General features: G+C 70.8%; 51 protein-coding genes and 1 pseudogene (2 of these 52 running past the window's edge). 31 read left to right on the top strand and 21 right to left on the bottom strand.

Features of this window, described 5'->3' with window-relative positions; translation table 11 throughout:
- Nucleotides 1-1,134, bottom strand: partial view of a substrate-binding domain-containing protein gene (locus tag OG963_RS22120; RefSeq protein WP_371800316.1) — the 5' portion only. Its footprint begins 396 nt before the window's first position; only the first 1,134 of its 1,530 coding nucleotides appear in the window; the start codon lies at nt 1,132-1,134; the stop codon falls past the left edge of the window.
- Nucleotides 1,135-1,578: 444 nt separating this feature from the next.
- Between OG963_RS22120 and OG963_RS22115 the strand changes: the two genes are divergently transcribed.
- A complete protein-coding gene (locus tag OG963_RS22115; RefSeq protein WP_030929368.1) occupies nt 1,579-2,460 on the top strand; it encodes a glycoside hydrolase family 19 protein in 882 nt (293 codons plus the stop codon).
- Nucleotides 2,461-2,616: 156 nt separating this feature from the next.
- Here OG963_RS22115 and dnaN read toward each other — a convergent pair whose 3' ends face one another.
- Nucleotides 2,617-3,753: a DNA polymerase III subunit beta gene (gene dnaN, locus OG963_RS22110; protein WP_371799370.1), complete on the bottom strand. Its 1,137-nt coding sequence runs from the start codon at nt 3,751-3,753 to the stop codon at nt 2,617-2,619.
- A 367-nt stretch (nt 3,754-4,120) separates the two neighbouring features.
- On the opposite strand from dnaN, the gene OG963_RS22105 reads away from it, so the two are divergent.
- Nucleotides 4,121-5,572: a helix-turn-helix domain-containing protein gene (locus OG963_RS22105; protein ID WP_319328172.1), complete on the top strand. Its 1,452-nt coding sequence runs from the start codon at nt 4,121-4,123 to the stop codon at nt 5,570-5,572.
- Between the two features lie 157 nt (nt 5,573-5,729).
- On the opposite strand, the gene OG963_RS22100 is transcribed toward OG963_RS22105, so the two are convergent.
- Entirely contained in the window at nt 5,730-7,583 is a 1,854-nt protein-coding gene (locus tag OG963_RS22100; RefSeq protein WP_093773523.1) for a serine/threonine-protein kinase, read from the bottom strand.
- A gap of 178 nt (nt 7,584-7,761) precedes the next feature.
- Here OG963_RS22100 and OG963_RS22095 point away from each other — a divergent pair, with 178 nt between their 5' ends.
- The 3 genes from OG963_RS22095 (at nt 7,762) to OG963_RS22085 (ending at nt 10,772) form a co-directional block, all read left to right on the top strand.
- Nucleotides 7,762-9,144: an aspartate aminotransferase family protein gene (locus tag OG963_RS22095; protein WP_093773521.1), complete on the top strand. Its 1,383-nt coding sequence runs from the start codon at nt 7,762-7,764 to the stop codon at nt 9,142-9,144.
- A 112-nt stretch (nt 9,145-9,256) separates the two neighbouring features.
- Nucleotides 9,257-9,988 (top strand): GntR family transcriptional regulator, encoded by a 732-nt coding sequence (locus OG963_RS22090; RefSeq protein WP_030929384.1) that lies wholly within the window; start codon nt 9,257-9,259, stop codon nt 9,986-9,988.
- 133 nt (nt 9,989-10,121) lie between these two features.
- On the top strand, nt 10,122-10,772 hold the full coding sequence (locus OG963_RS22085) for a hypothetical protein (protein WP_093773519.1): 651 nt from the start codon (nt 10,122-10,124) through the stop codon (nt 10,770-10,772).
- A gap of 67 nt (nt 10,773-10,839) precedes the next feature.
- On the opposite strand, the gene OG963_RS22080 is transcribed toward OG963_RS22085, so the two are convergent.
- Entirely contained in the window at nt 10,840-11,655 is an 816-nt protein-coding gene (locus tag OG963_RS22080; RefSeq protein WP_093773517.1) for an SLATT domain-containing protein, read from the bottom strand.
- Nucleotides 11,656-12,014: 359 nt separating this feature from the next.
- Between OG963_RS22080 and OG963_RS22075 the strand changes: the two genes are divergently transcribed.
- The 7 genes from OG963_RS22075 to OG963_RS22045 all read left to right on the top strand — a co-directional run bounded on the left by OG963_RS22075 (nt 12,015) and on the right by OG963_RS22045 (nt 18,625).
- The gene (locus tag OG963_RS22075; RefSeq protein ID WP_078852974.1) at nt 12,015-12,350 is read left to right on the top strand and encodes a YbaB/EbfC family nucleoid-associated protein; all 336 of its coding nucleotides are present in this window, start codon (nt 12,015-12,017) and stop codon (nt 12,348-12,350) included.
- A gap of 73 nt (nt 12,351-12,423) precedes the next feature.
- Nucleotides 12,424-13,023, top strand: a complete 600-nt coding sequence (gene recR, locus OG963_RS22070) for a recombination mediator RecR (RefSeq protein ID WP_030929396.1) — start codon at nt 12,424-12,426, stop codon at nt 13,021-13,023.
- Between the two features lie 92 nt (nt 13,024-13,115).
- Nucleotides 13,116-13,775 (top strand): DUF5063 domain-containing protein, encoded by a 660-nt coding sequence (locus OG963_RS22065; RefSeq protein WP_093773515.1) that lies wholly within the window; start codon nt 13,116-13,118, stop codon nt 13,773-13,775.
- Between the two features lie 219 nt (nt 13,776-13,994).
- Entirely contained in the window at nt 13,995-15,266 is a 1,272-nt protein-coding gene (locus OG963_RS22060) for an aspartate kinase (RefSeq protein ID WP_030929402.1), read from the top strand.
- Nucleotides 15,263-16,327, top strand: a complete 1,065-nt coding sequence (locus OG963_RS22055; protein WP_093773513.1) for an aspartate-semialdehyde dehydrogenase — start codon at nt 15,263-15,265, stop codon at nt 16,325-16,327. The genes OG963_RS22060 and OG963_RS22055 overlap by 4 nt, the downstream gene beginning before the upstream one ends.
- 379 nt (nt 16,328-16,706) lie before the next feature.
- Nucleotides 16,707-17,282: a SigE family RNA polymerase sigma factor gene (locus OG963_RS22050; RefSeq protein WP_030929408.1), complete on the top strand. Its 576-nt coding sequence runs from the start codon at nt 16,707-16,709 to the stop codon at nt 17,280-17,282.
- Nucleotides 17,279-18,625: a hypothetical protein gene (locus tag OG963_RS22045; RefSeq protein WP_093773511.1), complete on the top strand. Its 1,347-nt coding sequence runs from the start codon at nt 17,279-17,281 to the stop codon at nt 18,623-18,625. Before OG963_RS22050 ends, OG963_RS22045 begins: the two co-directional genes overlap by 4 nt.
- Nucleotides 18,626-18,699: 74 nt before the next feature.
- On the opposite strand, the gene OG963_RS22040 is transcribed toward OG963_RS22045, so the two are convergent.
- The 3 genes from OG963_RS22040 to OG963_RS22030 form a co-directional block, all read right to left on the bottom strand.
- On the bottom strand, nt 18,700-19,533 hold the full coding sequence (locus OG963_RS22040; RefSeq protein ID WP_319740377.1) for an SURF1 family protein: 834 nt from the start codon (nt 19,531-19,533) through the stop codon (nt 18,700-18,702).
- A gap of 79 nt (nt 19,534-19,612) precedes the next feature.
- Nucleotides 19,613-21,457: a prolyl oligopeptidase family serine peptidase gene (locus OG963_RS22035; protein WP_256328083.1), complete on the bottom strand. Its 1,845-nt coding sequence runs from the start codon at nt 21,455-21,457 to the stop codon at nt 19,613-19,615.
- A gap of 113 nt (nt 21,458-21,570) precedes the next feature.
- Nucleotides 21,571-22,119, bottom strand: coding sequence for a helix-turn-helix domain-containing protein (locus OG963_RS22030; RefSeq protein WP_093773505.1), 549 nt, complete (start codon nt 22,117-22,119; stop codon nt 21,571-21,573).
- 217 nt (nt 22,120-22,336) lie between these two features.
- Between OG963_RS22030 and OG963_RS22025 the strand changes: the two genes are divergently transcribed.
- Nucleotides 22,337-23,677 carry a DHA2 family efflux MFS transporter permease subunit gene (locus OG963_RS22025; RefSeq protein WP_256224022.1) on the top strand — a complete coding sequence of 447 codons (1,341 nt, stop codon included), beginning with the start codon at nt 22,337-22,339 and terminating at the stop codon, nt 23,675-23,677.
- A gap of 96 nt (nt 23,678-23,773) precedes the next feature.
- Here the strand turns inward: OG963_RS22025 and OG963_RS22020 are convergent, their stop codons facing one another.
- The gene (locus OG963_RS22020; RefSeq protein WP_093773501.1) at nt 23,774-24,580 is read right to left on the bottom strand and encodes an SGNH/GDSL hydrolase family protein; all 807 of its coding nucleotides are present in this window, start codon (nt 24,578-24,580) and stop codon (nt 23,774-23,776) included.
- A gap of 342 nt (nt 24,581-24,922) precedes the next feature.
- Here OG963_RS22020 and OG963_RS22015 point away from each other — a divergent pair.
- A pseudogene (locus tag OG963_RS22015) lies at nt 24,923-25,021 on the top strand (RimJ/RimL family protein N-acetyltransferase); the annotation flags it as partial.
- A gap of 310 nt (nt 25,022-25,331) precedes the next feature.
- Here OG963_RS22015 and OG963_RS22010 read toward each other — a convergent pair.
- A complete protein-coding gene (locus tag OG963_RS22010) occupies nt 25,332-27,722 on the bottom strand; it encodes an excinuclease ABC subunit UvrA (RefSeq protein ID WP_093773499.1) in 2,391 nt (796 codons plus the stop codon).
- Nucleotides 27,723-28,084: 362 nt separating this feature from the next.
- Nucleotides 28,085-28,441: a VOC family protein gene (locus OG963_RS22005; protein WP_030929432.1), complete on the bottom strand. Its 357-nt coding sequence runs from the start codon at nt 28,439-28,441 to the stop codon at nt 28,085-28,087.
- A gap of 427 nt (nt 28,442-28,868) precedes the next feature.
- Between OG963_RS22005 and OG963_RS22000 the strand changes: the two genes are divergently transcribed.
- From OG963_RS22000 to OG963_RS21985, 4 genes are all read left to right on the top strand, one after another.
- On the top strand, nt 28,869-30,776 hold the full coding sequence (locus tag OG963_RS22000) for a hypothetical protein (protein ID WP_371799369.1): 1,908 nt from the start codon (nt 28,869-28,871) through the stop codon (nt 30,774-30,776).
- A 213-nt stretch (nt 30,777-30,989) separates the two neighbouring features.
- Entirely contained in the window at nt 30,990-31,430 is a 441-nt protein-coding gene (locus OG963_RS21995) for a helix-turn-helix domain-containing protein (RefSeq protein ID WP_030929438.1), read from the top strand.
- 27 nt (nt 31,431-31,457) lie between these two features.
- A complete protein-coding gene (locus OG963_RS21990) occupies nt 31,458-32,072 on the top strand; it encodes a hypothetical protein (protein ID WP_030929441.1) in 615 nt (204 codons plus the stop codon).
- A 113-nt stretch (nt 32,073-32,185) separates the two neighbouring features.
- Entirely contained in the window at nt 32,186-32,521 is a 336-nt protein-coding gene (locus tag OG963_RS21985; RefSeq protein ID WP_030929444.1) for a DUF2516 family protein, read from the top strand.
- On the opposite strand, the gene OG963_RS21980 is transcribed toward OG963_RS21985, so the two are convergent.
- From OG963_RS21980 to OG963_RS21970, 3 genes are all read right to left on the bottom strand, one after another.
- Entirely contained in the window at nt 32,503-33,852 is a 1,350-nt protein-coding gene (locus OG963_RS21980) for a PP2C family protein-serine/threonine phosphatase (RefSeq protein WP_093773493.1), read from the bottom strand. The two genes, OG963_RS21985 and OG963_RS21980, sit on opposite strands and share 19 nt — an antisense overlap.
- A gap of 314 nt (nt 33,853-34,166) precedes the next feature.
- The gene (locus OG963_RS21975; protein ID WP_371799368.1) at nt 34,167-35,237 is read right to left on the bottom strand and encodes a C40 family peptidase; all 1,071 of its coding nucleotides are present in this window, start codon (nt 35,235-35,237) and stop codon (nt 34,167-34,169) included.
- Nucleotides 35,238-35,453: 216 nt separating this feature from the next.
- Nucleotides 35,454-36,230 carry a class I SAM-dependent methyltransferase gene (locus tag OG963_RS21970; RefSeq protein ID WP_030929453.1) on the bottom strand — a complete coding sequence of 259 codons (777 nt, stop codon included), beginning with the start codon at nt 36,228-36,230 and terminating at the stop codon, nt 35,454-35,456.
- Nucleotides 36,231-36,412: 182 nt separating this feature from the next.
- Between OG963_RS21970 and mshA the strand changes: the two genes are divergently transcribed.
- The 3 genes from mshA (at nt 36,413) to OG963_RS21955 (ending at nt 40,204) form a co-directional block, all read left to right on the top strand.
- Nucleotides 36,413-37,765, top strand: coding sequence for a D-inositol-3-phosphate glycosyltransferase (mshA, locus tag OG963_RS21965; protein ID WP_362272801.1), 1,353 nt, complete (start codon nt 36,413-36,415; stop codon nt 37,763-37,765).
- Between the two features lie 107 nt (nt 37,766-37,872).
- Nucleotides 37,873-38,382 (top strand): YbjN domain-containing protein, encoded by a 510-nt coding sequence (locus OG963_RS21960; protein ID WP_030929458.1) that lies wholly within the window; start codon nt 37,873-37,875, stop codon nt 38,380-38,382.
- 121 nt (nt 38,383-38,503) lie between these two features.
- On the top strand, nt 38,504-40,204 hold the full coding sequence (locus OG963_RS21955; RefSeq protein WP_256328082.1) for a glycoside hydrolase family 55 protein: 1,701 nt from the start codon (nt 38,504-38,506) through the stop codon (nt 40,202-40,204).
- 18 nt (nt 40,205-40,222) lie between these two features.
- Here the strand turns inward: OG963_RS21955 and OG963_RS21950 are convergent, their stop codons facing one another.
- Nucleotides 40,223-41,236, bottom strand: coding sequence for a phosphotransferase family protein (locus tag OG963_RS21950; protein WP_093773485.1), 1,014 nt, complete (start codon nt 41,234-41,236; stop codon nt 40,223-40,225).
- A gap of 157 nt (nt 41,237-41,393) precedes the next feature.
- On the opposite strand from OG963_RS21950, the gene OG963_RS21945 reads away from it, so the two are divergent.
- A complete protein-coding gene (locus tag OG963_RS21945; RefSeq protein WP_327422572.1) occupies nt 41,394-42,179 on the top strand; it encodes a hypothetical protein in 786 nt (261 codons plus the stop codon).
- A 43-nt stretch (nt 42,180-42,222) separates the two neighbouring features.
- Here the strand turns inward: OG963_RS21945 and OG963_RS21940 are convergent, their stop codons facing one another.
- The 4 genes from OG963_RS21940 to OG963_RS21925 all read right to left on the bottom strand — a co-directional run bounded on the left by OG963_RS21940 (nt 42,223) and on the right by OG963_RS21925 (nt 45,609).
- On the bottom strand, nt 42,223-42,465 hold the full coding sequence (locus OG963_RS21940; protein ID WP_030929470.1) for a hypothetical protein: 243 nt from the start codon (nt 42,463-42,465) through the stop codon (nt 42,223-42,225).
- Nucleotides 42,462-42,710, bottom strand: coding sequence for a hypothetical protein (locus OG963_RS21935; RefSeq protein ID WP_030929472.1), 249 nt, complete (start codon nt 42,708-42,710; stop codon nt 42,462-42,464). The genes OG963_RS21940 and OG963_RS21935 overlap by 4 nt, the downstream gene beginning before the upstream one ends.
- Nucleotides 42,711-42,881: 171 nt before the next feature.
- Nucleotides 42,882-44,573, bottom strand: coding sequence for a serine/threonine-protein kinase (locus OG963_RS21930; RefSeq protein WP_371799367.1), 1,692 nt, complete (start codon nt 44,571-44,573; stop codon nt 42,882-42,884).
- Nucleotides 44,574-44,850: 277 nt separating this feature from the next.
- Complete coding sequence (locus OG963_RS21925) at nt 44,851-45,609, bottom strand: phosphoglyceromutase (protein WP_030929478.1); 759 nt, start codon at nt 45,607-45,609, stop codon at nt 44,851-44,853.
- Nucleotides 45,610-45,805: 196 nt separating this feature from the next.
- Here OG963_RS21925 and OG963_RS21920 point away from each other — a divergent pair, with 196 nt between their 5' ends.
- Nucleotides 45,806-47,116, top strand: a complete 1,311-nt coding sequence (locus OG963_RS21920) for an MFS transporter (protein ID WP_319328137.1) — start codon at nt 45,806-45,808, stop codon at nt 47,114-47,116.
- Between the two features lie 278 nt (nt 47,117-47,394).
- Here the strand turns inward: OG963_RS21920 and OG963_RS21915 are convergent, their stop codons facing one another.
- Together OG963_RS21915 and phoU are read right to left on the bottom strand one after the other, a co-directional pair.
- A complete protein-coding gene (locus tag OG963_RS21915; RefSeq protein ID WP_266983138.1) occupies nt 47,395-47,535 on the bottom strand; it encodes a hypothetical protein in 141 nt (46 codons plus the stop codon).
- 170 nt (nt 47,536-47,705) lie between these two features.
- Complete coding sequence (gene phoU, locus OG963_RS21910) at nt 47,706-48,383, bottom strand: phosphate signaling complex protein PhoU (protein WP_030929481.1); 678 nt, start codon at nt 48,381-48,383, stop codon at nt 47,706-47,708.
- Between the two features lie 195 nt (nt 48,384-48,578).
- On the opposite strand from phoU, the gene OG963_RS21905 reads away from it, so the two are divergent.
- On the top strand, nt 48,579-49,853 hold the full coding sequence (locus OG963_RS21905) for a cell wall metabolism sensor histidine kinase WalK (protein WP_093773479.1): 1,275 nt from the start codon (nt 48,579-48,581) through the stop codon (nt 49,851-49,853).
- Nucleotides 49,850-50,530 carry a response regulator transcription factor gene (locus tag OG963_RS21900; RefSeq protein WP_030929487.1) on the top strand — a complete coding sequence of 227 codons (681 nt, stop codon included), beginning with the start codon at nt 49,850-49,852 and terminating at the stop codon, nt 50,528-50,530. The genes OG963_RS21905 and OG963_RS21900 overlap by 4 nt, the downstream gene beginning before the upstream one ends.
- A gap of 71 nt (nt 50,531-50,601) precedes the next feature.
- Here the strand turns inward: OG963_RS21900 and OG963_RS21895 are convergent, their stop codons facing one another.
- Entirely contained in the window at nt 50,602-51,312 is a 711-nt protein-coding gene (locus OG963_RS21895) for a DUF461 domain-containing protein (protein ID WP_093773477.1), read from the bottom strand.
- Nucleotides 51,313-51,909: 597 nt separating this feature from the next.
- On the opposite strand from OG963_RS21895, the gene OG963_RS21890 reads away from it, so the two are divergent.
- The 6 genes from OG963_RS21890 to rlmB form a co-directional block, all read left to right on the top strand.
- Nucleotides 51,910-52,392 (top strand): CarD family transcriptional regulator, encoded by a 483-nt coding sequence (locus OG963_RS21890; RefSeq protein ID WP_006380568.1) that lies wholly within the window; start codon nt 51,910-51,912, stop codon nt 52,390-52,392.
- A 297-nt stretch (nt 52,393-52,689) separates the two neighbouring features.
- Nucleotides 52,690-53,436: a 2-C-methyl-D-erythritol 4-phosphate cytidylyltransferase gene (gene ispD, locus OG963_RS21885; protein WP_030929492.1), complete on the top strand. Its 747-nt coding sequence runs from the start codon at nt 52,690-52,692 to the stop codon at nt 53,434-53,436.
- Complete coding sequence (gene ispF / locus OG963_RS21880) at nt 53,426-53,923, top strand: 2-C-methyl-D-erythritol 2,4-cyclodiphosphate synthase (protein WP_030929495.1); 498 nt, start codon at nt 53,426-53,428, stop codon at nt 53,921-53,923. The genes ispD and ispF overlap by 11 nt, the downstream gene beginning before the upstream one ends.
- Nucleotides 53,924-54,170: 247 nt before the next feature.
- Nucleotides 54,171-54,575, top strand: coding sequence for a PPOX class F420-dependent oxidoreductase (locus tag OG963_RS21875; RefSeq protein WP_030929498.1), 405 nt, complete (start codon nt 54,171-54,173; stop codon nt 54,573-54,575).
- A gap of 91 nt (nt 54,576-54,666) precedes the next feature.
- The gene (cysS, locus tag OG963_RS21870; RefSeq protein ID WP_093773473.1) at nt 54,667-56,070 is read left to right on the top strand and encodes a cysteine--tRNA ligase; all 1,404 of its coding nucleotides are present in this window, start codon (nt 54,667-54,669) and stop codon (nt 56,068-56,070) included.
- Nucleotides 56,071-56,151: 81 nt separating this feature from the next.
- Nucleotides 56,152-57,047, top strand: partial view of a 23S rRNA (guanosine(2251)-2'-O)-methyltransferase RlmB gene (gene rlmB / locus OG963_RS21865; RefSeq protein ID WP_030929505.1) — the 5' portion only. 61 nt of this gene lie beyond the right edge of the window; the window shows 896 of its 957 coding nt (coding positions 1-896); the start codon lies at nt 56,152-56,154; its stop codon lies off the right edge, out of view.

Genomic DNA, 57,047 nt, shown 5'->3' with positions numbered 1-57,047 from the left:
GTTGTGGCCGAGGACGCGACGCTGGAAGACCTCGCGGGTGCCGGAGTTGGCGTCCCTGCTGACCAGGAGTACGGGCAGGTCGGGTCCGCCGAGCACCTTCCAGTTGCGGATGTCGCCCCGGTAGATCTTCCGGACGGTGGCCAGGGAGAGGTTCTTGACGGGCACCCGGTCGTTGACGACCAGGCGGAAGAGCGAGACCGCGACCCTGTTCTCGCGCAGCTGCGGATAGCCGTCCGGTTTCGGGCCGTCGGAGAGGGCGATCAGTGCGGGGGAGCCGGACCTCCCGGCATCGGCGCCCCGGTCGGCGAGCTCCCGTATCCCCGCGTTGCTGCCGTGCGCGTCGACGGTGACGGTGGACCCCTCGCACTCCTTCTCGTACTTCCGCGCCAGTTCCCGCACGACCGGTTCGAAGGCGGTGGAGCCGGTCACCGTCAGGGTGCCCCGGGCGCAGCCGATCGGGGGCGGGGTGTCGTCGCGGACCAGGATGATCGAGGCAAGGGTGATGACGCAGACGGTCAGTGCCACGGTGATGAGCCGGGCGGCCCGGCCGAACATCGGGGGCTTGTCGTCGGGGCGGGCGGCGGTGTTCGGTGTCACCTCGCCGTCCCGGATGCCGCCGGTGATCCTGATGGGGCTTCCCACGTGCGAGCCGGTGAGCAGCACCAGCAGCTTGAAGTGCTCGCCCCGGTTGAGGGGGACGCGCGGCAGCCGGATGAGCCGGCCGCTGTTGCGCATCCCGCCCGCCGGGGTGAAGTGCTCCATCAGATGGTCGGCGCCGGGTGCCTGGGTGACTGCGATGCCGCGTACGGTGCGGCCGGTGAACTCCACGGTCAGTCCGTGCAGTTCACGACCCGTGTAGTCGTTGTCGGCGATGGACTGTGAGCCGTCGTTCTCGACGCGCAGCAGGACGAGCGTGGCATCGGCCATGTCGGGGGTCTCGCTGAAGAGCCCGAGCCGGACATTGGCCCGGCCCTCGCTGACGTCGCTGCCGATCGGGGTGTCCATCTGGACCCGGTAGCCGATGCGCTTGCGGCGGGGGACGCGGCGCTCGTACCAGAGCACTCCGACGGAGGCCAGGACACCCAGCACGGCGGTGCACACGGCCACGATGTTCTCGGCGCTGAACCACTCCACGGGCTTCCTCGCGCTCCCCTCGTCGAACGCGTGCATGCGGGCACCACCGGTCCCCGGTCCGGTCACCGTATGTGCGCGGTACGGGAGTCGGGGCGGTCGGCCGGATCCTTTCGGCTGACGTTCGCCTGCCGTTCGCGCAGCGGCCGGGTCCGGCGGGCCGGCCGGTCCGTCGTTCCGCATGCTGGACGGAACCGGAGGTTTTTCGTTCGGGTCCGACCGCCTGTCCGCCCCTTGATCCGGATGAACTCCTTCCGGAATTACTCCTGTTGAGGGCCGTCCCGGCGCGGCGCATTCGCTGCGGACGCGCTCTGTGGCGCGTCTTAGGAAAGATTTCACGCGCTGGTCTAGACCTTGACAGGTACAGACCAGCGACGCTTGAGTGACGGTCACCCCCCATGGCGGTGCACCGACGAGTTCGGTGCACCGCGCCGAAGGAGTGATCACATGATGCGACGTGTCATGGGCATGCTGGCCACGCTGGGCGCGGTCGTCGCGATGCTCGTCGTCCTCCCCGCCTCCACCGCGTCGGCGGCCGCGTGCGCGGCGCCCTGGAACGCCTCGTCCGTCTACACGGGCGGCGGAGCGGCCTCGTACAACGGGCACAACTGGACCGCGAAGTGGTGGACCCAGAACGAGCGGCCGGGCAGTTCCGACGTCTGGGCGGACCAGGGCAGCTGCGGTGGCGGAACGGATCCGGGCACCCCGTCGGGATTCGTCGTCAGCGAGGCGCAGTTCAACCAGATGTTCCCGAGCCGGAACCCGTTCTACACGTACAGCGGACTGACCGCGGCCCTGAGCGCCTACCCGGGCTTCGCCAACACCGGAAGCGACACGGTCAAGCGTCAGGAGGCGGCGGCGTTCCTCGCCAACGTGAGCCATGAGACGGGCGGACTGGTGTACGTGGTCGAGCAGAACACGGCCAACTACCCGCACTACTGCGACACCGGCCAGCCGTACGGCTGCCCGGCCGGACAGTCCGCGTACTACGGCCGCGGCCCGATCCAGCTCAGCTGGAACTTCAACTACAAGGCAGCGGGCGACGCGCTCGGCATCGACCTGCTCGGCAACCCTTACCTGGTCGAGCAGAACGCGTCCGTGGCCTGGAAGACGGGTCTTTGGTACTGGAACACCCAGAACGGTCCGGGCACCATGACCGCCCACAACGCGATGGTCAACGGCGCCGGCTTCGGCGAGACGATCCGCTCCATCAACGGCTCGCTGGAGTGCAACGGCGGCAATCCCGCCCAGGTCCAGAGCCGCATCGACCGGTACCAGGCCTTCGTACAGATCCTCGGCACCACCCCCGGCTCGAACCTGAGCTGCTGATCCGCCGCTGAATCGACCTGTCGATCCACAGCCTGTGGATCCCTCCGCCCGACGGGGGCGTGTCCGGCCACGGCCCGGACACGCCCCCGCTCCGGTTTTCGGGGAGGGTTCGCCGGAGGTTCCGGTTCCACGAGTCCGGGCGCTGCCTCGCCGGCCTCAGACCAGCGGCTTCACCGACATCAACAGGTGTCGGTGCGTCGGACGAGGTGCGGCGCCCTGGTCGGACGCCGTGCTCTCCTCGTCCGTCCGGCCGGTGATCATGGCGCGTTGGCCGGGGCCCATCAGGGCGAACTGGACGACCGGTGCGTCGAACGAGGCCAGGGCGTCCATGAGGTACGAGGGGTTGAACGCGACCGTCAGCTCGTCGGCACCCTCCAGGACGGCAGGCAGCCGCTGGGACGCGACATCGTCCTCGTACCCGGCCTGAAGCAGCACCGAGTCGCCGGAGAAGGCCAGTTGGAGCGGGCTGTCGCCGTCCGCCACCACCGCGACGCGCTTGACCGCCTCGACCAGGGGCGCCCGGTCCGTCACCGCGGTCGTCGGGTCCGCCATCGCGAACAGCTTGTCGTGCCGGGGGAGCCGGCCGTCCAGGAGCCGGACCGTGGTGCGCATTCCGGCGAGTTCGAAGCCGGCCGATCCGGCGTCCAGGGCGACGTCGATCATGCCGGAGCGGCCGAATGAGCGGGCGATCTCCGTCAGGCGCCGGGCCGACACCACCACATCGGCCGAGACATCCGCCGTCGCCGGCTTCCATGCGAGCGTGCGCACCGCGAAGCGGTACCGATCGGTGGCGGCCAGCGTCATCGTGTCGCCGTCGAGTCCGACCCTGATCCCGGTGAGGGTCGGCAGTGTGTCGTCGCGACCCGCGGCCACCGCCACATGGGCGACGGCCGCGGCGAACTCCTCCGAGTCCACCGCCCCGAGCACCCCGGGCAGCGGCGGCAGCGCCGGATAGTCGTCCAGCGGCAGCACCGACAGCCCGAACCGGGCGCCGCCGCCGGTCACCGAGAACCGTGAACCCTCCACCGCGCACACCACCGGACTTTCCGGCAGCACGCGGCACACGTCGAGCAGCCGTCTCCCCATGACCAGCACCCGCCCGGCCCGCACGGTCTCCGCCTCGACCTCGATGCAGGCGGACGCCTCGTAGTCGAGGCCGGAGATCCGCAGCCGGCCGCTGTCCGCCTCCAGCAGCAGCCCGCCGAGCACCGGCACGGGCGAGCGAGTGGGCAGCACGCGGGCCGCCCAGGCCACGGCATCGGTCAGTGCACTGCGATCGATACGGAATTCCATGGCGGGGCGCCCTTCTCCGTCGGTCCAGGTGTCGACCCGACGTTAGGCGGTGCCACTGACAATCGGCCCAGGACCGGTGCGGCCGACGACAGCGACCACCCCCGTGGGTCGCTGCCGCCGCGCCTCCCCGTCGTCCCCCGGGTCCGAGGCGGCCGCGTGTTCCCCCGACGGCCCCCGGAACACGTTCGGACTCTAGGACTGCGGGTAGACGGGCAGGGAGATTCAATTCGCACTGTGTGGGCGTTACAGGGGTATCAGTTCGCACAGTCAAACCGGTACGCTGCACTCCGCTTTTCGGCGGGGTGCGGGACGAGGAAGGAGCGAGGGACCGGTGCGAGCAGGGGAACGTGCCGACGACGTGCTGCGGATGCACCGCCTGGCCCGCGCCGGCGGCTCACCGGAGCTGCTGCGCTGGGTGTCGGGGCGGGCCGGCGGCTGGGCCGGTCTGCTCGACAGTGACGGCACCGTACTGCGCGGTGTGGCCCGCACCCCGGACTTCTCGAGCGCCTCGGCCCTCGCGCTGGCCACCGAGGGGGTGAAGGAGCTGACAGCCCTCCGCGGCCGCTCCTTCGCTCTCGACAAGGGCCCGGACACGGCCCTGCTGCTTCCTCTCGACGGCACTCCCGACGCCCCCGCACCGATCCTCGCCGTCGTCGCCCGCCGGCCGCTGCCGGACGGACTGGCCACGCTTCTCGCCGACGTGGCGATGCCCCTGACCGTGTGCTGGGCAGCAGAGACGGTCGAACGCAAGCGCCGCCGCGTCGACCTCGCCGAGTCCCGCGGCCGGGAAGCGGTGCTGCATCTGCTGATGACCGGCCAGCTCTCCATCGCCCATCAGGTGGCGGGCGCGCTGAAACCCACGCTGCCGGACCCCGTCCAGGTCTGCGTGGTGCAGTGCTCGGGCGGCCGACGGGACGAGGTGGCGCGGGTGTGCGCGGACATCTCCGGCGGACGGTCCTGGATCGTGCGGTGCCCGGTGTACGCACGCCACCTGATCCTCATCGTGCCCGCCGGGCCGGACGGCGCCGATCCGCGACTCGGCCTCGACGTCGCCGCCGTGGTGGACGACTGTGTCGTGGGCGCGAGCGAGGACGTGCCGCTGAGCGACACGGCGACCGGATACCGGCAGGCGTTCCACGCCCTGGCCGTGGCGCGCGGAATGCCCGCGCGGCACGCCCGGTTCGGCTCGGCACCGGAACCGGCCCTGGTCGTCGGCGAGGCGGGCGCGCAATGGGCGGACACCCTGCTGGCCCCGCTGCTCACCCATCTGCCACGACGCAGCCAGGACCCGGGCAGCCAGGAGCTCGCGGCAACCCTTTCCTCCTGGCTGGCGTTCTCGTCGCACGCGACGCAGCACCTGAAGATCCACCGCAACACCCTGGCCGCACGGCTGCGGTTGATCGGCGAGCTGCTCGGCCTGGACCTCCACCGGGTCGCCGATCAGGCGGCGCTCGACCTGGCCCTGCGCATCCGGGCCGTACCCGCGCGCGCCGCCCGGCCCACGGAGCCGGCGCCGGCCGGCGCGCTGGACGAGATCCTGCGGTGTCCCGCCGTCGGGCAGTGGGCGGCCGAGCAGCTGCGCCCACTCGCCGGGACCGGTGCGGCGGCCGAGACCACTCTGCGCACCTGGCTGAAGTGCGAGACCCAACTCGGGCCGACCGCAGCCGCTTTGGGTATCTCCGTGCCGGGCATCCGCAAACGCCTCACACGGCTCGAAGCCGTGCTCCAACGCTCGCTGCTCCAAACCCCCAGCGCACGCTACGACTTGTGGCTGGCGTTCCACGCGCTGGACGTCGCGGACGGCACCGAGACCGGGTGAGGACCGCCGCGCAGTCGGCCCCGGTGCGCCACGCCTACGGACAGCACCGCGGGGCCGGGCACCCGCCCCGCAGCCGGCCCTGTCGCCCGGGCACTTCGTGAGGCGGAAGTACCTCCAGGCGCCGTAGGCGGTGGAGTTCGGCCCGGTCCGACGGGGGTCAGTCGCGCTTCGTGTACGTGAGCTGCTCGCCGGTCTCCGTGTTCTCGCGGCGCAGGGTGCCGTCGGGGAGCAGGGTGAGTGTGGTGGCCTTGCCCGGGGTGCAGGACGACATGGGTTCGCCGAGCGTCACCGTGGAAGGACCGATGTGGATCGGTCCGTCGGGGGAGGGCTCGGAGGTCAGGTCCGCCTGGAAGACGCAGCGGTAGGTGCCACCGCTGTCGACGGGACCCTCCGCGGTGAGGGTGAGGACGGCCTGGCCCACCTTGCCCTGCTGGATGACGAGTTCGCGGGTGGAGTGGCCCGCGGCGTTGTCGATGGTGCCGGACCAGGTGCCGAGGTAGGCCTCGGGGATGGGGCCGTCGCCGTCCTTCGACTCGTCGCCGGGGGACGGGCCGGTGGAGGACGGGGAGCCGTCGGGGGTGGGGGAGTCCGACGGGTCGGACGAGGCGGAGGGGGATGCGGTGGGCGACGCGGCGGGCTTCTTGCCGTCGTCGCTCATGAGCGCGTACACCGAGCCGCCGGCGCCGATCGCGACGAGCACCGCGACCGCGACGAGCGCGATGGTCGACCCCGTGCTGCGTCGCGTCGGCGCGGGCTGGGCGCCGGTGGGGTGGAGCGGGCCGTACGGGGGCGTGGGGCCGAAGCCCGGGTGCTGCTGCGGATAGCCGTAGCCCTGACCGGGATGCGGTTGGGCGGGCAGCTGCGGGTAGCCGTACCCGGGGGCGGGATGGCCGGGCGGCATGGGCCCGGGTGGCGGTCCGAACCCAGGGATCGCGTGCGGGGCCGGGGCCGGCGCGGGGGGCTGGGTGCCGATCACCGTGGGGAGCGCGTGGACCGCGCCGGGCGACCGGGCCGGCGGAGGCTGTGGATCGCCCGCGGGTGGCACCGCGTCCTGCGGTCCCGCGGCCGCCGACTCCTCCGGGTCCTCCGAGTCCAGCAACTCCACCGCATGGCGCCCCAGTTGGGCGATCAGTGCGCCCGGCAGCCACGGTTCGGCCGTCTCGCCCTCCACCAGCCGTTCCAGGATCGCGTCCGTGGTCGGCCGGTCGGCCGGGTCCTTGCGGAGGCAGTCCCGGACCAGGTCGACCAGGTCCACCGGGACCCCGGTCAGGTCCGGCTCCTCCTGTGCGATCCGGAAGAGGAGGGCATGGACCTCGTTGTCCGCTCCACTGAACGGAAGCCGCCCCGTCGACGCGTACGCCAGCACCGAGCCGAGGCAGAACACATCGCACGCCGCGGTCACCCGCTCACCCCGTACCTGCTCCGGCGCCATGAACCCAGGCGATCCGATCAGCGAGCCGGTGCGGGTGAGACCCGCGTCGGTGACGGTGTCGAGCGCCCGGGCTATACCGAAGTCGATGACCCGGGGACCGTCGATCGTCAGCAGGATGTTGGACGGCTTCAGGTCCCGGTGGATGAGGCCGGCGGAGTGGATGGACCGGAGTGCGTGGGCCAGCCCGGCACCCAGGATGCGGACCGAACGCTCGGGCAGCGGACCGTACGCCCCCGGGCCCGGGGGCGCCGTGGCGCCCACGCGACCGGAGACGGTGGCCTGGAGGGAAGGCCCGGCGACGTACCCGGTCGCGACCCACGGCACCGCGGCCTCGGTGTCGGCGTCGAGCACCGGGGCCGTCCAGGCCGACCCGACCCGGCGGGCGGCCCGCACCTCCTGACGGAAGCGGTCGCGGAACTCCTGTTGTTCGGCGAGCTCCCTGCGTACGAGCTTGATCGCGACCGTACGGCCGCGATCGGAGCGGGCCAGATAGACCTGCCCCATGCCGCCCGCGCCCAGCCGCCCCAGCAGGCGGTATGCGCCGATGCGTTGCGGATCCCCGGAGCCGAGCTCGTCCATGGTGTGCAGTCCTTCCCCCTCCGGCGACACACCGCCGATGCGGCACGAGAATAGCGTCCGGCGGAGGACCGGGCCGGGACACCGCGAGCCGCCGACCCGACACCCTGCCCACCAAACCGCCCCACGCCATACAAGATGGCCATGTCGAGCCGCTCACCGCACGACCTACGCTCGCCGCATGACCCCTCATGCCTCCCATGGATCCCACGCTCCGCAGGTCGACTCCGCGGCCGGTGCGGCCGTGAAGGCCGCCGATCGTGCGCACGTGTTCCACTCCTGGTCCGCCCAGGGCCTGATCGACCCGCTCGCCGTCGCCGGCGCCGAGGGGGCGTACTTCTGGGACTACGACGGCAACCGCTACCTGGACTTCACCAGCGGCCTCGTCTTCACCAACATCGGCTACCAGCACCCCACCGTCGTCGCCGCGATCCAGGAGCAGGCGGGCAAGCTCGCCACCTTCGCCCCCGCGTTCGCGATCGAGGCCCGCTCCGAGGCCGCACGCCTCATCGCCGAGCGGACCCCCGGCGACCTGGACAAGATCTTCTTCACCAACGGCGGTGCCGAGGCCGTCGAGAACGCCGTCCGGATGGCCCGGCTGCACACCGGCCGTACGAAGGTGCTCTCCGCCTACCGCTCGTACCACGGCGCCACCTCGACGGCCATCAACCTGACCGGCGACCCGCGCCGCTGGCCGTCCGACAACGGTTCGGCGGGCGTCGTCCGGTTCTGGGCCCCGTTCCTGTACCGCTCGCCGTTCCACGCCGAGACCGAGGCCGAGGAGTGCGCCCGCGCCCTCCAGCACCTCGAGGACACCCTCGCCTTCGAGGGCCCCGCCACCATCGCCGCGATCATCCTGGAGACGATCCCCGGCACGGCCGGGATCATGACGCCGCCGCCCGGCTACCTCGCCGGTGTCCGCGAGATCTGCGACCGGTACGGCATCGTCTTCGTCCTCGACGAGGTGATGGCCGGATTCGGGCGCACCGGCAAGTGGTTCGCCGCCGAGCACTTCGACGTCACACCCGACCTGATGACCTTCGCCAAGGGCGTCAACTCGGGTTATGTGCCGCTCGGCGGCGTCGCCGTCTCCGCCGAGATCGCCGCCACCTTCGAGACCCGCCCCTACCCGGGTGGACTCACCTACTCCGGTCACCCGCTGGCCTGTGCCGCCGCCGTCGCCACCATCGGTGTGATGGAGGACGAGAAGGTCGTCGAGCACGCGGCCCACATCGGCGAGACGGTCCTCGGGCCCGGCCTGCGCGAGCTCGCCGAGCGCCACCCGTCGGTCGGCGAGGTACGCGGCCTCGGCGCGTTCTGGGCGCTGGAACTGGTCCGTGACAGGGAGACCCGCGAGCCGCTGGTTCCGTACAACGCGTCGGGCGAGGCCAACGCTCCGATGGCGGCCTTCGGCGCCGCGTGCAAGAAGAACGGCCTGTGGCCCTTCATCAACATGAACCGCACCCACGCCGTTCCGGCCTGCAACGTCACGGAGGCGGAGGCCAAGGAGGGACTGGCGGCACTGGACGTGGCCCTGTCGGTCGCGGACGAGCACACCGTCTGACGTATCCGTCCGACGCGTCCGCGCGCGTCCCGCATGGCGCCCCTCCCCCTGCCCGGAACCGGGCACACCGGCCCTGGCTTAAGGTGGCCGCAGCCGAAGAGGGAGGGTCGCCATGGGCGCGGGCGGAACTGTGACCCGCAGTACGCTGCGGCAGCAGATCGCGGACGCGCTGCGTGACGAGGTGCTCGCCGGGCGTATGCAGCAGGGGCGGGAGTTCACCGTCAAGCAGATCGCCGAGCAGTACGGGGTCTCCGCGACGCCCGTGCGCGAGGCGCTCTTCGACCTCTCGGCACAGGGCCTGCTCGAATCCGATCAGCACCGCGGATTCCGGGTGCACGAGTTCACCGTGGCCGACTACCGGGCGATGGTCGAGGCCCGCACCCTGGTCATGGACGGAGTCATCCGCGACATCTTCTCCGGACCACCGCCTTCGCGCGCGCAGGCGGCGAAGTACCGCGAGTGCCTGGTCTCGGTGCGGCGAAGAGCCGATGAGGCCGCGCGGGCGGCGCGCGGCGGTGACCTCGACATCCTGATCGGCTACGACCTGCGTTTCTGGCGTGAGCTCGGCGCGCTCGTCGGCAACCCGTACATCACCGACTTCCTGCACCGGCTGCGCGTCCAGTGCTGGGTGTTCGCCGTGCCGTACCTGCGCAGCGACGTCGACGTACGGGACTGGCTCTGGAACGGCCATCCCGCCCTGGTCGCGGCCGTCACGCTGGGCGAGCACGACGCGGTTCGTGCGGTGATCGACGACTACAACGCCCACGCGCTGATGTGGGCGGACCGGCTCGCGGCCGGGGACCCGGCGCACCCGGGACACGGCGGGAACCCGAAGGCGCCGTAGAGACGGCCGGCCCCGGCAGCAAGGTGTTCCCGAGCCGGTGACGAGGGACCACTGTGCGCAACGTGCCGATCGCATTACGCTGTCCCGACCATCGCACGCACCCTTGCGAGAACCCGTTGGAGAGCGAGACTCCGTGGCCTGTGACCTGTGGCTGGTCCCCCTCGTCGATGTGCTGTGCCACAGCCCCGACAACCCGTTCGCCGAAGAGATAGCCATCTACGACAAGGCGCTGGGCGACGCCGGACTGCCGGCCGTACCCGTCTACGCCTACATGCCGGGCCTGACCGGCGACGTGGCCCCAGTGGCGGGCTTCGACTACGACGCCCTGCACTTCCTGCGTCGCGCCTATCTGCTCCAGCTGAGCGGCCTCGCCGTCACACCCGTCGACGAACTGGGCGGGGACTACGAGCAGCTGCTGGAGATGTTCGAGCCGACGGCGCAGCAGTCCCATCTGGTGTGGCACTACGACCACGCGGGGGCCTACGTCCCCGTGGACTTCCCCTCCCCGCTCACCAACGACGAACTGCTGGAGGGTGGCGGCCCGCTGGGCTCGGCACACGGGCTGCTGCGCGAGCTGGAGTTCGTCGCCCCCTCCATCGGCATCGACCCGGCGAACCCGCCGGCCGCCCCCGCACCGCCCGTCGCACCGACCTCACTGGAGGAGCCGGCGAGCCCGATTCCGTACGACGACAGTCCGTTCGCCCGGGAACGGCACGTCTGGCTGGGCCTGCACGCGGCGGTGACCCGAAGTCTCGCCCAAGGCTCAATGATCATCTTCAGCTGACGCGACGGCCGGGCCCCCGTCCCGGAAGTCACCAGCCCGCCCGGAGCCACCGATCGCCGGTCACCGATCAGCGCGGTGGCTCCGGGGGCCGCTGCCGCGGCATGTTCGGGCGGGTCATCGACTGGAGCGGGAACCGCCCCGGCGGCGCCCAATGCTCCGTACGCCCCCCGACCCCGCTGCCGGACACCAGTGCCTGCATCCCTATCGGCGCCGGACCGGCCCGGAACTCGACCATCCAGTCCGCGGTCTCGGACCGCACGAGCTCCGTGATGTCCTCCGAGAACCGTCGCAGCACCCCGAGGCACCGCTCCGCCGCCTCGCTCGCCGTCCCCTCGGTCGGCCCGAGCACCTCCCGTACACACTCCGACGCCCAGTCGAACTGCAGCACCTGGAGCCGTCGCTGCACGGCCTGGGCCGTGGCGAGGTTCCTTATCCAGCCTGAGGTCAGGCCGAAGAACCGATCGCAGGCCATGCACGCGGCGCCCAGCAACAGCGACAGGTAGCCCCAGCCGGCCGCGCCGTCCAGTGCCCCCGTCAGATCGAGGAGCGGCAGCGCGGCACCCGCGACCACCCCGGCCGCCGTGCCGATCCGCAGCGCCCTGGCGCCGCGTCGCTTCCACACCCGGTCGGCCAGGTACCAGCCGGCGGTGCGCAGCGCGTCGGCCTCGACATACCGGTACAGCTCGTCGAGGCGTTCCGCGGGTTCACCCCAGTCGCCGAGCGGGAACGGCTGCCCGGTCAGATCCCCGCCCCGCGCACCGGAACCCGGACCCGGGCCGGGGCCTGAGCTCGTCTCCGGGCCCGAGCCGGGTGGAACGGCCGAACCCGGCGCACCGGGCTCGTTGCGGGGCGCTCCCTCGGGCTGCATCTCCGGCTGGCTCACCGGGGCACTCCTCTGCACTCTGCGTATCGACGTACCAACGCGTGCTTCGACGCGTGCACTCGACGGCGGGCGGACTTTCGACGTGGCCGACCTGTCCCGCGCCTGCGTAACCCTGCGTGACGGGCGGTGCACGTATGCGTACTGATACGCATGCCCTTCCTACCGCCGAATGGTGGGGCGTGGGGTCGAAACCGCGGTATTTCTGGGTGGGTAGGGCCTGTGATCAGGTATAGGAGTCTCGCCGTCGTTGACGGGATCTCACCCGAAAGAGTTGCTCGCCAGTGGGTGGGGCGTGGTGCCCGGGGACCACGTAGGCTCGGCATACCGAAACATTTGTCGTCGAAATGCCAGGAGTGACCGTGATTCCCGGTGGTGGTCAGCCCAATATGCAGCAGCTGCTGCAGCAGGCCCAGAAGATGCAGCAGGACCTCGCCGAGGCCCAGGAGGAGCTGTCGAGGACCGAGGTCGAGGGGCAGGCGGGCGGCGGTCTGGTGAAGGCGACCGTGACCGGTTCGGGCGAGCTCCGCAGCCTGGTCATCGACCCCGCGGCCGTCGACCCCGAGGACACCGAGACGCTCGCCGACCTCGTCGTCGCCGCCGTCCAGGCGGCGAACGAGAACGCGCAGCAGCTTCAGCAGCAGAAGCTGGGCCCGCTGGCCCAGGGGCTGGGCGGCATGCCCGGTCTGCCCTTCTGATCCGTCAGCACACCAACTACCGTACCTACCACGACGGCGACAGCCGCGGGTTCCAGCTCAGGAAGGCGTTCCGTTGTACGAAGGCGTGGTCCAGGACCTCATCGACGAACTGGGCAGGCTGCCCGGCGTCGGTCCCAAGAGCGCGCAGCGGATCGCCTTCCACATCCTGCAGGCCGAGCCCACCGACGTACGCCGTCTCGCCCATGCCCTCCTGGAGGTCAAGGACAAGGTCCGGTTCTGCTCGGTGTGCGGCAATGTCGCGCAGGAGGAGCAGTGCGGGATCTGCCGCGACGCGCGTCGCGACCGGACGGTGATCTGTGTGGTCGAGGAGCCGAAGGATGTCGTGGCGATCGAGCGGACCCGTGAGTTCCGCGGCCGTTACCACGTCCTCGGCGGGGCGATCAGCCCGATCGAGGGCGTCGGTCCGGACGATCTGCGCATCCGTGAGCTGCTGGCGAGGCTCGCCGACGGGTCCGTCACGGAACTGATCCTGGCCACCGACCCCAACCTGGAGGGCGAGGCCACCGCGACGTACCTGGCGCGGATGATCAAGCCGATGGGCCTGCGGGTGACGCGGCTTGCCAGCGGGCTGCCGGTGGGCGGCGACCTCGAGTACGCGGACGAGGTCACCCTGGGCCGCGCGTTCGAGGGGAGGCGGCTGCTCGATGTGTAGCACCCGTACCACCACGTCTCACGACGGTTTTATGTTCAGCGACGCTATGTTCTTCTCACCGTTCGTGACCGTGCCCACGGGAGGTCCCCTCGATGTCTGACGCCACGCTGAACTCCGTCACGCAGGATCCGGACGACTTCGCCGTCCAGATCGCGGACCAGATCAAGTCGTTCATCGTCGCCGTGACCGAGGTGTCCAAGGTCGACGAGCCGGAGCAGGCCGTCCCGATCCTGCTCCTCCAGGTCTCCCAGCTGCTGCTGGCGGGAGGCCGGCTCGGCGCGTACGAGGACATCGTCCCGGACGAGCGCTACGAGCCGGACCTCGGCGCCGAACCGGACGCGGACGGCCTGCGCGAGCGCTTCGCGGTCCTCCTCGAGCCGATCGACGTGTACTCCGAGGTCTTCGACCCGTACGAGCCCCGCAAGGCCCCGGTCCCGTGCCGCATCTCCGACGGCCTGGCCGACCTGGTCACGGACCTGCGCCACGGCCTGGCCCACTACGAGGCGGGCCGCACGACCGAGGCGCTGTGGTGGTGGCAGTTCTCGTACTTCTCCAACTGGGGCTCCACCGCCTCCGCGACCCTGCGTGCCATCCAGTCCCTGGTCGCCCACATCCGCCTGAACCAGCCCCTCCAGGAGCTGGACGGGCTGGACACGGACCAGGACGCGGGCGAGGACGACCTGGCCGAGGAGGCGGGCCGGGTCATGGCGGAGGAGATCGCGGGACCGCTGGGCCTGCGCCCGGTGAAGTAGCCGCTCGGCCGCACCGAGCAGCCGGCCCGGCGTGTGGAGTGGGGCACATACAGGAGTGGATTCCGGTGCGCCGGGCAGCAGCCCGGTACGAGCAGTTCGGGACGGCACGTCGAGATCACGTGGTGAGCGGGACATCTCACGATGTGATATCCACGGGGCGTTTCCGGACTGCTCGTTAAACTGAGCGGACCGAAGCAATGGAATGAGCGAGGAGCGCACGTGGGCCTTGTCGTGCAGAAGTACGGAGGCTCCTCCGTAGCCGATGCCGAAGGCATCAAGCGTGTCGCCAAGCGAGTCGTCGATGCCAAGAAGAACGGCAACCAGGTGGTTGTCGTGGTGTCGGCGATGGGCGACACGACGGACGAGTTGATCGATCTCGCCGAGCAGGTGTCACCGATGCCCGCAGGGCGTGAGTTCGACATGCTGCTGACCGCAGGAGAGCGGATCTCCATGGCCCTGCTGGCGATGGCGATCAAAAACCTGGGCCACGAGGCCCAGTCGTTCACGGGCAGCCAGGCCGGCGTCATCACCGACTCGGTCCACAACAAAGCGCGCATCATCGATGTCACGCCGGGCCGCATCCGGACCTCGATCGACGAGGGCAACATCGCCATCGTCGCCGGGTTCCAGGGGGTGAGCCAGGAGGGCAAGAACATCACCACCCTCGGCCGCGGCGGGTCCGACACCACCGCCGTCGCTCTGGCGGCCGCGCTGGACGCCGAGGTCTGTGAGATCTACACCGATGTGGACGGTGTCTTCACCGCCGACCCGCGGGTCGTGAAGAAGGCCCGGAAGATCGACTGGATCTCCTTCGAGGACATGCTGGAGCTGGCCGCGTCCGGCTCCAAGGTGCTGCTGCACCGGTGCGTGGAGTACGCACGCCGCTACAACATCCCGATCCACGTCCGCTCGTCCTTCTCCGGACTGCGTGGCACCTGGGTCAGCAACGAGCCGCAAGGGGACCAGAAGGTGGAGCACGCGATCATCTCCGGAGTCGCCCATGACGTCTCCGAGGCCAAGGTCACCGTCGTCGGCGTGCCCGACAAGCCGGGCGAGGCCGCCGCGATCTTCCGCACCATCGCGAACGCGGAAGTCAACATCGACATGGTGGTGCAGAACGTCTCCGCCGCGTCGACCGGTCTGACCGACATCTCGTTCACGCTGCCGAAGGCCGAGGGCCGCAAGGCCATCGACGCCCTGGAGCGCACCCGCGGCACGATCGGCTTCGAGTCGCTCCGCTACGACGACCAGATCGCGAAGATCTCCCTGGTCGGCGCGGGTATGAAGACCAACCCCGGGGTCACCGCGTCCTTCTTCGAGGCGCTGTCCGACGCCGGTGTGAACATCGAGCTGATCTCGACGTCCGAGATCCGCATCTCGGTGGTCACCCGCGCCGACGACGTCATCGAGGCCGTGCGCGCCGTGCACACGGCCTTCGGCCTCGACAGCGACTCCGACGAGGCCGTCGTGTACGGGGGCACCGGCCGATGACACCTCGCCGCCCTTCGCTCGCGGTCGTCGGAGCGACCGGGGCGATCGGCGGCGTCATGCTCCAGATCCTTTCGCAGCACGCGGACGTCTGGGGCGAAGTGTCGCTGATCGCCTCGCCGCGTTCGGCCGGCCGCAAGTTGGTCGTGCGCGGTGAGGAGACCGAAGTCCTCGAACTCACCGAGGACGCGTTCGACGGTGTCGACGTCGCTCTCTTCCTGGTGCCCGACGAGGTGTCCGCGCGCTGGGCGCCGATCGCCGCCGCCAAGGGTGCGGTCGTCGTCGACGACTCGGCGGCGTTCCGGCTGGACGCGGACGTGCCGCTGGTCGTGCCCGAGATCAACCCCCACGCCGTACGGATGAGGCCCCGGGGCATCGTAGCCAGCCCCAACTGCACCACGGCGTCGCTGATCGTCGCGGTCGGTGCGCTGCACGCCGAGTTCGGGCTGCGGGAGCTCGTCGTCTCCTCGTACCAGGCGGTGAGCGGAGCGGGCCGCGAGGGAGTCGCGGCGCTGCGCGAACAGCTGTCGATGGTCGCGGGTACGGAACTGGGTACCAAGCCCGGAGATGTACGCCGGGCCGTCGGGGAGACCGAGGACTCGCCGTTCGCCGCTCCGGTGGCCCTCAACGTCGTGCCCTGGGCCGGAACGGAGGCCGGGGACGGCTGGTCGTCCGAGGAGCTGGCGATCCGCGACGAGTGCCGCAAGATCCTGGACCTGCCGAACCTGCCGGTGGCGGCGACCTGTGTGTACGTACCCGTCGTCGCGACACACTCGATGTCCGTGCACGCGCGCTTCGAGAACGAGGTCGAGGTCGACCGGGCGCACGAGATCCTGGCGACCGCACCCGGTGTGGTCCTGTTCGACAGCCCGGCCTCCGGCGACTTCCCGACGCCTTCCGATGTCGTGGGCACCGACCCGACCTGGGTGGGACGGGTGCGGCGGGCGCTGGACGACCCGCGCGCCCTGGAGCTGTTCGTATGCGGTGACAACCTCCGCAAGGGGGCGGCGCTGAACGTGGCGCAGATCGCCGAATCCGTGGCTGCCGAGTTCCCCCGAGCCTGATCCGGCCGGGCGGTTCACGATCGAACCTGTTTTGTACTCTCTGTGAAGCCCTTGTGAGCAAGTTGCTGGTCTGAACCTCTTGAGCTGGGGCGTTGCGGTGTCCGACGATGACCTTTCGGCCCGCTGGAACCAGTGGTCGGGCAGCGCGCGTCTATGCCGTCACTTCGCGGGTGGTGGGGCGCGAAAACGGGGCATTTGTGGAAGAGCAGGTACGTATGAGGGCATGTCGCACAGCGTCAAACGCGGTGCCGCACGCGTACAACCCTGACGGGGGGACGCGTGTCCAACTGGCGTGGCAGAGGTTCTCGACATCACAGTGGTGGGCCCGTTGCGAGGCGCTTCCGTGCGTCCGCTCCGGCGGCCCCGCGCACCCGGCGGTATGCCGGTGATTGCGCCCATGCCGGCTGCGCGCCCGGCTCAGCTGCCTTCGCAGCGCGGGGGTGCTGAGGAGATCGTGGCTGCTGGTACCACGGTCGACCATCTCACCGAGACCTACCGCGCCCACTACCGTTCGCTGCTCGGCCTGGCGGCCCTGCTGCTGGATGACACCGCGTCGTGTGAGGACGTGGTGCAGGAGGCGTTCATCCGCGTGCACTCGGCGCGGAACCGGGTACGTGAGCCGGAGAAGACACTCGCGTACCTGCGTCAGACGGTCGTCAACCTGTCGCGCTCCGCGCTGCGCCGCCGCATCCTCGGGCTGAAGCTGCTCTCCAAGCCGATGCCCGACATGGCGAGCGCCGAGGAGGGCGCGTACGACCAGTTGGAGCGGGACGCGCTGATCAAAGCGATGCGGGGGCTGCAACGGCGCCAGCGGGAGGTGCTGGTGCTGCGTTATTTCGCAGACATGACCGAGGCGCAGGTGGCGGAGACGCTGGGGATTTCCCTGGGCTCGGTCAAGGCGTACGGCTCCCGCGGTATCGCGGCGCTGCGCGCCGTGATGGAGGCTCAGGCATGAGTCGGCGCGAGCACGAGGACCCCGCACAGGAACGCACGCACGAGCTTGAGATCGACCGGACTGGAAACGGAATTGTGAACCACGGGCCGGAGAACGCGTCGAACGCGCCGAACGTGAACTCGGACGGGAACCCGGATACGGATGCCGTGTCCGGCGAGGGAGTGCCGGAAACGCAGGGCGAGGCGGACGACACCGCCGAGATGGGACGGCTCGCCGGCTTGACGGCCCTCTTCGGCACGGTACCGGGCGTGGGCCCAGGTGCCGGATCGGGCCGGGGCTCCGGTGGTGGTTCCGGCGGCTCCGCCGGCTCCGGTGATTCCGACGACTTCGACGACTCAGGTTCGGAGCTGGACGAAGTCGTCCTGCGTCGCATGCTGCGGGGCGCTGTCGAGGGTCTCGCACCCGGTGACGGCACTCTCGACCATCTGAAGCGCGCCGTCCCCGCCCGGCGCGCCAGGAAGCGGCAGGCCGTCGTCGGCGCGGCGGCGGCGGTGCTGCTGATCGGCACCGCGATCCCCGCGTTCGTGCACGTCGCCAACTCCGACGGCGCGAGCACCGCCAACCCGGCCATGGCCGCGCACGGCGAGCAGGCCCAGGGCGGCAGTGGCTCCGACACCGGCTCGGCAGCCGGTGAGAAGGCCGGTGGCGGCGATGCGGGCGGACGGGGCACCGGCGGCAAGGGCCACCCGAACGGCGCCAGCAGCCCCTCGGACACCGGGGGCCAGGGCACGGCCGGCGACGCGGCCGCCGGCGGTGCGGGCCCCGCCGACAGCGCGGCGGCCTCGATGCCGGTCTGCGACCCGAGCCAGCTCGGCGTCGCCTCGGCCGAGACGGGCGCGGCCGGTGCCGACGGCACGGTGTACGGCAGCTTCCGGATCTCCAACGTCTCCGGCAAGGACTGTTCGGTGACCACCAGCGGCACCGTGGGCTTCCAGGCGATGGGCGCGGCCGACCCGGCCAAGATCGAGGTCGTGCAGCACACCGCGGGCGACGCGGCGGCCGGACTGCCCGACCCGTCGCAGGAGGCGGGCGCTGTGCTGCTGAAGCCGGCCATGGCGTACGAGGTGCAGTTCGCCTGGGTCCCCAAGGACACCTGCCCGACCTCCGGCGGGTCGCCGACCCCGACCCCGACCGACGGCGCCGCGGGTACCTCGGACGGCACCGGTGACGGCACGTCGCAGGCGGATGTCCAGCTCGGCAGCGAGGACGGCGGCACGACGCTCGACGGCAGCGTCGCCGTGACGCACACGCCGGAGCCCGGAGCGCCGGTCGCGGAGGCGAAGATCCCCAACGCCTGCGCGGGCACGATCTACCGGACGGGCGTGCTCGCACCGACGGCCTAGCACCATGACGCGTACGTGAGGGGGCCCGCCGGTTCGAGCAGCGGGCCCCACGTATGTGCGTACGCCGTGACGGCTCAGGCTGTGCGCGTACCCGCGTCCGCGTCCGTACCCGTGTCCGCGTCCGTACCCGTGTCGGGCACGAGGCCCAGCCGCACGTCCCGCGCGGCCTCCGCCTCGCGGCGGACCAGCCGGAACCACATGAAGAGCACGAAGGCGGCGAAGACGAACCACTCGCCCGTGTAGCCGAGGTTCTGGAACGCCTTCAGGTCGAGACCGCTGCCCTGCGGTGCCACGGCCGGTACGGGGCGCAGCGCACCGTCCTCGGCGTCGCCGCTGCTGTCGGTGTCCTGGAGGGTCACCCATGCGTCGTACACGTCGTACGGCACGAGGTTGACGAGAGACGCGGCGCTGATCATGCCGAGCTGCCCGTCAGGGAGGCCTCCCGCCGTGTCGACGCCGTCGGTGCCCGTGTTCTCGGACGCCTGGAGGTCGCCGGTCACCGTGACCTCGCCGGTCGGCGCGGCGGGCACCGGCGTGTGCCCGGGCCTGCCGGGCAGCCAGCCGCGTACCACCGGCAGGGCCTTGCCGTCGTCGGTGCGCAGCATGTTCAGGACGTAGAAGCCGCTCTTGTCGTCCAACTCCCGTCCGGGCACCAGGAACTGGTCGGCGTACCGGCCGGTGGCGGTGGCCGGGCGGCCGGACGTCACCGTGTCGACCGGCAGCAGATCATCGAGAGGTTCTGCCGCTCTCGCCCCCGGGGCCGGCTGCTTCGCGGCCTGCTCGTGCGACTGCACGCGGTCCTCGAAGCGGCCGAGCTGCCAGGTGCCCATGAAGACGCAGAGCGGGATGGCCAGTACGGCGAAGAGGTTGATCCCCCACCATCGCGGGGTCAGCAGGAACCGGTACACCCCTCCACGGTACGGTCCCCGCTCCGGAACCCCGGAGCGGGGTGCCGCCGACGTCACCCCCCGGTGGCCGGGGTGCCCGCTACCCGAGGTGGCGCCGGGCGAAGTCCAGCTCCAGCCGGACCTGCTTGATGCGCTCCTCGACGACGAGCGAGCCGTGCCCCGCGTCGTACCGGTAGACCTCGTGCACCGCCTGCCGGGCCTTCAGCCGGTCCACATAGTTCTCGACCTGGCGGATCGGGCACCGCGGGTCGTTGACCCCCGCCGAGATGTAGACCGGCGCCCGCACGGCGTCGACGTACGTCAGCGGGGACGAGGCCTCGAACCGCTCCGGCACTTCCTCCGGCGTACCGCCCAGCAGCGTGCGGTCCATCGCCTTCAGGGCCTCCATCTCGTCGTGGTACGCCGTGACGTAGTCCGCGACCGGGACCGCGGCCAGGCCCAGCGCCCAGTCCTCCGGCTGCGTACCGAGGCCGAGCAGCGTCAGGTAGCCGCCCCACGAGCCCCCGGCCAGGACCAGCTTCGCGGGGTCCGCCAGCCCGGACTTCACCGCCCACTCCCGGACCGCCGCGATGTCCTCGAGCTCGATCAGGCCCACTCGGTGCTTGAGCGCGTCCGTCCAGGCCCTCCCGTACCCCGTCGAGCCGCGGTAGTTGACGCGGACGACCGCGTAGCCGTGGTCCACCCAGGCGGCGGGTCCGGACGCGAAGGCGTCGCTGTCGTGCCAGGTCGGGCCGCCATGGATCTCGAAGACGGTCGGAAACGGCCCCTCGGCCGGGGCGGCGGGCCGCTGCACGAGCGCGTGGATCCGGCCGCCGGGCCCGTCCACCCAGACGTCCTCCACCGGGACGGACGCCGGAGCCTTCGCACCCGGCGGATCGAGCACCACCGCGCCCGTCGTGGACCGCACGGCGGGGGGCTGGGCGGCGGACGACCACAGGTACTCCACGGTGCCGTCGGGCCGGGCCGTGGCATCCGACACCGATCCGGCAGGTGTCTCCACCCGCACCGGGGCGCTGTCGGACCCCGGCTCGTACCGCCACAGGTCGCTGCGGGCCTCGAAGCCGTGCACGATGAGCAGCGCGGAGCCGTCCGGATACCACTCGGCGCTCACGTCACCGGGCAGATCCAGCGCAAGATCCGTCTCCGTCCCCGCCACCGGGTCCCAGATCATCGGCTCCCAGCGGCCCCGCCGCTGATGCCCGACCAGCAGCCGGGTGTCCCCGGCCACCGGAGCGAAGCCCAGCACCGACAGACCGAGCTCCTGCGTACCGCCCTTGGTGTCGTCGAGCTCGGCGACCGTCGTCCCGTCCGGCCGCACCACCCGCAGCGCCGAATGCATCGCGTCGCCGTGCTCGGTGTGCTCCAGCGCGATCAGCGTCCCGTCGTGCGACAGGTCCCCGACGCCCGCCGACTCGCGGTGCCGGTAGATCTCGACGGGCGGGGCCCCGGGGCGTACGACATGGATCGTCGTCCCGTCCTCATCGGTCGACCGGCCGACCACCGCCGTCCCGTCCCGGCCGATCGCGAGTCCCGCCGGGTACGAGGGTTCGAGCCCGGGAGCCGCGGGCTCGTCCGCCGCCCCTTCGCTCCCGCCGGCGCCGAAGGGCCGGCGCATCCACACCCCGAACTCGTCGCCGTCGGTGTCGTCGAACCACCAGATCGTCTCGCCGTCCGGCGTCAGTATCCCGTCCGTCGTCCCGTTCGGCCGGTCGGTGACCTGGCGCTGCTCCCCGGTCGACCGGTCCCAGGCGTACAGCTCGTACGTCCCCGTCGCGTTGGAGACGAACAGCGCACGGTCCGGCGCGTCCTCCGCCCAGTCGGGCAACGAGACCCGGGGCGCCCGGAAGCGCTGCTCCCACGCCGGAACGGAATCGGTCGTCGGCGCCGGAACGGATTCGGTCGTCGAGCCAGTGATCTCAGTCATGCCCCCCATTCTGCGCCGGGGGCGGACACTCGGCTCGCAGCGTCCGCAGCCTGTGGACAACTTCCGGGCCGGTCGGGGCGAGGCATCGCGCACCCGGTCGGGCTGACGGGCTGTCAGGGTGCCGCCGGCGCGGATGCGGGGCCGGTCCGGTCCCAACCGGGGGAGCGGACGTCGACGGTGAGGGAACCCCTCACGACCTCCTCCCCACAGGTGCGGCAGATCCATGCGGTGTCCAGGTCATGCCCGTGCGAGCCGTCGCCCTTGCCACGGCTCTCCGCGTCCGTGGTGGCCGCCGGTTCATGGACCATGACGACCGGCGGTTCCTCGTGCACCCAGCGGTCGCCCCAGTCCAGCAGGGCCCGGATCACCGGGGCGAGGTCGCGGCCCGCCTCGGTCAGGTGGTACTCGTGGCGCGGCGGCCGCTCGCTGTAGGGGCGCCGCTCGACCAGGCCGGCGTGCTCCAGCGACCGTAGCCGGGCCGCGAGCCGGTCCCGGGGCGCACCGGTGTTCCGGGCGATCGCCTCGAACCGGTGATTGCCGAAGAAGATCTCGCGCACCGCGAGCAGCGTCCACTTCTCGCCCACCACCTGCAGCGCGGCAGCGGCGGAACACGGCCGACCGGGCAGTGCGCCGATCTCGATACGGCTGCCGGAACCATTCATTGCACTCACCCCTACAAGGTTGCCATCTCAAACTTACTGGCGCTACCTTGCCATCATGACAGTTGGAAAATCAAACTCACTCGCGGATGCGGCCGACCGGAGGCCGCCCGCCCCGCACGTGGAGCCTGGGTCGCCCACGGCGAACGGACCCGCGAAGGGCTCGGCGAACGGGCCCGCGAAGAGTCCCTCCACTGGATCCCGTGCGACGGCCTGGATCGTGTCGGCCGGGGTCTTCGTCGTGAACCTCGACCTGTTCATCGTCAACGTGGCCGTCCCCGCCCTCGGCGACTCCTTCGACGGCAGTTCGCTCGCCTCGCTGTCCTGGGTGCTCAACGCGTACGCGATCGTCTTCGCCGCGCTGCTCGTCGTCGCGGGCCGGCTCGCGGACCGGTACGGACACCGGCGCGGCTTCCTCCTCGGCCTGGCGGTCTTCACCGTGGCCTCCGTGCTGTGTGCCGTCGCCCCCGGGGTCGGCTGGCTGGTCGCCGCCCGTGCCCTGCAGGCGGCCGGAGCCGCCGCCCTGATGCCCACCTCGCTGGCTCTGCTGCTGGTCAACACCGCGCCGGAGCGTCGGCCGCAGGCCATCCGCGGCTGGGCGGCGATCGGAGGCATCGCCGCCGGGCTGGGTCCAGTGATCGGCGGGCTGCTCGTGGAGGCCGACTGGCGCTGGGTGTTCCTCGTCAACGTGCCGGTCGGTGCGGTCGGCCTGGTGGCCGGGGCCCGGCTGCTGCCCGATGCCCGCCCGGACCGCGCCGGACGGCTGCCGGACCTGGTCGGCGCCGCGCTGCTCACGCTCGCCATCGGCGTACTCGCGCTCGGCCTGGTCAAGGCGGACGCGTGGGGCTGGAGTTCGCCGGAGGTGATCGGCTCGTTCGTCGCGGCGGTCGTCCTCGCCGGGGTGTTCTGGCTGCGCTCGGCCCGGCACAGCGCCCCGATCGTCGAACTGCCCATGCTGCGCACCCCGGCCTTCGCGGCGGCGACCCTCGCTGCGCTGCTCTTCTCCGTCGCGTTCGCGGCGATGCTGCTGACGTCTGTGCTCTGGTGCCAGCAGGTGTGGGGCTACTCGGCGATCCGCACCGGACTTGCCATCGCTCCCGGGCCGCTGGTCGTGCCGGTGCTCGCCGTCACGTCGGGCCCCTTGGTCCGCCGCTTCGGCGCGGGCCGCACGGCGGCGTTCGGCTGTCTGCTGTTCGCCGTGGGCCTCGGCTGGTGGGCCGTCGCGCTCGACACGGCCCCGCACTATGCGGCAGGGCTCCTGCCCGGCATGCTGATCACCGGTATCGGCGTCGGCTTCGCTCTGCCCACCCTGGTCGGTGCGGCCGCGGCGGCCCTGCCGCCCACCCGGTTCGCGACCGGGTCGGCCGTCACCACGATGGCCCGCCAGACCGGTTCGGTCCTGGGTGTCGCCCTGATGGTCACGCTGCTCGCCATCCCGGACGGCCCGGCCGCGGCGCTCGTCGCGTTCCGGCACGGCTGGTGGGCGGCGGCCGCCACCGCCGTACTGGCCGCGGCTGCCGCCCTCGCGCTGCCCCGGCCGGGCGCCGCGGGCCGCGCCTGACACGTACCGGACGGAACGGAGCGGGACGAGGAGACGGCGGCCCACCGGTGACGCGCCGGTGGACCGCCGTCTCGAACAGGGCCACGTGCGAGCGGATTACGCGGCCGAGCGGAATGCGGGCAGGTAGCCTCCCGACTGCCCCGCGGACTTGGGGTGGTAGGACTCGTAGACAGGGACGGTCACGCTGTTGAGCCACGGACTGCCGGAGCACAGCTCATGCCCCGTGAACTCGTCGACCACGCTGGAGAATGTGAACCCGGCGTCGGCCGCCTGCTGGGCGATGACGCCGTTCAGTACGTCGGACGCGTTGTTGATGGCGGAGCGCTCGGTCTCGGAGAGACCGGCGATGCAGTCCCCGCTCAGCTGGTAGAAGCGCGGGTAGCCCAGCACGACCACATGGGCCTGTGAGGCGCGTGACCGGATGGAGCCGTAGAGCGAACCGAGCCCGGACGGCAGTGTGTTCTGCATCTGCGAGACAGCCGCGTTCACGCTGCTCAGACAGGTGGCCTCGCTGTACAGGACGCAGTCCTCCATGACATCGGCAAATCCGACGTCGTTGCCGCCCGCCGTGACACTGACCAAGGTGGTGGACGAACTCAGCACGCCCAGCTGGGTGCTCGCCACCGAACCCGTCGTGGCCCCCGAACAGGCCACGAAGGCGAACGAGGACGGTGAGTTCTGGGTGGCCCAGAGGTAGGGGTAGGCCTTGGTGCTCCGATGGCAGTCACCGCTGTCGGAGAGGTAGCTTCCTGAGCCGACGCCGGACGAGTACGAGTCGCCGAGAGCGACGTACCCGCCGGCGGCGGCCTGGGAGGTTGCCGAGGCCGGCTGGGCAACGCCCAGTGCGACCGAGGCTGCGAGGACCAGAGTGGATGCGGACGCCCATAATCTCCGTACTGACATCACTGTCAGCCCTCCGAAGTGTGGGGGGTGGGTGGGGGGTTGAGTGAGCGAGCACGTTTCTAGCAGCTGTGGGTACCGGCCGGTAATAGCCGTGCAGGAACCTGCCGGATATGCCCGAATGATCGTTCGGTAGGCATAGCTCCGCGCGTAGATAAACCTCCAACTGCCCCTGAAATAAAGGCCGATGAGGTCCGTCGCCAAGGTTCCATGCTTCGCGGAGGTCGACCCCGAACGGGCGCACAGGCTCGATCCGACAGATCTCGACCACTCAGGCGTCGTCGGTGGCGCCGACCGCGGGAAGACCCCCTTCGCCGTACGCCGGTTCCGACTGCAGGGGTGACGATGTACGCGGTATCCCTGGGCGGCGACGACTCCGAACTGCGCCCGCTGGAGCCCTGGCGGGCAGAGGAGTTCCTGGTCCACACCGACCGAGGACGGGAGTCAAAATCGGGCAGCACAACGCGCGGCTCGAGATGACGAGAGACGGCGTGCTGTGGCCAAGCCCATCTGTACCGGAGGGGAAGGCGCGACGAGGAGATCCGGTCGGTGCTTGCCCCGGAGTGGCGCGTGCGGGCAACCAGACGTCCTGAGCCCGGCGCCCCCACCTGCGCCCCGGCAGGCCCCGATCGTCGCTGTCGTAGTGGCCGCCGCACCCGCCGCGTCCGCGCCGGGTGCGGCAGACGCGGCGCCCCACTTCTAGCCCGACGGCGTCGTGCACTCGTTCCGTCGGGCGATGTCCGTCAGGCCGCGGTCAGGCGCCGACGTAGTCCGCGAGGTGTTCGCCGGTGAGGGTGGAGCGGTCGGCGACGAGGTCGGCCGGAGTGCCCTCAAAAACGATCTTGCCACCGTCGTGACCGGCGCCGGGGCCGAGGTCGATGATCCAGTCGGCGTGCGCCATCACCGCCTGGTGGTGCTCGATGACGATGACCGACTTGCCGGAGTCGACGAGCCGGTCGAGCAGGCCGAGCAACTGCTCGACGTCGGCGAGGTGCAGGCCGGTCGTCGGCTCGTCGAGGATGTAGACGCCGCCCTTGTCGGCCATGTGGGTGGCCAGCTTGAGCCGCTGCCGCTCGCCACCGGACAGCGTGGTGAGCGGCTGCCCGAGGCTGAGGTAGCCGAGCCCGACATCGGCGAGCCGGTCGAGGATTCTGTGCGCGGCCGGCGTGTGCGCGTCACCGGTGCCGAAGAACTCCTCGGCTTCGGTCACCGACATCGCGAGCACCTCGCTGATGTCGCGGCCGCCGAGGGTGTACTCGAGGACCGATGCCTGGAACCGCTTCCCCTCGCAGTCCTCGCAGGTGGTCTCCACGCCGGCCATCATCGCCAGGTCGGTGTAGATGACGCCGGCGCCGTTGCAGTTGGGGCAGGCGCCCTCGGAGTTGGCGCTGAACAGGGCCGGCTTCACGCCGTTGGCCTTGGCGAACGCCTTGCGGATCGGGTCGAGCAGTCCGGTGTAGGTCGCCGGGTTGCTCCGTCGCGAGCCGCGGATGGGCGCCTGGTCGACCGAGACCACGCCCGCGGAGGCGGGGACGGAGCCATGGATCAGTGAGCTCTTGCCGGAGCCGGCGACGCCGGTGACGACGCACAGCACCCCGAGCGGGATGTCGACGTCGACGCCCTGCAGGTTGTGGCGGGTGGCGTCGCGGATCTCCAGCGCGCCGGTCGACTTGCGCACCGTCTTCTTGAGGGAGGCCCGGTCGTCGAGGTGGCGGCCGGTGACGGTACCGCTGGCCCGCAGCCCCTCGATGGTGCCCTCGAAGCAGACGGCGCCGCCCGCCGTACCGGCGCCGGGGCCGAGGTCGACGACGTGGTCGGCGATCGCGATGGCCTCGGGCTTGTGCTCCACGACCAGCACCGTGTTGCCCTTGTCCCGCAGCCGCAGCAGCAGGCCGTTCATGCGCCGGATGTCGTGGGGGTGCAGGCCGATGGTGGGTTCGTCGAAGACGTATGTGACATCGGTGAGCGAGGAGCCGAGATGGCGGATCATCTTGACGCGCTGCGCCTCGCCGCCCGACAGCGTGCCCGACGGCCGGTCGAGCGCGAGGTAGCCGAGGCCGATCTCCACGAACGAGTCCAGGGTGTGCTGCAGTGCGGTGAGCAGCGGCGCGACCGACGGCTCGTCGAGGCCGCGGATCCATTCGGCCAGATCGCGGATCTCCATCGCGCAGGCGTCGGCGATGCTGGTCCGCTTGATCTTCGACGACCGGGCCCCCTCACTGAGCCGGGTGCCGTCGCACTCGGGGCAGGTCGTGAAGGTGACCGCGCGCTCCACGAAGGCGCGGATGTGCGGCTGCATCCCTTCCTTGTCCTTGGACAGGAACGACTTCTGGATCTTGGGGATCAGCCCTTCGTAGGTGAGGTTGACGCCGTTGACCTTCACCTTGGTCGGCTCGCCGTAGAGGAAGTCCTGCATTTCCTTCTTGGTGAACCTGCGGATCGGCTTCTGCGGGTCGAGGAAGCCCGACTGGGCGTAGAGCCCCACGGTCCACTGGCTGTCCGACTTCCAGCCGGGGATGGTGAACGCACCCTCGGCGAGCGACTTGGAGTCGTCGTAGAGCTGGGTGAGGTCGATGTCGGAGACCGTGCCCCGGCCCTCGCAGCGCGTACACATGCCGCCGGTGCGGTTGAAGGTCGCCTTCACCGTCTTCTTGGCACCGCGCTCGACGGTGATGGCACCGCTCGCCCGGACCGAGGCGGTGTTGAAGGAGTAGGCGCTGGGCGGGCCGATGTGCGGCTTGCCGAGCCGGCTGAAGAGGATGCGCAGCATCGCGTTGGCGTCGGTGGCGGTACCGACGGTGGAGCGGGGGTCGGCCCCCATCCGCTGCTGGTCGACGATGATCGCGGTCGTCAGCCCTTCGAGTACGTCGACCTCCGGCCGCGCCAGCGTCGGCATGAAGCCCTGCACGAAGGCGCTGTAGGTCTCGTTGATCATCCGCTGCGACTCCGCGGCGATCGTGCTGAACACCAGCGAGCTCTTGCCCGAGCCGGAGACGCCGGTGAACACCGTCAGACGACGCTTGGGGATCTCGATGCTGACGTCCTTGAGATTGTTCACGCGCGCACCGTGCACGCGGAGCAGATCGTGGCTGTCGGCGGCGTGCAGCGCAGGCGACTGCGTGGTCTTCCTCTTGGCCGGGCTCATGGTGTCTCCATCTGTCGGGCGGGCCCGCCTTCGCGGTCTCCGTCGGTGTCGCCTGGCTCGATCCAACCAAAATTCGAGCAGTACGTCCGCTTCTCTTCTGCTTCGGCCCGTGGAACCGCCGGTTCGCGGCGACGCGTCCCGCCCGTCGACGCGGCGCACCAGCCGGCGGCGCGCGAAGCGGTGCGGAACGGGAGGTACGGGGGTGGCCGACGCACGCGGGGCGAGGCCGGTGTGCGCGGTGAACCGGCCGCCCCGCTCCTGCCTCAGCCCATCGATCGCGAGGACCTCGACTTCGTCGGCGATCACGGACACCTCGCGGGTGGACCGGGGCGTGGGAGCGGGGGTCGGCACTCAGCCGGCGCTCATCGGTCCTGCAGCAGCCCGAGGACGTTGCCGTCGGGGTCGGTGACGGTGGCCACCAGGCGGCCGCCACCGACGTCGTGAGCGGGCTCCTTCACGGTGGCACCCGCGGCGGTCACCTCGGCGAGCTTCGCCTCGATGTCCGGCACGTGCCAGTAGGCCACCGGTGAGGCCATGCCCTGCGGTCCACCGCCCGGCACCAGCCCGATGTGCTGGCCCGCGGCCTCGAAGCCGACGTAGTAGGACTCGTCGGCCTGCGGCGGTACGCCGAGCAGGGCGGCGTACACCTTCTTGGCCGCCGCCAGGTCGGAAACGGGATGCAGCACGGTCTTGATTCCCTGGGTGGAAGAGCCGGTCATGGTCGCTCCTGAAGTCGTGGGTCCGGTCGGGACGGTCCGGCGATCGGCAGCCCGATCGCCTCGGACGGTGATTTCTCCGCTGGCCGTTCGTCTTGACCGGGGCGAGCCCGCAAGAGAAGGAGAGCCAACGGAACCACCTCCGCGCGGTCACGCTAACTGCGGCTCGGGGGTCCGCGCTTCTCGAATCCTGACCGGTCCGGTCACCTGTTTCGCGACGCATGACGGGATCCTCGGACCCATGCCGACCTGGCCCTGTCTCGTCCGAATCCGGGCCGAAGCCTTTGATGCAGTGGCGGGTCCGGCCCGAGCCGCCCGCGTGGGGACCGCCGAACGACGTCGCAGCCGATGACGTGTACGGGGGTGCGGGGCCGGTCGCGCCTGGGCTGTGGGCCTTGTCCCACCGCGAGTCGGTGGGGATCATGACCGCGTGCAACACCGAGAGGGACTCCACGAACTGCTCGCGCGGGCCGGGCTCACGGTCGTCGAGGACGTGCGCCCGGGCAGCCTGTTCCCGCCGGAGGCCGGCTGGCGCATCGCGCGAGGGATCGCGGCGCCGGGCGGCGCGGCCCGGGAAGCGCTCGACGCCGTGTGGTGGCGCCGCCTTGCCGGTGCCGACGGCGGATTTCTGGTCGCCGTCCTCGGGTACCGGATCGGCGGCAACGACTCCTGGTGGACCCGGGTCCGCTATGCCGGCGGCGGTGTGCCGGAGTTGATCGGCGACCTCGGGTTCGTGGCGCTCTCCCTCGACGGACAGGTGCTGCTGGCGGAGGTGCCCGGCGCGGACGGCCCTCGGGTGACGGCCCTCGACCGACTGCCGGAGCGGCTGGAGGAGGCCGCGGCGGCCGCCGGGCGCGAGACGGAGGTCGAGCGCGCCGAGGTGTGGGCGGCCGTGCCCGGTCGGCCGGCGTGGCCTCTGCACTGGGCGGAGGGGATCGGGTCCAATCCGGCCGCGCCGGACGAGCTGCTGATCCGGCTGCTGGATGTGGCGGAGGGCTTCCTGCACGGCTGCGACCGGCCTGCCGTCCTCGACGCCGCCGTGGCGCACCCCGATCCGCGGGTGCGGTCGAGGCCCGCCGACACCTTCCGGCCCAAGCTCACGTCCGATCAGTGGGTACGCCTGGTCCGCGCCGAACCGTCGTCGAGCCGGCGCGTGCTCTGGGCCGAGCATGCCTGCGCCTGGGGGGTCGAACTCCCCGCGGACCTGTACGACGACCTACTCGCCGGCCCGTCCCGCGCCCAGGCCGCCGAACTGCCTGGGCTCCCCGCCCACCATCTCCCCGGTCTCGTGGCCGATGCCGATCCCCGGGTGCGGGCAGCCGGCTGCGCCCGGTGGGACGACCTCCCCGCGCCGCTGCGGGAGCGGCTGCTGGCCGACACCGACGACGCGGTGCGTACGGCGGCGCTGCTTGCCCATCACACCGGCGTCCCCATGCCTCGCGAGGTCTTCACCGCGCTGCCCGCGCCCCGGCGGGCGCTCGAACAGTGCTGCCTCGCACCCGGGTTGGAGGCGGAGCTGGTCCGGGACGGGGACGAGGAGGTACGCCGGGCGCTGGCCGCCAACCCACGGCTCGGCGCGCACGGTGTCGCGGTCCTGGCGCAGGACGCCTGCGACGACATCCGCTCGATGGTGGCGCTGCGACCTGACCTCACCGAGGAGCAGCGTGCCGCGGTCCGCCACGAATTCGACCCGGCGTCGATGTCGCGCACTGTGCCCTGGATCGAGAGCCTGCACGGCGACACCGACGCAATGCGCCGACTGGCCGTGTCGTCCCATCCGCTCGTCCGCCGCAGCGTGGCCCGTGCCCGGCATCTTCCGTCGGACGTCGTGGAGCGTCTGGCCAGGGACGAGGACCGGACGGTCCGCCTGTTCCTCGCCGAGTCGTGCGACGACGCGCCGGCCGAGATGCTGCTGGAGGTCTGGCGCTGGTGGGACGGCAGCTTCAGTCACCCCGGCCGCCCCCGCAGCCACCCCAACTTCCCCCGCACGGGCCTGCTGCGCTACGTCGACGACCCCGTCGGGCGGATGCGCCGCCTGGCCCTGGACGATCCGGAGTCCACGCCGGCCGACGTCGCGCGTCTCGCTCGCGATCCCGAAGCCGAGGTGCGCCGCCGCGCGGCTGAGGACTCCCGGCTGTCACCGGCCGACGCGGTGCGGCTGCTGAACGACCCGGCGGACTACGTCCGCGGGACCGCGATACGCAGTCCACGGCTGCCGGCCCGCGTCCTTGCCGGGCTGCTGCACGACCGCGCCACGGCATGCGCGGCGGTCACCAACCCGGCGATCCCGATCCCCGTCCTGCACCGCATCCTGGCCGCGGCGGCCGCGGCGGCCTGACGCCGAACTCCGGCACACCTCAGCCGGTACAGCGGTGCGTGCGTGGTGCCAGGTGTGTGCCGCCGAGGGTCTCGACCAGGCATTACGACAGTTGTCCCGCCGAGATGACAGGTGGCGTGACAAGTCGCTCCCGGCCGGTCACGTACCGTGATGTGGAACACTATTGCAAGCACGTGCTTGCAATAGTTAGCGATAGTGGCGCACTATCGAGGTATGGCATCACTCAACGTCGGCAATCTCGGCGAGTACCTGCGCGAGCAGCGCCGCACCGCTCAGCTCTCGCTGCGGCAGCTCGCCGATGCCGCCGGGGTGTCCAATCCGTATCTCAGCCAGATCGAACGCGGGCTGCGCAAGCCGAGCGCCGAGGTGCTGCAGCAGGTCGCCAAGGCGCTGCGGATCTCCGCGGAGACCCTCTATGTGCGGGCCGGGATTCTGGACGAGCGGGAGCGGGAGGAGCTGGAGACCCGGGCGGTCATCCTGGCCGATCCGTCCATGAACGAGCGGCAGAAGAGCGTGCTGCTGCAGATCTACGACTCCTTCCGCAAGGAGAACGGGTTCGAATCCGGCTCCGGCGACACCGATGACGCATCCGGCCTCAGCGCCGACGGCACAGATGCCGATACAGCTTCAAAGCCTTCACCACCCTCAAACTGAGTCTGATGATCCGGGAGGACCACAGTCATGGCCATCACCGATGACCTGCGTAAGACCCTCACCGACCCGACCCCTCTCTACTTCGCCGCCGGTACGGCCGACCTCGCCGTCGAGCAGGCGCGGAAGGTCCCGGCGCTGATCGAGCAGCTGCGGACCGAGGCGCCCGAGCGTTTCGAGGCCGTGCGCAACGCCGACCCGCGGGCCGTGCAGGAGAAGGTGACCACGCAGGCCAAGGAGGCGCAGGCCACCGTGCAGGCCAAGGTCACCGAGGTGCTCGGCTCGCTCGACACCGATCTGAAGAAGCTCGGCGAGTCCGCCCAGGACCTGGCGCTGCGGAGCCTGGGTGTGGCCGCGGAGTACGCGGTCCGGGCCCGGGAGACGTACGAGAAGGTCGCCGAGCGCGGCGAGCAGACCGTGAAGACGTGGCGTGGCGAGACCGCCGAGGATCTTGTCGAGATCGCCGTCGTGGTCGAGCCGCGGCGGGAGTCCGAGCCGAAGCCGAAGCCGGCGCCTGCCGCGAAGAGCGAGCCGAAGAGCGCCGCCAAGGCGGAGACCCGGACCACCGGCACGCCCGCAAAGAAGGCGCCGACGCCCGTGCGCAAGCCCGTGGCGAAGAAGACCACGCCGCCGACCGCCAAGTAGCGCCGCGGCCGATGTGTAGCGGGGCGCGGGCCGGGCACCTTTCGGGGTGGCCGGCTCGTTGTCCCGGTACCTTGGCGGCGAGGCGCTCATCCATTCATTAGGCGGTGCACACCATGTTGCTCACGGGGTTCAGCACACTTGTCTGGCTGCTCTACCTGATCATGCTCGTTCTGGCCGTGGTCGCGCTGTTCCTGGCCGCGACGGCACGCGAGGATGCGTACCGCGCCGCGGACAAGCAGAAGAAGTCCTTCTGGCTGATCATTCTCGGCATCACCGTTGCCGTGAACCTCTTCGTGCCGATGCTGTTCCTGCAGCTTGCGGGCGCGGTCGCGTCCATCGTCTTCATGGTCGACGTACGGCCCGCGCTGAAGGCGGTCTCCGGCGGTGGCGGTCGGCGCGGTGGTTCCAGCAGCGACGGCCCGTACGGGCCCTACAACGGCGGGCGCTGAACACTCACGGGTGACGCCGATCCGGGGCGGGGGCGCGGAAGGGACGCGCTCCGGCCCCGTCCGCCGTTGCGGCTCCGGTCGGTGCTCCGGTCGCGGTCGAGCAGCAGGACCGCGACGTCGTCGGTGAGTTCGCCGCCGTTCAGCTCGCGCACCTCGGCGACAGCCGCCTCCAGCAGCGCCTCGCCGCTGAGACCCTCCGCCAGCTGGCGGTTGATCATCGCGACCATGCCTTCCTGGCCGAGCCGCTGTGTTCCGGTCGGCCCGACGCGACCCTCGATCAGCCCGTCCGTGTACATCATCAGGCTCCAGGACCCGCCCAGTTCGACCTGGCGGCGCGGCCAGCGGGCGTGCGGCAGCAGGCCCAGCGCCGGTCCGCCGTCCTCGTACGGGAGCAGTTGCGCCGCCCGTCCGTGGCGAGTGATCAGCGGGGCGGGGTGGCCCGCCAGGCAGAGCCCGGCGCGCCGGCCGTCGGGGGTGATGTCGACGGTGCAGAGCGTCGCGAAGATCTCCTCGCTCTCCCGTTCGTGCTCCAGAACCTGCTGGAGCGTGGAAAGCAGTTCGTCCCCGCAGAGTCCTGCCAGCGTCAACGCCCGCCACGCTATGCGCAGTTCGACGCCGAGCGCAGCCTCGTCCGGGCCGTGGCCGCAGACGTCACCGATCATCGCGTGGACGGTGCCGTCGGGCGTACGGACCGTGTCGTAGAAGTCCCCGCCGAGCAGCGCACGGCTGCGGCCGGGGCGGTAGCGGGCGGCGAACCGCAGATCGGAGCCCTGCAGCAGCGGGGTGGGCAGCAGGCCGCGTTCCAGCCGGGCGTTCTCCTGGGCGCGCAGTTTGGACTCGGTGAGCTGGTGCTGCGCGACATCGGCGCGTTTGCGTTCGACGGCGTAGCGGATGGCGCGCGTGAGCAGTCGTCCGTCCAGCTCGCCGCGGAAGAGGTAGTCCTGGGCGCCGACGCGGACCGCCTCGGCGGCCAGCTCGGTGTCGTCCTCCGCGGTGAGCGCGAGGACGGCGTGGCGGGGTGCGATCCGCAGGACGTGCTTGAGGGTGGCGAGCTCGACGGGCCCCTCGGCGCCTCCGTCGGCGCGTGTCTCGCTGCCGGGCGGCAGGGCCAGGTCCAGCAGGATGCAGTCGACGTCGTCGGTGAGGAGCCGTCCCGCCTCGGTCAGATTGCGGGCGGTCCGGATGCGGACCCGGGTGCCGGCCGCGGCAGGGAGCTCCGGGACGGTGAGGGTGCCCGCCGGGTCGTCCTCGATCACCAGGAGGGTGAGGTGGGCGACGTGGGTGGCCTCCGCGGCGGGAGCGACGCGCTGCTGCGGTACGGGTACGGGCATAGGTTCGGTTTCCTTCCCTCCCCCCGAGGGCGCGGCGGAACGACGATCGACGATCCGCCAGACCGGGACCATAGCGGTACTGGACATGCGAACGGAATGGCGAATGTCATCCGACCCCTGGCATATGCGGAGCCATAAGCCGCGTCCCACCACGGATCCGGCGAGAAATGCGCACCCTTGGGCGGTCCGAGGGCCATGACGAACATCACCCCTGCGGTGCGGGTGCGGGTGGCGTGCCTCACGGCGCGGCGGAGCGAACACGTGGTCCGGGTCACTCGTACGGAGCCGCCCGTATCCCTTCCGGCTCGGCCCGGTCACCGGTCCGGGCGAACCACCCCGAGGATCTCCATCGAGCCCGCCCCCGCGAGCGTCACGTTCCGTCCCGGTCGCGGTGCGTGCACGATGGCGCCGTCGCCGATGTACATCCCCACATGGCTGGCGTCGCCGTGGTAAATGATCAGGTCGCCGGGGCGCATGTCCTTGACGGCGATGTGCGGCAGCTGCCGCCACTGCTCCTGCGAGGTGCGCGGGATCGGCCGTCCCGCCGCCGCCCATGCCTGGGACGTCAGGCCGGAGCAGTCGTACGATCCGGGGCCCTCGGCCCCCCAGACGTACGGCTTGCCGATCTGGGCCGTCGCGAAGGCCACCGCCTTCTTTCCGCGCGTGCTCGCCTCGCGGTTGATCTCCTTGAGGGCGCCGGAGCCGAGCCAGGCGGTCTGCGCCTTGTACTCCGCCTCCTGCTCCAGCTCGAGAAGTCGCGCCCGCTCCTCCTTCTCCAGCTGCGATTCCAGCTTCTTCGCCGCTGCGATCTGCCCGTTGATCCGCTTCTTGGCCTTGGCCTGTTTGAGGCGATTGGCCTCGAGCTTCTTCCAGTTGCTGCTCGCGTCCTTGGTGTACGTCTCCAAGTCCTCCTGGGTCTTGGTCAGTTCGCCGAGTACCCCCTTGGCGGCCTGCTGGCCCTGCCAGACCCTGTTCACACCGTCCATGAACAACCGCGGGTCGTCGCTGAGCATCATCTGCGCGCCCGGCGGCAGCCCGCCGGTGCGGTACTGCTCGCGGGCCTGGGCTCCCGCCCGGCTCTTGAGGTCGGCGATCTTCGCCTGTCCCGCGACGATCGCCTGCGCCAGTTTGACGATCTCGCCGGACTGTTTCTCCGCCCGCTCCTCGGCGAGGTTGTACGCGTCGGTGGCCGCCCCGGCCTTGCGGTAGAGGGCGTCGATCTCCTCGCGCACCTCTTCGAGGCTCTTCCGCTGCGGACCTGCCGGTGCGGCGGGGGAGTGGGAGGGGGAGGGTGGTGGTGCGGCGAAGGCCTGGGTCGGCACGGTCAGTACGGCCAGAGCGCAGACCAGAGTGATCGCGGCAGCGGCACAGTGACGTCGGTTCACAAGCTCCCCCTCCGAGCAGATCTGATTTACCGTCAGTAACTTTTCGTGGCGTCGCGATCGTGCCATGCCGTACCGAAAAGCAACAGAGGCATTCCCCTTCATCCCGGACGAACGGCGTCGCGTCCGTGTTCCCGGTCGCGCCCCTAACCGCACCTGTTCAGTGCCTGTCGGACTGCCGCCCGGCGGTAGCCGGACCACCGCTCCGCGCCTGTCCGGCTACCGCTCCGGCCGCAAGGCCGCCCATTCCACGGTGACTTCGCCCTGCCGCCACCGTCGTACCCCGTCCGTCAGAGGCCAGTCCCCCGACAGCGTGCGCACCGCGGTGATCCAGCGCTGCCGCGCGCCCAGTGAGGCGTACGGAGCCGCCGCGGCCCACGCCCGGTCGAAGTCGCGCAGGAACGCGTGGACCGGTTCGCCCGGCACGTTGCGGTGGATCAGCGCCTTGGGGAGGCGTTCCGCGAGGTCGGAGGGGCGGTCGAGGGAGCCGAGGCGGGTTGCGAACGTGACCGTGCGCGGGCCTTCCGGGCCGAGCGCCACCCAGACATGGCGACGTCCGATCTCGTCGCAGGTGCCCTCCACCAGCAGCCCGTCGGGGGCGAGCCGGGCGCACAGCCGCCGCCAGACCGCGGCGACCTCACCCTCGTCGTACTGGCGCAGCACGTTCGCCGCCCGGATGAGGGTGGGACGGCCGGTCAGTGGGATCTCGAAGCCGCCGTGGACGAAGGTGAGGCCCTCGCGCTCGTACGGCTTCGCTGCCGCGACCCGCTCCGGGTCGATCTCGATGCCGACGACCGCCGTGCGCGGCTCGGCGGTGCGCAGGCGCTGCAGCAGCTCGACGGCGGTCCAGGGCGCGGCGCCGTATCCGAGGTCGACCGCGACGGGGGCGTCGGATCGGCGCAGGGCGGGGCCGTGCGTGGCGGCGATCCAGCGGTCCATGCGGCGGAGCCGGTTCGGGTTGGTGGTCCCGCGGGTCGCGGTGCCGATGGGGCGCATGACAGCGAGCCTAACGAGCCCGCGGACCGGGGTGGCCCGCGGTGACGCGCCGTAGCTGATCGTAATGATTTGGCAAAACGGGAACGGAAGCGGAAATGAATGGGTGTGTTCCGCTGTTCCAGCCTTCCGAGGGGGCGCATGCCCCTTCACTGTCATGCCCCGAGCGAGGAGGACCGGACGACGTGAGCCAGTACGTCTCTCGGCTCGGCAGCAACCGCATGGCGCCACGCCTGAGGTTTCCCGGCGCCTTCCCCGGCAGTCACCGCAAACCGCGGCGTATCGCGATGCTCTCCGTGCACACCTCCCCGCTGCACCAGCCGGGCACGGGCGACGCGGGCGGCATGAACGTCTACATCGTGGAGCTGGCCAAACGGCTCGCCACGATCAACATCGAGGTGGAGATATTCACCCGGGCCACCACGGGCGCCCTGCCCTCGGCGGTCGAGCTGGCGCCCGGCGTCCTGGTGCGGCACGTCGACGCGGGGCCGTACGAAGGTCTGGCCAAGGAGGACCTGCCCGCCCAGCTCTGCGCCTTCACCCACGGGGTGATGCAGGCCTGGGCCGGCCAGCGCCCGGGCTACTACGACCTGGTCCACTCCCACTACTGGCTCTCCGGCCATGTCGGCTGGCTCGCCGCGCAGCGCTGGGGCGTTCCCCTCGTGCACGCCATGCACACCATGGCGAAGGTGAAGAACGCGGCGCTCGCCGACGGCGACGCCCCCGAGCCTGCCGCCCGGGTCATCGGCGAGACCCAGATCGTCAGCGCCGCCGACCGGCTGATCGCGAACACCGCGGAGGAGGCGGACGAGCTCGTCCGGTTCTACGAGGCCGATCCGGCGGGCGTCGCAGTCGTCCACCCCGGGGTCAACCTGGAACGCTTCCGCCCCGCCGACGGCCGGGCCGCCGCCCGGAACCGCCTCGGACTGCCCCAGGACGCCTTCGTCCCGCTCTTCGCCGGCCGTATCCAACCGCTGAAGGCCCCGGATGTGCTGCTGCGTGCGGTGGCCGTGCTGCTGGACCGCGATCCGTCGCTGCGGTCCCGGATGGTCGTACCGGTGGTCGGCGGCCCCAGCGGCAGTGGTCTCGCCAAGCCGGAGGGTCTGCAGAAGCTGGCGGCGCGGCTCGGGATCACGGATGTCGTACGGTTCCACCCGCCGGTCGGGCAGGACCAGCTCGCCGACTGGTTCCGGGCGGCTTCCGTGCTGGTCATGCCCTCGTACAGCGAATCGTTCGGCCTGGTCGCCATCGAGGCGCAGGCGGCCGGCACCCCGGTCGTCGCGGCTGCCGTCGGCGGACTGCCGGTGGCGGTACGGGACGGGGCGAGCGGCTTCCTGATCCCCGGGCACGACCCGCAGGCGTACGCGCAGCAGCTGGCCCGGTTCGCCGAGTCGCCGGAGCTCGTCGCCAGGATGGGTGCGGCGGCTGCCGCGCACGCGCAGGGCTTCGGCTGGGGCACGGCGGCGTCCGCGACCGCCGACGTCTACACCGCCGCGCTGCACGAGCACCGCCGTCGCGTACGCCTGCACCACGGCTGACGTACGGCCGAGGCGCGCCGGCGCCACGATGGACCCACGCGCCCACGCCCCATGCGCGCATCCCGGCCGACACCCGGGCGCAGCCACCGCTGACGTACGCTCACCCCATGGCTGACGTATCCGCCGCAGCGGCAACAGCGCAGGTCATCGAGGCGACGTTGAAGGACGCCGAGCTCGAGTGGGAGAGCCCGGAGTCCGGCAGCTACGTCGTGAAGCTGCCCGGCACCCGCAAGCTGTCCACCACCTGCTCCCTCATCGTCGGCGCGCACTCGCTCTCCCTCAACGCGTTCGTCATCCGCCACCCGGACGAGAACGACGCGGCGGTCCACCGCTGGCTGCTGGAGCGCAACCTGCGGCTCTTCGGCGTGAGTTACGCGATCGACCGGCTCGGCGACATCTATCTCGTCGGCCGGCTGCCGCTCTCCGTGGTCACCCCCGAGGAACTGGACCGGCTGCTCGGCGTCGTCCTCGAAGCGGCCGACGGCTCCTTCAACACACTGCTGGAGCTGGGCTTCGCGAGCGCGATCCGCAAGGAGTACGCGTGGCGGGTGTCGCGCGGCGAGTCCACGCGGAATCTGGACGCGTTCACACATCTGACCCAACGCCCCACCAACTGACCTTCTCGCTCCGACCGATTCGGCGGCGCACGAGTCTTTCGCCGCGCCGCCGCGCCGTGGCATGCTCACCGCCGACGCAAACATGAACGTCGTTCACATGCATGAAAGGCGGGTCGGTTCGATGGCTTCTGTGGGGAACATCAGCAGACGTGGGCTGCTCGGCAGTGCGGTGGCCGTGGCCGCCGCCGCGGCGACCGGCGTGACGGGCGCGGGCTCGGCCCGGGCGGCCACGCAGGGCGCGCAGGGCGGTCATGCCTCGGGCGGCGTCACCCCCCTCTGGCGCGAGTTCGCCGCCACCCCCTTCACCCACGCCCAGGTCCCGTTCATCGGCCGGGCGGGCTACCGGGGCGGCTCCGACCTCCCCCGGCAGCGCAAAGTCGTCGCCAACGTGCTGCACTACGGCGCCGAACCCGACGGCTCCGCCGACGCCGCCCCCGCGATCAACCGTGCCATCGCCGCTGCCGGAGAGCGTGGCGGTGGCACGGTGCTCATCCCCGCAGGCACGTACCGCGTCGACGACATCATCCGGATCGGCCACAGCAATGTGGTGGTGCGCGGTGAGGGCAGCGGACGTACGAAGCTGTACGCGACCAAGAACCTCACCGAGCTGATCGGCGTGTACGGCAGCCGCTACGGCGGCGACAAGTCCAGCTGGTCGTGGGCCGGCGGCCTCATCTGGCTCTGCCCCGAGGAGCGTTGGACCTCGCTCACCGACGCCATCAAGGCGAAGGCCTGGCCCTTCGAGGGCTGGACCGGCAACAAGCGCGACGAGTGGCAGACACTGACGACGGTCGCACCCGCCCGCCGCGGCGACCGGTCGATCACCGTCGAGTCCACGAAGCAGCTGAAGCGCGGCGGGCTCGTGCTGCTCCGCCTCGTCGACGACGCCGACCACACCCTCCTGGAGCACATGGCGGGCGGCGGCCCCGGCCCCGAGTCGTACTACTGGGACGACAAGACCAAGCTGACCTCGTACGTCCCCTACGAGTGGCCGGTCCGCATCACCGCCGTGCACGGGCACGAGGTGACCCTGGAACGCCCCCTCCCGCTGGATGTCCGGCCCGAGTGGGACCCTCGCCTGACCACGCTCGTCACCCCGCTGACCGGCTCCGGCGTCGAAGGCCTCACCCTCGAGGCGGTCGAGACCCCGCAGTCGCAGCATCTGCTCGACAAGGGATACAACGGGGTCGCCTTCCAGTGCGCGTACGACTGCTGGGCGGACGACATCACCGTCCGCCACGTCGACAACGGCTTCGGGCTGATCGGCGCGTCCGCCTGCACCCTGCGCCGCACACGGGTCGAGGGCCGCGGCTCGCACCACCCCTACTACTGCCGTGAGGGCTCGCACGACAACCTGATCGAGGACTTCGCCATCGCGCAGCGCACCGTCCCGGCGCCCGCGGGGACGCAGTTGCACGGCATCAACGTCGAGGGGCTCTCCAGCTACAACGTCTGGTCGCGCGGCGAGATGGAGATGGGGACGTTCGACTCGCACCGCGGGTTGCCGTTCGCCAACGTCCGCACCGACATCACGGTGAACAACAACGGCCGGCACGGCGGCGACGCGAGCGCGGGACCGCTCTTCGGCGCCCGCTTCACGCACTGGAACATCCGGGTCACCAACGGGCGGGCCGGCCTGATGCGGATCGACGGGCTCGCCCCGTACAGCGCGACGGTCGGCGTCAGCGAGGTTACGGAGTTCGACCAGATCGACGTCCCGGACTTCACCGGCGACCTGCACACGCGGCTGGAGGCGTACGGCACACCGGAAGCGGTGTGGCCGCCGAACCTGCACGACGCACAGCGCGCCCTGGTGCGCTGACGGGCCCCGGCGCTGCGGTCACTCCCGGGTCCGCAGCGCCGACTCGACGTCCACCAGCGCCGATTCGAGCTGCGGCCCGACCTCGCGCCACACCCACTCCCGCGTCTCGGCGGGGGAACGGCGGGGGACGGTCTCCACCAGCATGATCAGGTAGAGATAGCAGCGGTAGAGCGCGAGCCGCAGCCGCAGGGAAGTGTCGAACACCACGGCCCCGTCCGCCGCCGACGACGCGTACCCGGCGAGGAGATCCTCGTCCTTCTCCACGTCCCCGAGCAGGGCGAGCGAGACGAAGTCGGCGGCCGGGTCGCCCCAGAACATGCGCTCCCCGTCGATGATCCCGCCGATCGTCCGGGCCCCCGGCTCCCCGTCGACGAGCAGATTGCCCTGCCACAGGTCGAAGTGGACCAGGGCGGGCCGGGTGACGTCGTCGAGCACGGGCGCCGCAGCGGCGAGCAGCGCGCGGATCGGGTCCGTCGGGCGCGGCAGACGGGCACTGTACGTGTCCGCGTCGGCGAGCACGGCGTCCGTCATGGCGGTGAACGCCTGCCGCCAGGTCGGGGCCAACGGGCCCAGCGGTTGGGCCGGATAGCCGAATCCGCCGGGCCCGGTGACGGAGTGCAGTCGCCCGACGAGCCGCCCCAACTCATGCCTGAGCCGCCGTTCCTCACGGTCTGTCAGGGCCGGGCTGATCCCGTACCAGGGCCGCCCCGGGCAGGCCGACGTGATCACGTACGGTCCGGTCGCGGAGCCGGGATCGAGCCGGCTGTGCACGACATCAGGGACCGCGACGTCCCCCGTCGCCGCTGCCGCCGAGTAGAAGGTGACCTCGTTGACCAGGAGGTCGCGCTCGTAACTCATCCCCGCGGCGGTCGGCGGCGGCGGTATTTTCACCACCCAGTCCCGCCCGTCGGTGAGGGTGACGCGGGTGACGGTGTTGTACGTGCCACCGGTGAGCGGGCTGCACGCCGCGATGCGGCCCGCCCCGATCCCGATGTCGTCGAGGACGGTGGAGACGGTTGCGCGGCTCTGCATGTGCCTGCCCCTTTAAGCCGGTTGTGGACCGGACTGTGCTGCGCCGACCCGGGCACCGGCCCGGCGTCTTCACGGGATGATCACAACGCAATTACGATCAACTCCTGTGCCCGAATTGGTTGATCGTCAAACCATTGCGGACTCGTAGAGTTGGGTCATGAGACCTACTGTCATACGTCGCGCCGCCGTTGCCGCCTGCACGGCCTCCCTGGCTCTGGCCGCCACCGCCTGCGGAAGCTCGGATTCCGGCAGTGGGGACGCGGACGGAAAGGGCAAGGAGAGCGCGGCGGCCAAGCCCGCCGTGGCCAAGGTGCTGACCGCCGCCGAACTGGACAAGGCGGCACTGGTCCAGGGTGACGTCAAGGGGCACAAGGTCAGCAGGGCGGGCAAGGACGACGCCGTCGCCGCGTCCGCCGTCACCGTGGACGACAAGGCCTGTGACACCTTCGCCGACGCACTGCTGGGCGCCCAGGTCGGCAAGCCCGTGGCGGCCAACCAGCGCAAGGTCGTCAGCGAACCCAAGAAGGACCAGAAGGAGAAGCAGGACAGCGCGGACGCGGAAGAGGCGTTCATCGCGGCCTTCGACATCACGACGACGATGGCGTCCCTCTCCTCGTACGACGGCAAGGGTGCCCAGGACACGATCGACGGCCTGCGCACCGCGGCCACCGCGTGCTCCGGCGGCTTCGGCCTCACCGTGGCCGGCGACAAGCAGAAGGTCGTCAAGATCGAGGAGGAGAAGATCTCGGGCGGCGAGGAGGCCGCGGCCTGGACGGTGACGGTCGAACAGGACGGCGAGAAGGCCCCGTTCAAGCTCGTGGTCGTGCGTCAGGGCGCCACGATCGCCTCGTTCACCTCGCTCAACCTGGCGGCGTCCGGCACGGGCAAGGACTACGATCTGCCGACCGCGGTGGTCGACGCACAGCTCGCGAAGCTGGCCTGATCGGCGGGGCTCGTCCGGGCGCACGTCCCGGGGGCGAAAGGCCTCAGGGAAGCGGGACGAGCCGCACCACGGTGACCGTGAGAACGGACCCGGAGACGTAATAGAGCACGATGGCCCCGAGGACCGTCGCCTCGCGCCGGTCGTGCTCACTCTTGACGGCCGACGACCCGTGCCCGTACGGGTCGCGCCCCAAGGTCCGCGCCATCTCGTCGCGGAACGTACCGCCCTCCCGCATCTTGGCCAGGGTGTCGTCGGCGGGCGGGGCGTAGGAGATGCGGAAACTCAAGAGACGCTCCGCCTCTCCGCCTCGTCCTGCGCCAGCCGGTCCAGGATCCGCTCGGCCTCGGGATCGGGCACGGCCTCCAGCATCCAGTGCCGCATGACCGCCTGGATCTCGTGCACCCCGGCCTCGTTGATGGCGTGGTCGAACTCCTCGCGTCTGTCCTCGGGGAGCGTGGCACGGATGTCCGGGATGCTGTTGGGCACTTCGACCTCGGTGCCGCCGACAAAGGTCTTCAGAGGCTCACCCATGTTCGTTCTCCCGATCTCTCAACGCGCGCGCCCCAATCTAAGGGCTCTGACGCCCTTCAGTGCGACAGGGAATGGTCACGCCGGGATGGACGCGGAGCCAATCAGCTGTGGACTCGGTGCCAACGACTTCCCCGCGGCGCTTCCGGCAGGAGGCGCCGGACGGCTCGGGCGTCAAGAGCCCTGGCCCGCCCGTCGCCACACCGTCATGTCCGCGGTCACGAAGGCGTTCTCCGGCATCGCGGTCGCCTTCGTCACGATCACGAGCAGCGCGATGTCCCCGTTGCGGTGCTGGACGCAGATCTCGCTGCCGGACGCCGCAGCGGCGAGCGGGAGGCGATGGGCCGTCTGACGGTCGGTGAGGAGGCGGCATTCATCGACGCCCGCGACGGGTTCGCCGAAGACCATGGTGAACACGCTGGTGTCGCTCTCCAGCGTGCAGCTGACCTCCTTCGCGCAGGTGAAACGGATGTCCCCCGCGCGGTCCTTGCGCTGGGTCGGTCTCTTGAAGCTCAGTGAGTTCTTCGCGTCCAGCCACTGCTGGGCGTAGGGCTCGCCCTGCGTCGACGCGGGTGCGGTCGCGGAGGGGTCCGCTGCTTCCGACGCCGCGCTCGGCCCCTTGGCCCTCCCGTCGTCGTCGGCCCCCGACTTCGCCCCATGGGCGGACGGGGAAGGGGAGGTCGACGCCTTCGCGGTCGCCCCCGGACGAGCCCCCGCCACCGCGCCCGTACCCCCCGAGCCGCCATGGTCCCGGCCACGGAGCGCGCCCGTCGCGTCCATGACCGTCCACACCAGGGCCGTGAGCACCAGCACGACCGCCGTCACGGCCGCGCCCACAGCCAGTCTCGTCCCGCGTCTTCGTGACGGCGTCCTGCCCGGGTCCGTCGGCGCCGCCCACGGATCCCGCGCCTGCTGCGGCCCGGTGGCGACCAGCGGCAGCGTGTGTGCCGGCGTGGGATCGGGCACCGGCGGCGGCACCGTCACCTCCGGTCCCGTGACCTCTCGCCAGACGGTCGGCCCCGCCCCCGCGTCGGCGTCCTCGCCCAGTTGCTCCCGGCACCACTCCACGACCTCCGCCAGGGTGGCCCGCTCCCCCGGGTCGGCGGCCAGGCAGCGGGCGATCAGCGGGCGGAGCTGAGTGGGCAGCGGAGACAGATCGGGCTCGGAGTGCACGATCCGGTACAGCACGCTGACCGCGGGGCCATCCCCGTACAGCGCCTCACCGAGCGCCGCGAACGCCGCGGTCTGGCCGAGCGAGAACACGTCGGTCGCCGCCGTCACCGCACCCCCGGACGCCTGCTCGGGAGCCATGAACTGGGGCGTGCCGATGGTGGACCCCGTGGCGGTGTACGAACTGACGCCCGTGGCCAGCGATATGCCGAAGTCGATCACGCGCGGTCCGTCGGACGCGAGCAGGACGTTCGACGGCTTCAGGTCGCGGTGCACGATCCCCGCGCCGTGGATGGCCTGGAGAGCCTCGGCGACTCCGGCCATCAGCCACAGCACCGCGGGCACCGGCAGCGCCCCGCCCCGTCCGACGGCTTCCGCCAGCGAGGGACCGGGTACGTACAGCGTGGCCAGCCAGGGCGGTGCGCCGTCCGCGTCCCCGTCGATCAGCTCCGCGGTGTACGCGCCCCTGACCCGCCGGGCGGCCTCCATCTCCCGGCGGAAACGCCGCCGGAAGTCGGGGTCGTCGGCAAGTTCGGGCCGGACGACCTTGATCGCCACCGGCCGGCCGCCCTGCGTGTGTGACAGATAGACCCGCCCCATGCCGCCTGCGCCGAGCCGCGCGGTCAGACGGTATCCGGCCACCACGGACGGATCGTCCGCCTGCAGCGGCTGGAACACCCCGGGCGCATCGCACATCGCCATTCGTCCCCCTGATCCCCTGGTCGGCACGTGAGTTGCTGCTGACCGACGAGCAGCAGCCTAGGCCGTTTCTGATGGCTCATGAACCTTGTTGCGGAGCTGGAGGACGATCACGGTGACGGCGGGACCGGGACCGGGACCGGGTCCGGGCGGCCGTCGGAGGGGCACTTGGGCCGCAAGACCCGGCGAGGTGAGGGCCGGAGTGGCCCCGGGCCGCGAAAATGCCTCCCATCCGCGCCGTTCGCGCAGATGGGAGGCATGATCAATAGGGGTGCTACTTCTTGCCCTGGTTCTTCACGGCCTCGATGGCGGCCGCGGCCGCGTCCGGGTCGAGGTACGTGCCGCCCGGCTTCAGGGGGCGGAAGTCGGCGTCGAGCTCGTAGACGAGCGGGATGCCGGTCGGGATGTTCAGGCCCGTGATGTCGGCGTCGGAGATGCCGTCGAGGTGCTTGACCAGGCCGCGGAGGCTGTTGCCGTGGGCGGCGACCAGGACCGTGCGGCCGGTCAGCAGGTCCGGGACGATGGCGTCGTACCAGTACGGCAGCATGCGCTCGACGACGTCCTTGAGGCACTCGGTCCGCGGGCGCAGCTCGCTCGGGATCGTGGCGTAGCGCGGGTCGTCGCTCTGCGAGAACTCGGCGCCGTCCTCGAGGGCCGGCGGCGGGGTGTCGTACGAGCGGCGCCAGAGCATGAACTGCTCCTGGCCGAACTCGGCGAGCGTCTGCGCCTTGTCCTTGCCCTGGAGGGCGCCGTAGTGGCGCTCGTTCAGCCGCCAGGAGCGGTGGACCGGGATCCAGTGGCGGTCCGCGGCCTCCAGCGCGAGCTGGGCGGTGCGGATGGCGCGCTTCTGGAGGGAGGTGTGCAGGACATCGGGGAGCAGACCGGCGTCCTCGAGCAGCTCACCGCCGCGGACTGCCTCCTTCTCGCCCTTCTCGGTGAGGTTGACGTCCACCCAACCGGTGAACAGGTTCTTCGCGTTCCATTCGCTCTCGCCGTGGCGGAGGAGGATCAGCTTGTACGGTGCGTCGGCCATGAGCCCGAGCGTAATCGAAGCCCCGCGGCCTTCGCTCAACCGGTCACAGGGCGGACAGCGCAAGGGGGCGGCCAGGGACGATTGACGGCGGGCGTCAATCGAGTGGCGGTCGGGAACCCCGGCTTCGTAATGTTCGGACTGTGGCCGGGACACTTACCGGACGCATCCGCTCCGTACGTCCCTGGGGGGAACCCGTATGTCTGTCGCCGGTCTCAGACGGGCCGCACACGAGACCGTCTCCGGTCTCCCCAGAGAGTTCTGGTGGCTGTGGACCAGCACCCTGGTCAACCGGCTCGGGGCGTTCGTCGCCACGTTCATGGCGCTCTACCTGACCATGGACCGCGGCTACTCCGCCTCGTACGCGGGTCTGGTCGCCGCGCTGCACGGACTGGGCGGCGTCATCTCCTCGCTCGGTGCCGGGGTGATGACCGACCGGCTCGGGCGCCGGCCCACCATGCTGATCGCGCAGAGCTCGACCGCCGTGTCCGTGGCCGTGCTCGGCTTCATGGTCCATCCGGTCGCGATCGCCGCCGTCGCCTTCGTCGTCGGCATGGCCAGCAACGCGTCGCGGCCCGCCGTGCAGGCGATGATGGCCGACATCGTCCGCCCCGAGGACCGGGTGCGTGCGTTCTCCTTGAACTACTGGGCGGTCAACCTCGGCTTCGCGGTCTCCTCCGCCGGTGCCGGGTTCATCGCCGAGTACAGCTATCTCGCCGGGTTCATGGTCGAGGCCGCGATGACGCTGTTCTGCGCGGTCGTCGTCTTCCTGAAGGTGCCGGAGTCCCGGCCGCAGAAGGCGCCCGTGGCGGTCGGCGGCAAACTGCCGGCCGAGCCCGACGTCCGGCTCTCCACCGTGCTGCGCGACGGCAGGTTCATGAGCGTCGTCGGGCTGTCGTTCGTGGTGGCGCTGATCTTCCAGCAGGGGTACGTGGGACTGCCGGTCGCGATGGGTACGGACGGGCTCTCCAGCTCCGACTTCGGCACCGCGATCGCCGTCAACGGAGTGATGATCGTGGCACTCCAGATCCCGGTCGGCCGCTTCATCCAGCACCGCGACCCGCGTCGGCTGCTGATCGTGTCGTCGCTGCTGGCGGGGTACGGATTCGGGCTGACGGTGTTCGCCGGATCGGTCGCCGTGTACGCGCTGACGATCTGCGTCTGGACGATCGGCGAGATCATCAACGCCCCCGTCCAGAGCAACCTGGTCGTCCGCCTCTCCCCGGCCCACGGCCGGGGCCGATACCAGGGCATGTACACGCTGTCGTGGTCGGCGGCGGCGCTGGTCGCTCCGTTGATGTCCGGTCTGGTGATCGACCACTACGGGGCGAAGTGGCTGTGGGGGATGTGCGGGGTGCTGGGGACCGTGGCGGCGCTCGGGTACTGGGTGCTCATGCGGGGGCTCTCGCCGGAGGAGAAGGTGACCGGCGTGGTGGCGGCGACGGCTGCGGAGGCCGAGCCGGACGCGGCGTCGGGTGCGCCGCAGGGTGTGGTGGAGCAGGCGGTCTGAACGGCGATGGGGGCGGGTGCCGCTGTACTCGTTCCCCATCGCGTCCGCCACGCGGTCGCCGCGGGCTCGCGCGGTGCGTCCCGCCGGTCGGGGACCGGTGGCGCCACACCTCGGTCGCACTGCCGCCGATCGGTGCCGTCGGCCACGCGGTCGCCCGTATCCGCCGTGCGCCGGAGCCCGTCACCGAGTGAACCCCCGAAAGGGCACGTACCGGCGCCCCGCGCGGAGAGTGTTCCGCGCGGGGCGCCGTCTGCACGCTTGCGTCCGGTCGGCCTCGGTCAGCCGCCGCACTGGCACGGGGCGCCCGACTGGCAGCCGCACCCGCAGCCCGAGCCGCAGCCACAGGCACCGAGCACCGTCAGATGGACCACTTCAGCGGGTGTCTCCTGCTGTGGGTCGGTCGTGGGGGAGTCAGCCATCGTTCCTCCTCAAGGACGTACATCCAGGCGTACGACAGGGCCGTACGACGACGACGTACGACCGGGGCGTACGACGTCGGCGTGCCGCCCCACCCCATTGCATGCCCAGACGGGCCCGCAAATGAACGGCGCACCGACGGCGCACAAGCGCAGAAGCCCCCCGGTCTTCGCTACGCGCCCTCCACCGGGGGCGAGGCCTGCAGGTCATCGGCGTGCTCGCCCGTCACCAGATAGACGACCCGCTTGGCGACCGACACCGCGTGGTCGGCGAAACGCTCGTAGTAACGGCCGAGCAGCGTGACGTCGACGGCGGTCTCGATGCCGTGCTTCCAGCGGTCGTCCATCAGGTGCTGGAACAGCGTGCGGTGCAGCAGGTCCATCTCGTCGTCGTCCTGCTCCAGCTGGAGCGCCAGGTCGACATCCTTCGTAATGATCACCTCGGCCGCCTTGGCCATCAGCCGCTGCGCCAGCTGCCCCATCTCCAGAATGGTGGCGTGCAGATCGTTCGGCACCGCCGACTCCGGGAAGCGCAGCCGGGTCAGCTTGGCGACGTGCTGGGCGAGGTCGCCCGAGCGCTCCAGATCGGCGCTCATCCGCAGCGAGGTGACCACGATCCGCAGGTCGGTCGCCACCGGCTGCTGGCGCGCGAGCAGGGCGATCGCCCGCGCCTCCAGGTCGTGCTGGAGGTCGTCGACCTTCTGGTCCGCAGCGATCACGCTCTCGGCGAGCTTGAGATCGGCGTCCAGCATGGACGTCGTCGCCCGCCCGATCGCCGACCCGACGAGCCGGGCCATTTCGACGAGGCCTTCGCCGATCGAGTCGAGTTCCTCGTGGTAAGCGTCGCGCATGGAAGTCCTCTCCAGTCCTTACTAAGGCCGGGGCCAGGTCTGAACCCCACGCTCTCACTCTGCGTGGCGTACGCGTCCGGATCCGGCCGACCAAGTGAACCAACCCTTGCCCCTCGGTGAACTCTGGGCGACGAGTGTTCGAGTAGGCACCCGGACGGCTGGGAGAGAGGGCTCGCACCCGCTTAACCTTTAGGTATGGACGTGAACGCGGCGGTCGCCGCAGCTGCAGCGATCGCCGGGTTGTGTACCGGTGTGATCGCCATGCTGGCGTTCCGCTGGAGCGAGCGCGACCAGAAGAAACCGACGCGCACGTCCCTGCGGCCCGACAGCAACGGGGCACTGCCCCCCGGTGTCGACACGGTCCTCTCCGTGCTCTCCTCCTCCGCAGTCGTGCTCGACGAGAGCGACAGTGTCGTCAAGGCCAGCTCCGCCGCGTATGCGCTGGGACTGGTCAGGGGCGGCCGGCTGGCCGTCGAGCCGATGCTGCACATGGCCAGGGACACGCGCCGGGACGGCGAGATAAGGCAGGTCGAACTGGACCTGCCGCGCCGCGGTACAGGCCGCGGCGAGGCCCTCGCGGTCTCCGCCCGGGTCGCCCCACTGGGCTCCCGCCTGGTGCTCCTGCTGGTCGAGGACCTCACCGAGGCGCGCCGTATCGAAGCGGTACGGCGCGACTTCGTCGCCAACGTCAGCCATGAGCTCAAGACCCCGGTCGGTGCGCTCTCGCTGCTCTCCGAGGCCGTCATGGACGCCTCCGACGACCCGGAGGCGGTGGAGCGGTTCGCCGGCAGGATGCAGATCGAGGCGACCCGGCTGACCAACCTCGTACAGGAACTGATCGACCTCTCCCGGGTGCAGAACGACGACCCGCTGGAGGACGCCGAGCCGGTCAGGGTGGACGAACTGGTCGCCGAGGCCATCGACCGCTGCCGCCAGCAGGCCGGAACGAAACAGATCACCATGGCCGCCGGCGGCACCGCGGAGCTCCGCATCTGGGGCAACCGCGGCCAGCTCGCCGCGGCGCTCGGCAATCTCGTCGAGAACGCCGTCAACTACAGCCCCGCCCGTACTCGCGTCGGCATCGCCGCGAGGCGCCTGGCCGTACCGGGTGGGGACCAGATCGAGATCGCCGTGACCGACCAGGGCATCGGTATCTCGGAGAAGGACCGCGAGCGGGTCTTCGAACGCTTCTACCGCGTCGACCCGGCCCGCTCACGGGCCACCGGTGGCACCGGTCTCGGCCTCGCCATCGTCAAGCACGTGGCCGCCTCGCACGGCGGGGAAGTCACCGTGTGGAGCTCGGAGGGCCAGGGCTCCACCTTCACCCTGCGGCTGCCCGAAGCGGGTTCCGCACGCGACCGAGACCGCACATCCGGCGGACCGCTCATCGTCAACGGTGACGACGGGACCTATCGGGCCGCTCCCCCAGACACCCTTGAAACATTCCCTGCCCCGGAGGTCCTTCCGTGACCCGAGTGCTTGTCGTCGAGGATGAGGAATCCTTCAGCGACGCTCTGTCCTACATGCTTCGTAAGGAAGGCTTCGAGGTGGCCATCGCGGCCACCGGCCCGGACGGGCTCGACGAGTTCGAGCGCAACGGCGCCGACCTCGTCCTCCTCGACCTGATGCTGCCGGGCCTGCCCGGTACCGAGGTCTGCCGCCAGCTGCGCAACAGGTCCAACGTCCCCGTGATCATGGTCACGGCCAAGGACAGCGAGATCGACAAGGTCGTCGGCCTGGAAATAGGAGCCGACGACTACGTGACCAAGCCGTTCTCCTCGCGGGAGCTCGTCGCCCGCATCCGCGCGGTGCTGCGCCGTCGTGGCGAGCCGGAGGAGGTCACGCCGGCGGCCCTGGAGGCGGGTCCGGTCCGGATGGACGTGGACCGTCACGTCGTCACGGTCTCCGGCGGCAAGGTCGACCTCCCGCTCAAGGAGTTCGACCTGCTGGAGATGCTGCTGCGCAACGCGGGCCGGGTGCTCACCCGGATGCAGCTGATCGACCGCGTCTGGGGCGCGGACTACGTGGGTGACACCAAGACCCTCGACGTCCACGTCAAGCGCCTGCGCGCCAAGATCGAGCCCGACCCGGGGGCGCCGCGCTTCCTGGTCACCGTGCGTGGCCTGGGATACAAGTTCGAGCCGTAAACCGGCCGCCACGCACGTACGACGCAGGCGCCCCCCGGTCCGGGGGGCGCCTGCGTCGTACGCGTGTCACATCAGTCGGTCGACGTGTCCGGCGACACCGACGCGGAGGCCGCGTCGGTCGGGGTGGTCTCGTTCTCGCTGCCCGCGGCGCCGGTCCCCTCCTCGCTGCCCTCGGTGCCGCCCTCCTCGGACGAGGCGCCCGACGTCGCGCCCGGGGTCTCGGACTCGGACGGCGAGGCGGACGGCGTCTGTGCCGACGACGTCGGCAGCGAGCTCGGGCCGACGCCCTTGAAGAAGCTGGTGGCCGGGACGACGAACGCGCCGAGCGGGACGTCACCGGTCTCGCTGAACTTGAAGACGACCGCCTGGACGTTGCCGTTCTGCGCGGCCTCGCGGCCGTTCTCGATCACGGCGGACGCGTTGCCCGCGCCGCCCAGGACGACCCTGCCGCCGGCCGGGACGACGACCGGTCCCGAGCCCTCGGCGGCGTGCAGCTGCACCGAGACGTCGGAGCCCGGCAGGGTGATGGCGTCGAGCGTCTGGCGCTTGGTGCCGTTGTTGAACACCGTCGCCGCGATGACCGCGGGACCCTCGGCGCCGTGCTCCGGCTGGGTGACGACGTTCGCGTTCTGGATCCTGATGTCACCGAGGGTGGTGGCAGCGTTGTCCGGCTTGATCTCGAGCGTTTGCGCGTCATTGCCGGCACCACACGCGGAAAGTGCACCGATCGAGATCACGATGGCGGCGGCGGCAAGGGCGCCGCGTCGAAGGCTGCGGCTCACGGCTGCGGCAACTCCTTGAACGTACGACTTCACGGACGGAGGGGCGAGCGACGTAAAGCCGCCCTAAGGGTGTGTCAGCGGCCTTAGGTTACCGAGCCGCCGTCCCCGCCCCGCACCCGACCCGCCCCTACCGGCCCGGGCATCACCACCGGAGCCCCCACCGGATCGCCGCGCCGCTCCCCGCCTCGCGATTTGCGCGCCGTTCACATAACGGGCTTGATCAATTATCCGGACCTTGGCGCATTCCTTGCACATAATCTCCGCGGCGGCCGGGCGGTGATCAATTTCATTGGCCATCGGTACTTAGGTCCGTACGGGTGATCGATCTCCGAACGGAGTACGGAAAGTCCGCCATCTGGAATCCGGCAAACCGGGACGTTCAACCACTTCGGAGCGGGTTCGAGGATGTGTAACGCGCGCGTTTCACCCCGCCCGTACAGCCGCTCCGACCTGCGAATACCGTCTCCCGGGAGCCTTCCGCAGCACGTCCGTGTTGCTGTTGTCAAGCCCCGAGATATGCCCTGACCTGCGAAAACGCCATTCAGGAGAAGCCGTTCTCGTGTTACTCTTGATAGCCACGGAAGGGGTACCTGTCACATGACGTTCAAGGTTGGCGACACCGTGGTCTATCCCCATCACGGGGCCGCGCTGATCGAGGCTATCGAAACTCGCCAGATCAAAGGCGTGGACAAGACCTACTTGGTGCTCAAGGTCGCCCAGGGCGACTTGACGGTTCGTGTGCCGGCGGACAATGCGGAGTTCGTGGGTGTGCGCGACGTAGTCGGGCAGGAGGGGCTGGACCGGGTCTTCGAGGTGCTGCGCGCGCCGTACGCCGAAGAGCCGACGAACTGGTCCCGGCGCTACAAGGCAAATCTCGAGAAGCTCGCCTCCGGCGATGTCATCAAGGTCGCCGAAGTGGTGCGCGACCTGTGGCGTCGTGAGCGCGAGCGTGGACTCTCCGCAGGTGAGAAGCGCATGCTCGCCAAGGCTCGGCAGATCCTGGTGAGCGAGCTCGCTCTCGCGGAGAACACGAACGAAGACAAGGCCGAGGCTCTGCTCGACGAGGTCCTCGCGTCCTGACCCGGATCGCACCGGTCGTAAATAAATGTGCCGCGGTGCCCGCTGACCAACCGTATTCACGGTGTGTCGTCGGGCGCTGCGGCATGTCCGGAATCGGTTCCGGACCACCTCGTCGATACCTTTCGATATCTTGCTTGCGATCTTGCACAGCCGACCCCGAGCGGCCGATGCGGCTGCCCCACCGACCGGGGATCACGGAAAGGGTCCCGGTCAAGTCAAGCGTCGCGCCCGGCTCGCTTGTGGCCATACCCATGTCGGCCGTGGAAACAAACATGCTGATGCTTCGGAGTGCAACCGATGTCTGATCAATCGCGTCCGTACCGCACCGCCGCGGTGATTCCCGCCGCCGGCCGCGGCGTACGGCTCGGCCCGGGCGCCCCCAAGGCGCTCCGCGCGCTGAGCGGGACGCCCATGCTCATCCACGCGGTACGGGCCATGGCGGCGTCCCGGTCCGTCTCCCTGGTGGTCGTGGTCGCACCACCGGACGGCGCTCCCGAGGTCAAGAACCTGCTGGACGAACACGCCCTGCCCGAACGCACCGACTACGTCGTCGTGCCGGGCGGGGACACCCGCCAGGCATCGGTCGGGCTCGGCCTCGACGCCCTGCCCGAGGACATCTCCGTCGTCCTCGTCCACGACGCGGCCCGCCCGCTGGTGCCCGTCGACACCGTGGACGCGGTGATCGAGGCCGTACGGGACGGGGCGCCCGCCGTCGTACCCGCACTGCCGCTCGCCGACACCGTCAAGGAGGTCGAGCCCGGCGCGGCCGGCGAGCCGGAACCGGTACTCGGCACTCCCGTCCGGTCCAGGCTGCGCGCCGTACAGACCCCGCAGGGCTTCGACCGGGACACCCTGGTCCGCGCCCACGCGACGGTCGCCCTCGACGGCGAGGGCGCGACCGACGACGCGGGCATGGTCGAACAGCTCGGGGCGCCCGTCGTCGTCGTACCCGGGCACGAAGAGGCGTTCAAGGTGACCCGGCCGCTGGATCTGGTGCTGGCCGAGGCGGTTCTCGCGCGCAGGAGGGCGAACGATGGGTTCTGAGCACGCACCGGTGATTCCGCAGGTCGGTATCGGCACGGACATCCACGCCTTCGAGGAAGGCCGCGAACTGTGGTGCGCGGGCCTGCTCTGGGAGGGCGAGGGCCCCGGTCTCGCCGGCCACTCCGACGCCGACGTCGTCGCCCACGCCGCCTGCAACGCGCTCTTCTCCGCCGCCGGCCTCGGCGACCTGGGCCGGCACTTCGGCACGGGGCGCCCCGAATGGTCGGGCGCCGCGGGCGTCACCCTGCTGGCCGAGGCCGCACGGATCGTCCGCGCCGAGGGGTTCGAGATCGGCAACGTCGCGGTTCAGGTCATCGGCGTACGGCCGAAGATCGGCAAGCGGCGCGACGAGGCGCAGAAGGTGCTGTCGGAGGCGATCGGCGCGCCCGTCTCGCTGTCGGCCGCCACATCGGACGGCCTCGGCTTCACGGGCCGCGCGGAGGGGCTCGCGGGGCTCGCGACGGCCCTCGTCTACCGGACGGGCTGACGACGCACCCGGTAGGGCACCGCCGCCGCTGACCGACAGGTGGCGGCGGCGCCCCTCCGGGACGTCTCCTCGGAACCGGCGCGGAAACCGGCGACGAGGACCGACCCGTCATGTGTGCCACTGCCCGCGGGAAGTCCAGGCACCCACCTTCCGGGTGGGTGGTCCGGGAAGACGGGGAGGCGTCGGCCGGTCGGGGGTACGTGTAGGAGCACTGCACGCACCCCCCTTCCCCTGGAGGACGTACGCCATGACCGCCGCACTCTCCGAAGAGCTCAGGTCGCTTCTCGACACCCCCGTCTTCGTGACCGTCGCCACCATCCAGCCCGACGGCAGCCCCCAGTTGTCCCCTGTCTGGGTGAAGAGGGACGGCGACGACGTCCTCTTCTCGACGACGCGCGGCCGTCGCAAGGAGCAGAACCTGAGCCGCGACCCGCGCGTCTCCGTCGTCGTCCAGCCGTTCGCCGCCCCGTACACCTACGCCGAGATCCGCGGCGTCGCCGCTCTCACCACGGAGGGCGGCGACGAACTCATCGACGAACTGTCCGTGAAGTACACGGGGAAGAAGTACGCGGAATTCAACCCCGCCTCCGACGACGACGACGAGCGTGTCGTCGTCCGGATCACCCCGGAGAAGATCGTCGGGCGTATCTGAGGACCCGTTCGGGGATCGTCCCTGTCACAAGTTGTCCTCGCGATCCCGAATGGGTCGCGGGGCACTGGTGCGGGCCCACTACCCTTGAGGGGTGACTATTCGCCTGTACGACACCAGCGCCCGGCAGATCCGTGACTTCGTCCCGCTCACAGCGGGCTGTGTCTCGATCTACCTCTGTGGCGCGACTGTCCAGGCCGCCCCGCACATCGGGCACATCCGGTCCGGTCTGAACTTCGACATCATGCGCCGCTGGTTCGAGTACCGCGGCTACGACGTCACGTTCATCCGGAACGTCACCGACATCGACGACAAGATCATCAACAAGTCGGCCGAGCAGGGCCGACCCTGGTGGTCGATCGGGTACGAGAACGAGCGCGCGTTCAACGCCGGCTACGACGCCCTAGGCTGCCTCCCGCCCACCTACGAACCGCGCGCGACCGGCCACATCACCGAGATGATCGAGATGATGCGCGGCCTCATCGAGCGCGGTCACGCCTACGAGGCGGACGGCAACGTCTACTTCGACGTGCGGTCGTTCCCCGGCTATCTGGAGCTCTCCAACCAGGACCTGGACGATCTGCGTCAGCCGTCCGGCGACGGCGAGACCGGCAAGCGCGACCAGCGCGACTTCGCGATGTGGAAGGTCGCCAAGGACGGCGAGCCGAGCTGGGAGACCCCGTGGGGCCGCGGCCGGCCCGGCTGGCACCTGGAGTGCTCCGCCATGGCGCACAAGTACCTCGGCACCGCCTTCGACATCCACGGCGGCGGCATCGACCTGATCTTCCCGCACCACGAGAACGAGATCGCCCAGGCCAAGGCCTACGGCGACGAGTTCGCGAAGTACTGGGTGCACAACGGCTGGGTCACCATGTCCGGCGAGAAGATGTCGAAGTCGCTCGGCAACTCCGTACTGGTCAGCGAGATGGTCAAGGCGTGGCGCCCCATCGTGCTGCGCTACTACCTCGGCACACCGCACTACCGGTCGATGATCGAGTACAGCGAGGAGGCACTGCGCGAGGCCGAGTCCGCGTTCGCGCGGATCGAGGGGTTCGTGCAGCGCGTCATCGAGAAGGCGGGCGGCGAGGTCGCGGCCGCCCCCGAGGTGCCGCCCGCGTTCGCCGAGGCGATGGACGACGACCTGGGTGTCCCGCAGGCGCTCGCGATCATCCACACCACGGTCCGGCAGGGCAACTCCGCTCTCGCCGCCGACGACAAGGAAGCGGCCGTCGCAAGGCTCGCGGAGGTACGGGCCATGCTCGGCGTCCTCGGCCTCGACCCGCTCGACCCGCACTGGGCGGGCGAGGGCGACCGCGGCGAGGACCTGCACGGGGTCGTCGACACACTCGTACGCCTCGTCCTGGACCAGCGTCAGTCCGCCCGTGACCGCAAGGACTGGCCCGCCGCCGACGCGATCCGAGACCAGCTCAACCAGTCGGGCCTCGTCATCGAGGACAGCCCGACCGGCCCACGATGGACACTCGGCCCGCGCCAGTAGTCCCCACCGTGTGCCGCCCGGCGATCCGGGCGGCACACTTTCATTACGTACGCACGTCTTAAGCAACGAAACAGGTAGGTCATGGCCGGGAACAGCCAGCGCAGGAACCGCCGCACGTCCAACAAGAAGGGCATGCAGGTCGGCAGCGGTGGCCAGCGACGCCGTGGTCTCGAAGGCAAGGGACCGACGCCGCCCGCCTCCGCCCGCAAGGGACACAAGAAGAACCGGGTGGCGAACGCCCAGGCCCGGCAGGCCGCAGTTCGCCGACCCGCCCCGCGGCGTGGCGGCGCCAAGGGCACGTCCGAGATGGTCGTGGGCCGTAACCCGGTCTACGAGGCACTGCGCGACGGCGTCCCGGCGACCACCCTCTACGTCCAGCAGTACATCGACAACGACGAGCGGGTCCGCGAGGCGCTCCAGCTCGCCGGCCAGCGCGGCAACATCAACCTGATGGAGGCGCCGCGCCCCGAGCTCGACCGGATGACGAACGGCCTGAACCACCAGGGCCTCGTCCTCCAGGTCCCGCCCTACGAGTACGCGCACCCGGAGGACCTCACCGCCGCCGCGTACGACAACGGCGAGGACCCGCTGATCGTCGCGCTCGACGGGGTCACCGACCCGCGCAACCTGGGTGCGATCGTCCGCTCCGTCTCCGCCTTCGGCGGCCACGGCGTGGTCGTGCCGGAGCGCCGCGCGGCCGGGATGACCGCGGGCGCCTGGAAGTCCTCGGCGGGCACGGCGGCCCGTACGCCGGTCTCCCGGGTGACGAACCTGACCCGCGCGCTCGAGGGCTACCAGAAGGCCGGCATCACGGTCGTCGGCCTCGCCGCGGACGGCGAGCACACCGTGCAGGACCTGGAGGCCCTCGGCGGCCCCGTCGTCATCGTGATCGGCAGCGAGGGCAAGGGCCTGGGCCGCCTGGTCGGCGAGACCTGCGACTACCGGGTGCGGATCCCGATGCCGGGTGGCGCGGAGTC

Source organism: Streptomyces sp. NBC_01707 (assembly GCF_041438805.1).
In the GTDB taxonomy this organism is placed as follows: Bacteria; Actinomycetota; Actinomycetes; order Streptomycetales; family Streptomycetaceae; genus Streptomyces.
This window is presented reverse-complemented; position numbering and strand designations above follow the sequence as displayed.

Bases quoted from the DNA above. Each gene is read 5' to 3' on its own strand.
- OG963_RS21890 (WP_006380568.1), top strand. From the start codon at position 51,910: ATGACGTTCAAGGTTGGCGACACCGTGGTCTATCCCCATCACGGGGCC.
- OG963_RS22095 (WP_093773521.1), top strand. From the start codon at position 7,762: ATGACCCCTCATGCCTCCCATGGATCCCACGCTCCGCAGGTCGACTCC.
- OG963_RS22100 (WP_093773523.1), bottom strand. From the start codon at position 7,583: ATGGACGAGCTCGGCTCCGGGGATCCGCAACGCATCGGCGCATACCGC.
- OG963_RS22105 (WP_319328172.1), top strand. From the start codon at position 4,121: ATGCACCGCCTGGCCCGCGCCGGCGGCTCACCGGAGCTGCTGCGCTGG.
- OG963_RS21920 (WP_319328137.1), top strand. From the start codon at position 45,806: ATGTCTGTCGCCGGTCTCAGACGGGCCGCACACGAGACCGTCTCCGGT.
- OG963_RS21960 (WP_030929458.1), top strand. From the start codon at position 37,873: ATGGCTGACGTATCCGCCGCAGCGGCAACAGCGCAGGTCATCGAGGCG.
- OG963_RS21915 (WP_266983138.1), bottom strand. From the start codon at position 47,535: ATGGCTGACTCCCCCACGACCGACCCACAGCAGGAGACACCCGCTGAA.
- OG963_RS21945 (WP_327422572.1), top strand. From the start codon at position 41,394: ATGAGACCTACTGTCATACGTCGCGCCGCCGTTGCCGCCTGCACGGCC.
- OG963_RS21930 (WP_371799367.1), bottom strand. From the start codon at position 44,573: ATGTGCGATGCGCCCGGGGTGTTCCAGCCGCTGCAGGCGGACGATCCG.
- OG963_RS22055 (WP_093773513.1), top strand. From the start codon at position 15,263: ATGACACCTCGCCGCCCTTCGCTCGCGGTCGTCGGAGCGACCGGGGCG.
- OG963_RS22065 (WP_093773515.1), top strand. From the start codon at position 13,116: ATGTCTGACGCCACGCTGAACTCCGTCACGCAGGATCCGGACGACTTC.
- ispF (WP_030929495.1), top strand. From the start codon at position 53,426: ATGGGTTCTGAGCACGCACCGGTGATTCCGCAGGTCGGTATCGGCACG.
- dnaN (WP_371799370.1), bottom strand. From the start codon at position 3,753: ATGGAATTCCGTATCGATCGCAGTGCACTGACCGATGCCGTGGCCTGG.
- OG963_RS22005 (WP_030929432.1), bottom strand. From the start codon at position 28,441: ATGACCGGCTCTTCCACCCAGGGAATCAAGACCGTGCTGCATCCCGTT.
- OG963_RS22115 (WP_030929368.1), top strand. From the start codon at position 1,579: ATGATGCGACGTGTCATGGGCATGCTGGCCACGCTGGGCGCGGTCGTC.
- OG963_RS21990 (WP_030929441.1), top strand. From the start codon at position 31,458: ATGGCCATCACCGATGACCTGCGTAAGACCCTCACCGACCCGACCCCT.
- OG963_RS21970 (WP_030929453.1), bottom strand. From the start codon at position 36,230: ATGCGCCCCATCGGCACCGCGACCCGCGGGACCACCAACCCGAACCGG.
- OG963_RS21955 (WP_256328082.1), top strand. From the start codon at position 38,504: ATGGCTTCTGTGGGGAACATCAGCAGACGTGGGCTGCTCGGCAGTGCG.
- OG963_RS21985 (WP_030929444.1), top strand. From the start codon at position 32,186: ATGTTGCTCACGGGGTTCAGCACACTTGTCTGGCTGCTCTACCTGATC.
- OG963_RS22030 (WP_093773505.1), bottom strand. From the start codon at position 22,119: ATGAATGGTTCCGGCAGCCGTATCGAGATCGGCGCACTGCCCGGTCGG.
- OG963_RS21905 (WP_093773479.1), top strand. From the start codon at position 48,579: ATGGACGTGAACGCGGCGGTCGCCGCAGCTGCAGCGATCGCCGGGTTG.
- OG963_RS22045 (WP_093773511.1), top strand. From the start codon at position 17,279: ATGAGTCGGCGCGAGCACGAGGACCCCGCACAGGAACGCACGCACGAG.
- OG963_RS21950 (WP_093773485.1), bottom strand. From the start codon at position 41,236: ATGCAGAGCCGCGCAACCGTCTCCACCGTCCTCGACGACATCGGGATC.
- OG963_RS21925 (WP_030929478.1), bottom strand. From the start codon at position 45,609: ATGGCCGACGCACCGTACAAGCTGATCCTCCTCCGCCACGGCGAGAGC.
- OG963_RS21995 (WP_030929438.1), top strand. From the start codon at position 30,990: ATGGCATCACTCAACGTCGGCAATCTCGGCGAGTACCTGCGCGAGCAG.
- OG963_RS21935 (WP_030929472.1), bottom strand. From the start codon at position 42,710: ATGGGTGAGCCTCTGAAGACCTTTGTCGGCGGCACCGAGGTCGAAGTG.
- OG963_RS22020 (WP_093773501.1), bottom strand. From the start codon at position 24,580: ATGTCAGTACGGAGATTATGGGCGTCCGCATCCACTCTGGTCCTCGCA.
- OG963_RS21980 (WP_093773493.1), bottom strand. From the start codon at position 33,852: ATGCCCGTACCCGTACCGCAGCAGCGCGTCGCTCCCGCCGCGGAGGCC.
- ispD (WP_030929492.1), top strand. From the start codon at position 52,690: ATGTCTGATCAATCGCGTCCGTACCGCACCGCCGCGGTGATTCCCGCC.
- phoU (WP_030929481.1), bottom strand. From the start codon at position 48,383: ATGCGCGACGCTTACCACGAGGAACTCGACTCGATCGGCGAAGGCCTC.
- OG963_RS22090 (WP_030929384.1), top strand. From the start codon at position 9,257: ATGGGCGCGGGCGGAACTGTGACCCGCAGTACGCTGCGGCAGCAGATC.
- OG963_RS22035 (WP_256328083.1), bottom strand. From the start codon at position 21,457: ATGACTGAGATCACTGGCTCGACGACCGAATCCGTTCCGGCGCCGACG.
- OG963_RS22010 (WP_093773499.1), bottom strand. From the start codon at position 27,722: ATGAGCCCGGCCAAGAGGAAGACCACGCAGTCGCCTGCGCTGCACGCC.
- OG963_RS22050 (WP_030929408.1), top strand. From the start codon at position 16,707: ATGCCGGTGATTGCGCCCATGCCGGCTGCGCGCCCGGCTCAGCTGCCT.
- OG963_RS21875 (WP_030929498.1), top strand. From the start codon at position 54,171: ATGACCGCCGCACTCTCCGAAGAGCTCAGGTCGCTTCTCGACACCCCC.